Annotated in this window: 44 protein-coding genes; 26 read left to right on the forward strand and 18 right to left on the reverse strand. The window is 31.2% G+C overall.

Annotation, left to right across the window (positions count from 1 at the left end; genetic code table 11):
• Positions 1-227, reverse strand: a 227-nt coding sequence (locus ACTTAT_RS02130; RefSeq protein ID WP_440679419.1) for a CoA transferase, incomplete at its 3' end; no start/stop codon positions are given.
• Positions 228-290: 63 nt separating this feature from the next.
• Between ACTTAT_RS02130 and dctP the strand changes: the two genes are divergently transcribed.
• From dctP to ACTTAT_RS02160, 6 genes are read left to right on the forward strand one after another with little or no spacing between them, the layout of a single operon-like run.
• Positions 291-1,304, forward strand: coding sequence for a TRAP transporter substrate-binding protein DctP (gene dctP, locus ACTTAT_RS02135; RefSeq protein WP_440679420.1), 1,014 nt, complete (start codon positions 291-293; stop codon positions 1,302-1,304).
• 44 nt (positions 1,305-1,348) lie between these two features.
• The gene (locus tag ACTTAT_RS02140; RefSeq protein ID WP_440679421.1) at positions 1,349-1,843 is read left to right on the forward strand and encodes a TRAP transporter small permease subunit; all 495 of its coding nucleotides are present in this window, start codon (positions 1,349-1,351) and stop codon (positions 1,841-1,843) included.
• Between the two features lie 17 nt (positions 1,844-1,860).
• Positions 1,861-3,192, forward strand: coding sequence for a TRAP transporter large permease (locus ACTTAT_RS02145; protein WP_440679461.1), 1,332 nt, complete (start codon positions 1,861-1,863; stop codon positions 3,190-3,192).
• Complete coding sequence (locus ACTTAT_RS02150; protein ID WP_440679422.1) at positions 3,179-4,480, forward strand: malonyl-CoA decarboxylase domain-containing protein; 1,302 nt, start codon at positions 3,179-3,181, stop codon at positions 4,478-4,480. Before ACTTAT_RS02145 ends, ACTTAT_RS02150 begins: the two co-directional genes overlap by 14 nt.
• Positions 4,473-5,465, forward strand: coding sequence for a tRNA dihydrouridine(20/20a) synthase DusA (dusA, locus tag ACTTAT_RS02155; protein WP_440679423.1), 993 nt, complete (start codon positions 4,473-4,475; stop codon positions 5,463-5,465). Before ACTTAT_RS02150 ends, dusA begins: the two co-directional genes overlap by 8 nt.
• A complete protein-coding gene (locus tag ACTTAT_RS02160; protein ID WP_440679424.1) occupies positions 5,466-6,305 on the forward strand; it encodes a sulfite exporter TauE/SafE family protein in 840 nt (279 codons plus the stop codon).
• Between the two features lie 3 nt (positions 6,306-6,308).
• Here the strand turns inward: ACTTAT_RS02160 and ACTTAT_RS02165 are convergent, their stop codons facing one another.
• The 3 genes from ACTTAT_RS02165 to ACTTAT_RS02175 are packed head-to-tail and all read right to left on the reverse strand — an operon-like array spanning position 6,309 to position 11,157.
• Positions 6,309-7,283 carry a quinone oxidoreductase family protein gene (locus ACTTAT_RS02165; RefSeq protein WP_440679425.1) on the reverse strand — a complete coding sequence of 325 codons (975 nt, stop codon included), beginning with the start codon at positions 7,281-7,283 and terminating at the stop codon, positions 6,309-6,311.
• A gap of 6 nt (positions 7,284-7,289) precedes the next feature.
• Positions 7,290-8,213: a nucleoside recognition domain-containing protein gene (locus ACTTAT_RS02170; protein ID WP_440679426.1), complete on the reverse strand. Its 924-nt coding sequence runs from the start codon at positions 8,211-8,213 to the stop codon at positions 7,290-7,292.
• Positions 8,214-8,217: 4 nt separating this feature from the next.
• Positions 8,218-11,157, reverse strand: a complete 2,940-nt coding sequence (locus ACTTAT_RS02175) for an FAD-binding and (Fe-S)-binding domain-containing protein (RefSeq protein WP_440679427.1) — start codon at positions 11,155-11,157, stop codon at positions 8,218-8,220.
• Between ACTTAT_RS02175 and ACTTAT_RS02180 the strand changes: the two genes are divergently transcribed.
• The 7 genes from ACTTAT_RS02180 (at position 11,158) to ACTTAT_RS02210 (ending at position 17,615) form a co-directional block, all read left to right on the forward strand.
• Entirely contained in the window at positions 11,158-12,333 is a 1,176-nt protein-coding gene (locus ACTTAT_RS02180; protein ID WP_440679428.1) for a pyridoxal-phosphate-dependent aminotransferase family protein, read from the forward strand. It begins immediately after the preceding gene.
• 70 nt (positions 12,334-12,403) lie between these two features.
• Positions 12,404-13,393 carry a TRAP transporter substrate-binding protein gene (locus ACTTAT_RS02185; RefSeq protein ID WP_440679429.1) on the forward strand — a complete coding sequence of 330 codons (990 nt, stop codon included), beginning with the start codon at positions 12,404-12,406 and terminating at the stop codon, positions 13,391-13,393.
• Between the two features lie 46 nt (positions 13,394-13,439).
• On the forward strand, positions 13,440-13,940 hold the full coding sequence (locus ACTTAT_RS02190; protein ID WP_440679430.1) for a TRAP transporter small permease: 501 nt from the start codon (positions 13,440-13,442) through the stop codon (positions 13,938-13,940).
• A 21-nt stretch (positions 13,941-13,961) separates the two neighbouring features.
• Positions 13,962-15,245 (forward strand): TRAP transporter large permease, encoded by a 1,284-nt coding sequence (locus tag ACTTAT_RS02195; protein WP_440679431.1) that lies wholly within the window; start codon positions 13,962-13,964, stop codon positions 15,243-15,245.
• Positions 15,246-16,025: an enoyl-CoA hydratase/isomerase family protein gene (locus tag ACTTAT_RS02200; protein WP_440679432.1), complete on the forward strand. Its 780-nt coding sequence runs from the start codon at positions 15,246-15,248 to the stop codon at positions 16,023-16,025. It begins immediately after the preceding gene.
• A 1-nt stretch (position 16,026) separates the two neighbouring features.
• Positions 16,027-17,220: a CaiB/BaiF CoA transferase family protein gene (locus tag ACTTAT_RS02205; RefSeq protein ID WP_440679433.1), complete on the forward strand. Its 1,194-nt coding sequence runs from the start codon at positions 16,027-16,029 to the stop codon at positions 17,218-17,220.
• The gene (locus tag ACTTAT_RS02210) at positions 17,220-17,615 is read left to right on the forward strand and encodes an HIT family protein (protein WP_440679434.1); all 396 of its coding nucleotides are present in this window, start codon (positions 17,220-17,222) and stop codon (positions 17,613-17,615) included. Before ACTTAT_RS02205 ends, ACTTAT_RS02210 begins: the two co-directional genes overlap by 1 nt.
• Here the strand turns inward: ACTTAT_RS02210 and ACTTAT_RS02215 are convergent, their stop codons facing one another.
• Entirely contained in the window at positions 17,616-19,073 is a 1,458-nt protein-coding gene (locus tag ACTTAT_RS02215; RefSeq protein WP_440679435.1) for a phosphomannomutase/phosphoglucomutase, read from the reverse strand.
• Between the two features lie 186 nt (positions 19,074-19,259).
• Here ACTTAT_RS02215 and ACTTAT_RS02220 point away from each other — a divergent pair, with 186 nt between their 5' ends.
• Genes ACTTAT_RS02220 through ACTTAT_RS02235 form a run of 4 tightly spaced genes read left to right on the forward strand, consistent with a single transcriptional unit; the run spans position 19,260 to position 23,779 of the window.
• On the forward strand, positions 19,260-21,200 hold the full coding sequence (locus tag ACTTAT_RS02220; protein ID WP_440679436.1) for a ribonucleoside-diphosphate reductase subunit alpha: 1,941 nt from the start codon (positions 19,260-19,262) through the stop codon (positions 21,198-21,200).
• Positions 21,191-22,219, forward strand: coding sequence for a ribonucleotide-diphosphate reductase subunit beta (locus ACTTAT_RS02225; protein WP_009360059.1), 1,029 nt, complete (start codon positions 21,191-21,193; stop codon positions 22,217-22,219). The genes ACTTAT_RS02220 and ACTTAT_RS02225 overlap by 10 nt, the downstream gene beginning before the upstream one ends.
• Positions 22,194-22,865, forward strand: a complete 672-nt coding sequence (locus tag ACTTAT_RS02230; RefSeq protein ID WP_440679437.1) for a class I SAM-dependent methyltransferase — start codon at positions 22,194-22,196, stop codon at positions 22,863-22,865. The genes ACTTAT_RS02225 and ACTTAT_RS02230 overlap by 26 nt, the downstream gene beginning before the upstream one ends.
• A 14-nt stretch (positions 22,866-22,879) precedes the next feature.
• Positions 22,880-23,779, forward strand: coding sequence for a DMT family transporter (locus ACTTAT_RS02235; RefSeq protein WP_440679438.1), 900 nt, complete (start codon positions 22,880-22,882; stop codon positions 23,777-23,779).
• Here ACTTAT_RS02235 and ACTTAT_RS02240 read toward each other — a convergent pair.
• The 4 genes from ACTTAT_RS02240 to ACTTAT_RS02255 are packed head-to-tail and all read right to left on the reverse strand — an operon-like array spanning position 23,769 to position 26,774.
• Positions 23,769-24,047: a hypothetical protein gene (locus tag ACTTAT_RS02240; protein WP_440679439.1), complete on the reverse strand. Its 279-nt coding sequence runs from the start codon at positions 24,045-24,047 to the stop codon at positions 23,769-23,771. The two genes, ACTTAT_RS02235 and ACTTAT_RS02240, sit on opposite strands and share 11 nt — an antisense overlap.
• Positions 24,037-25,149, reverse strand: coding sequence for a bifunctional 2-methylcitrate synthase/citrate synthase (locus ACTTAT_RS02245; protein ID WP_440679440.1), 1,113 nt, complete (start codon positions 25,147-25,149; stop codon positions 24,037-24,039). Before ACTTAT_RS02245 ends, ACTTAT_RS02240 begins: the two co-directional genes overlap by 11 nt.
• A complete protein-coding gene (gene prpB / locus ACTTAT_RS02250; protein WP_440679441.1) occupies positions 25,149-26,054 on the reverse strand; it encodes a methylisocitrate lyase in 906 nt (301 codons plus the stop codon). Before prpB ends, ACTTAT_RS02245 begins: the two co-directional genes overlap by 1 nt.
• Positions 26,055-26,087: 33 nt before the next feature.
• A complete protein-coding gene (locus ACTTAT_RS02255) occupies positions 26,088-26,774 on the reverse strand; it encodes an HAD-IA family hydrolase (RefSeq protein ID WP_440679442.1) in 687 nt (228 codons plus the stop codon).
• A gap of 64 nt (positions 26,775-26,838) precedes the next feature.
• Here ACTTAT_RS02255 and glmU point away from each other — a divergent pair, with 64 nt between their 5' ends.
• Genes glmU through rpsD form a run of 7 tightly spaced genes read left to right on the forward strand, consistent with a single transcriptional unit; the run spans position 26,839 to position 35,785 of the window.
• Entirely contained in the window at positions 26,839-28,134 is a 1,296-nt protein-coding gene (glmU, locus tag ACTTAT_RS02260; RefSeq protein ID WP_440679443.1) for a bifunctional UDP-N-acetylglucosamine diphosphorylase/glucosamine-1-phosphate N-acetyltransferase GlmU, read from the forward strand.
• A 9-nt stretch (positions 28,135-28,143) separates the two neighbouring features.
• Positions 28,144-29,964: a glutamine--fructose-6-phosphate transaminase (isomerizing) gene (gene glmS, locus ACTTAT_RS02265; protein ID WP_440679444.1), complete on the forward strand. Its 1,821-nt coding sequence runs from the start codon at positions 28,144-28,146 to the stop codon at positions 29,962-29,964.
• Positions 29,965-30,009: 45 nt separating this feature from the next.
• Positions 30,010-31,386: a class II 3-deoxy-7-phosphoheptulonate synthase gene (locus ACTTAT_RS02270; protein ID WP_440679445.1), complete on the forward strand. Its 1,377-nt coding sequence runs from the start codon at positions 30,010-30,012 to the stop codon at positions 31,384-31,386.
• 40 nt (positions 31,387-31,426) lie between these two features.
• Complete coding sequence (gene nadE, locus ACTTAT_RS02275; protein WP_440679446.1) at positions 31,427-32,161, forward strand: NAD(+) synthase; 735 nt, start codon at positions 31,427-31,429, stop codon at positions 32,159-32,161.
• 20 nt (positions 32,162-32,181) lie between these two features.
• The gene (gene cysS / locus ACTTAT_RS02280) at positions 32,182-33,528 is read left to right on the forward strand and encodes a cysteine--tRNA ligase (RefSeq protein ID WP_440679447.1); all 1,347 of its coding nucleotides are present in this window, start codon (positions 32,182-32,184) and stop codon (positions 33,526-33,528) included.
• The gene (cimA, locus tag ACTTAT_RS02285) at positions 33,525-35,129 is read left to right on the forward strand and encodes a citramalate synthase (protein ID WP_440679448.1); all 1,605 of its coding nucleotides are present in this window, start codon (positions 33,525-33,527) and stop codon (positions 35,127-35,129) included. The genes cysS and cimA overlap by 4 nt, the downstream gene beginning before the upstream one ends.
• Before the next feature lie 38 nt (positions 35,130-35,167).
• Positions 35,168-35,785, forward strand: coding sequence for a 30S ribosomal protein S4 (rpsD, locus tag ACTTAT_RS02290; RefSeq protein WP_440679449.1), 618 nt, complete (start codon positions 35,168-35,170; stop codon positions 35,783-35,785).
• Here rpsD and grxD read toward each other — a convergent pair whose 3' ends face one another.
• The 9 genes from grxD to sfsA are packed head-to-tail and all read right to left on the reverse strand — an operon-like array spanning position 35,786 to position 42,991.
• A complete protein-coding gene (gene grxD, locus ACTTAT_RS02295) occupies positions 35,786-36,115 on the reverse strand; it encodes a Grx4 family monothiol glutaredoxin (protein WP_009360073.1) in 330 nt (109 codons plus the stop codon).
• Positions 36,115-36,345: a BolA/IbaG family iron-sulfur metabolism protein gene (locus tag ACTTAT_RS02300; protein ID WP_440679450.1), complete on the reverse strand. Its 231-nt coding sequence runs from the start codon at positions 36,343-36,345 to the stop codon at positions 36,115-36,117. Before ACTTAT_RS02300 ends, grxD begins: the two co-directional genes overlap by 1 nt.
• Before the next feature lie 4 nt (positions 36,346-36,349).
• Positions 36,350-38,539 (reverse strand): phosphoribosylformylglycinamidine synthase subunit PurL, encoded by a 2,190-nt coding sequence (purL, locus tag ACTTAT_RS02305; RefSeq protein ID WP_440679451.1) that lies wholly within the window; start codon positions 38,537-38,539, stop codon positions 36,350-36,352.
• Entirely contained in the window at positions 38,539-39,216 is a 678-nt protein-coding gene (gene purQ, locus ACTTAT_RS02310; protein WP_440679452.1) for a phosphoribosylformylglycinamidine synthase subunit PurQ, read from the reverse strand. Before purQ ends, purL begins: the two co-directional genes overlap by 1 nt.
• Positions 39,216-39,455, reverse strand: a complete 240-nt coding sequence (purS, locus tag ACTTAT_RS02315; protein WP_440679453.1) for a phosphoribosylformylglycinamidine synthase subunit PurS — start codon at positions 39,453-39,455, stop codon at positions 39,216-39,218. Before purS ends, purQ begins: the two co-directional genes overlap by 1 nt.
• 1 nt (position 39,456) lies before the next feature.
• Positions 39,457-40,239, reverse strand: coding sequence for a phosphoribosylaminoimidazolesuccinocarboxamide synthase (purC, locus tag ACTTAT_RS02320; protein ID WP_440679454.1), 783 nt, complete (start codon positions 40,237-40,239; stop codon positions 39,457-39,459).
• A complete protein-coding gene (gene purB, locus ACTTAT_RS02325; protein ID WP_440679455.1) occupies positions 40,239-41,531 on the reverse strand; it encodes an adenylosuccinate lyase in 1,293 nt (430 codons plus the stop codon). The genes purC and purB overlap by 1 nt, the downstream gene beginning before the upstream one ends.
• A gap of 12 nt (positions 41,532-41,543) precedes the next feature.
• The gene (gene map / locus ACTTAT_RS02330; protein WP_440679456.1) at positions 41,544-42,296 is read right to left on the reverse strand and encodes a type I methionyl aminopeptidase; all 753 of its coding nucleotides are present in this window, start codon (positions 42,294-42,296) and stop codon (positions 41,544-41,546) included.
• Positions 42,296-42,991 (reverse strand): DNA/RNA nuclease SfsA, encoded by a 696-nt coding sequence (gene sfsA, locus ACTTAT_RS02335; protein WP_440679457.1) that lies wholly within the window; start codon positions 42,989-42,991, stop codon positions 42,296-42,298. Before sfsA ends, map begins: the two co-directional genes overlap by 1 nt.
• Between sfsA and ACTTAT_RS02340 the strand changes: the two genes are divergently transcribed.
• Together ACTTAT_RS02340 and ACTTAT_RS02345 are read left to right on the forward strand one after the other, a co-directional pair.
• The gene (locus tag ACTTAT_RS02340; protein WP_440679458.1) at positions 42,992-43,729 is read left to right on the forward strand and encodes a competence/damage-inducible protein A; all 738 of its coding nucleotides are present in this window, start codon (positions 42,992-42,994) and stop codon (positions 43,727-43,729) included.
• A complete protein-coding gene (locus ACTTAT_RS02345) occupies positions 43,729-44,151 on the forward strand; it encodes a tetratricopeptide repeat protein (RefSeq protein WP_440679460.1) in 423 nt (140 codons plus the stop codon). Before ACTTAT_RS02340 ends, ACTTAT_RS02345 begins: the two co-directional genes overlap by 1 nt.
• The last annotated feature ends 2 nt before the right edge of the window (positions 44,152-44,153 follow it).

The raw sequence follows: 44,153 nt of genomic DNA on the forward strand, positions 1-44,153 counted from the left end.
ACTTTTAAATTGAGAGCAATACTTTCCTTATTACGATTGAGAGACATAAAGTATGCTGATTGATCTTCAATAAAAGGTCCAAAGCCTCTAGAGTCATCTCCTACACCTGGAGCTTCAACTTTGATCACTCTAGCTCCAAGATCTGAAAGTATCATGGTACAATAGGGTCCAACCAAGACTCTTGTTAAATCTAGTACTAATAACCCTGATAACGGCCCTTTATTCATTGTTGATCTTGATATCAAAATATAGTTCAATAGCCAATAATTTAACAAACAGGGGAGACATAAATGAAATTTAAAAAATCATTTATCTATTTATTTGCTGCTGTTTTCTTATTTGCTGGAGTAGGTGAGTCTTTTGCTAAAACATTAAAAGCAAGTCACCAATGGCCAGGTACAAAAAGAAAAGACGGTAAATTTGATGTTCGTCACGAAATGGTTCAAATCATTGCTGATGAAATGAAAAAAGCAAACGTTGGAGTAGATATTAGAATTTACCCAGCTAAATCACTTTATAAACCAAAAGAGCAATGGAAGCCAATGACAACTGGTCAGTTGGATATTTCAGCATTCCCATTAGCTTATGCAGCAAAATTCCATCCAGAGTTTGATATTACATTAATGCCTGGAATGGTTAAAAACCATAAGCATGCATTAAGAGTAAACAACTCACCAATGATGAAAACAATTAAAAAAATCATCAATGATGCAGGTGTTGTAGTATTATCTGATGCTTGGTTAGCAGGTGGTTTTGTATCAAAGAAAAATTGTATTACGAATCCAGAGTCAGTTAAAGGTCAGGTTTTCAGAGCTGCAGGAAAGGCATTTAACCAAATGCTTGAAGGTGCAGGCGCTGGTATTCAAGGAATGCCATCTTCTGAGATCTATAATGGTCTTCAAACTGGAGTACTTGATGGTGCAAATACAAGTTCAGGAAGTTTTGTATCTTACAGAATTTACGAACAAGTTAAGTGTGCGACACCTCCAGGTAAATATGGTCTATGGTTTATGTATGAGCCAATTCTTATGTCAAAAAAGTCTTTTGACTCTTTAACTTCTAAACAACAAAAAGCTTTAATGAAAGCTGGAAAAGTTGCGGAGAAGTATATGACTAAAGAAGCTGCTGGTTTAGACACTACTATGGAAAAGGCTTATAAAAAAGCTGGTGTTAAACTTTCTTACATGACTAAAGCTGATTTTGATGCTTGGTTAGCTATCGCTAAAAAAACATCATACAAGAACTTTGCAGATAAAGTTCCAGGTGGTCAAAAATTAATTGACCAAGCTTTAGCAGTAAAATAAAAGCTTAAAATTAATACCCCTGCTCATTGCAGGGGTATTTTTTTATGACAGATAAATTTATAAAATTTACGGAGCAAGTTGCAAAAATCTGTGGGATATTTGCTGCAGGTTGTTTGTTATTGTCTATAGTTTTAATTACAGAATTAGTTTTTGAGCGTTATCTTTTTAGAAACGCAATCACATGGCAAACCGAATTAGTCACGATGTTGCTTGTTGCATCTACTTTTATTGGAAGCGCATGGGTTTTAAGTGAAAAAGGGCATGTTAATATGGAATACTTATATACATTCATGTCAGAAAAAAATGTAACAAGATTAAAAATTTTCACAGATAGTTTGTGTTTAATTTTTTTCTTAATTTTATTTTATGTCAGTTTTGAAATCACTGCAGATGCATTTATAAATAATCATAACACAGGTACAATTTGGAGCCCTCCACTATGGATACCATATTCATCTATGTTAATTGGAGCAATCTTAATGACAATGTCTTACATTGCTGAACTGATAAAACTTTTTAGAAAGTTAAAGGAATTTTAATGGAATTTATTACAAACATGGATCCGCTTTTACTTGGTCTGATCGTGGGCCTTTTTACGGTTGCCATGTTGTTTTCAGGAATACCTATTGCATTTGGTCTATGTTTTACATCTTTAGTCTTTTTATTTTTAGCAGAAGGTTTTCAAATTCTTAATGTATATGCAGAAACCTTTTATGCAGGCTTAAATTCTTTTGTTTTACTGTCTATTCCAATGTTTATCTTGATGGGAATGGCTGTAGCAAATTCACCTGCAGGTAAAGATTTATATACTGGTTTAGATAGATGGCTTTGGAGACTACCTGGTGGTTTAGTGGTTTCTAATATTGGAGCTTGTTCAATATTTGCAGCTCTTAGCGGATCAAGCCCAGCAACATGTGCTGCGATTGGAACTATGGGAATTCCTGAGATGAGAAAAAGAGGATACTCGGCAGAACTTGCAACTGGATGTATTGCTGCTGGTGGAACTCTTGGTGTTTTAATCCCACCTAGTATCGTTCTTATTGTTTATGGTTTAGCAACAGGAACATCTATAGGAAGATTGTTTTTATGTGGTGTGATCCCAGGTTTATTGCTTGCGGGATTATTTATGCTTTGGGCTTATATTTACTCATACTTTATTGATAAATCTTATGCTGAAAGAGCAAGAAATAGAGTTCCTCCAACATTAAAAGAAAAAATTGAAGTTCTTCCAAGAGTACTACCTTTTTTAGCAATTGTTGCAGGTGTCCTTTACGTTCTTTATGGGGGTATTGCTACTCCGTCAGAGGCATCGGGCGTTGGAGCATTTCTTGTTTTTGTGATGATTGCTGTAGTTTATAAAATTTATCAGCCTAAAAAAATATGGGATATTGTAAAAGTTTCAATGAAAGAGAGCGTAATGATAATGTTCATTATTGCTGGCTCATATATATTTGCATTTAGTTTATCGTCTCTATACGTAACACAATCTATTGCTCAAACTATTGTTGAGATGGGTTTAAACAAATGGTTATTGTTTTTTTATATTAATATCTTTTTATTAATCGCAGGTTTCTTTTTACCGCCAGTTGCAGTTATTGTTATGACGTCTGCAATCTTACTTCCAATTATTACTGAATTTGGTTTTGATCCTTATTGGTTTGCGATTGTATTTACAATTAACATGGAGATTGGCTTAATAACACCACCCGTAGGTCTTAATTTGTATATCATCAAAGGTATAACTCCTGATGTTAGCTTAAACCAAATTTTAAGAGGATCAATTCCTTTCATGGTAATGATGATGATTTGCATAGTGATTTTATGTATTTTCCCTGAGCTTGTTACATGGTTACCAGACAAGTTAATGGGTAAAGATGCTGGATTTTAAGAAACTTTTTTCTTCAATAGCAGATGCAGGTCAGAATTTAATAGGAAAAAAAACTGTTAAAAAAGATTTACCAACTGCACTTCAATTATGTGATGATTTAACATCTTTTAAAGGAATTGCCTCAGGTATTGCAATTGCTAGAGAGATCACTGAGATTTATAGTGTTTTTAACACAGATCAAAAATTAAATTTTTTTAAAGAATTAAATAAAAAATTCTCACCAAATAAAGAAAAAGTTGAAATTAAAATTGCAGAATATCTTAAAGAAAAAAATGAAAAGTCATTAAATGAATTAGGAACTGCTGTTGAAGGAAATAGACAAGAGCTCATTCGAAGATTAAATATGGCTCCAAATGGAACTCCCTTCCTCGTTTCAATGAGAGAAGATTTGATAAAATTTTTACCTATTAATCCTGAGCTTAAAACTTTAGATGAAGATATAAGGCACTTATTTAAATCCTGGTTTAATCCTGGTTTTCTAAGGCTAGAAAAAATAACCTGGGAGTCAAAAGCAGCAATATTAGAAAAAATAATAAAGTATGAAAAAGTTCATCAAATTAAAGACATGAATGATTTAAAACGTAGATTGCAGCAAGAAGATAGAAGATTTTTTGCATACTTTCATCCAGTTTTAAAAGATGAACCTTTAATATTTGTTGAGGTTGCTTTTACAAAAGGCATTGGCAATTCTATACAAGAAATTGTTAAACCAAAAACAGATAATAATTCAAATTATGATACTGCCACTTTTTATTCAATCAGCAATTGCCAAGAAGGTTTAATGAGAGTGACATTAGGAAATTTTTTAATAAAAAGAGTTGTTTTTGAAATTCAGGAGGAAAACCCTAAAATAAAAAATTTTGGAACTCTCTCTCCTTTACCTGGTTTTTGTGATTGGTTTTTATCGTTAAACGATGAAAAATTAAAAGATATATTAAAAGATTATGACATCACAAAATTAAATTTTTTAAGATCATCTGATTTAAAAATAGGAGAGCCTAAAATTATAGAAGAGAAAACAGCTATTAAAAAATTAGTAGCTCATTATTTAATTAATGAAAAAATTAATAACAAACCTCTAAATCCAGTATCAAGATTTCACCTTGGAAATGGCGCTAGTATTTATAACATTATAATTAATGGAAATATTAGCGACTATGGATACAAAGAGTCTTTTGGCATTATGGTAAACTATGGATATCAGTTAGAAAAGTTAGAGAAAATTCATGAGGATTTTATTACCAAAGGTATTATTTCATATTCTGATAAAATAAAAAAATATGTCTAAATTAAATCGTAAAATTTCCATGGCTCCAATGATGGATTGTACAGATCGTCATGATCGATATTTCTTAAGGTTAATTAGTAAAAACATTTTTTTATATTCAGAAATGATTGCAACCGGAGCAATTCTCAATGGAGATAAAAAAAAAATATTAGAATTTAGCGAATTTGAAAAGCCAGTAGCATTACAACTTGGTGGAAGTAATAAAAAAGAATTAGTGGAGTGTTGCAAAATTGTTGAAGATTTTGGGTATGACGAGATCAATTTGAATCTGGGTTGCCCAAGTAAAAAGGTTCAAAAAAATAAATTTGGTGCATGTTTAATTAAGGAACCAGATCTAGTTGCTGATTGCCTTTCCGCAATGGTTCAATCTACGAAACTACCAGTTACAGCAAAGACAAGAATTGGTTATGACGATGTTGAAGATTTCGATTATTTAAATTCATTTGTAGAAAAAATTAAAAATACAGGAGTAAAAACAATTATTCTTCATGCAAGAAAAGCAATTTTAAAAGGTTTAAGTCCAAAGGAGAATTTAAGAATACCAAAACTAAATTATAAAATGGTATATGAAATAAAAAAATCAAACCCAGAAATTGAAATCATTATCAATGGGGCAGTTACAGATACTGATCAAATTAAATCTCATTTAAAATTGGTAGATGGGGTTATGATTGGGAGAGCTATTTATCAATCACCTTACTTTTTAGCTGATATTGAAAAAGATGTTTTTAAAAATGATGACATTCTAACAAGAGAACAAATCGTAGAAAAATTAGTCGAATATGTAGATACAGAAGTTAATAAAGGAACAAGAGTTAATCAAATTATGAGACATACGGTTGGCTTGTATCATGGACAAAGAGGTGCAGGTAAATGGAAGAGGTATCTATCAGATAATATGATGGCAAGAGACTCTGATTTTCAAAAAGTGAAACATATTTTAGAAGTAGTTCAAAATAATGAGAAAGTTGAAATAGCTATTTAAATGTTTGATGGTATTTCTTTAAATGAATTAATTACTTTAGTCACTGTTTTAGCTATTGCTGCAACTATTTCTGGTTTTATGGCAGGATTGCTAGGTGTTGGCGGAGGTATAATTATGGTTCCAGCGTTATACTATGCATTTGAAACCCTCCATTTTGATCCTTTAACAATTATGCACTTGTCACTTGGAACCTCATTGGCAATTATTATTCCTACTTCAATCATGTCAACCAAAACACACATGAAGTTTGATGCGGTTGATTTTAAATTAATTAAATCATTTGGATTATTTGTGGCAGGCGGCGTTATACTGGGAACGGTATTTGCTTCAAATTTAGAAACACCAAGATTAGTTTTAATATTTTCAATTTTTGCTTTTTGCGTGGGTTTATTTTTTATATTTTTTAGAGAAAAATTAGGCGAAACCCCAAGAGATATTCCTTTTAAAATTAAAAGCTTTATTGGAACATGCATAGGGTTTATTTCTGTTCCTCTTGGAATTGGCGGAGGATCAATTTCTGTCCCATTTATGAGATTATTTGGCTATTCCATTAGAAATGCCATTGGTACGTCAGCTGCGATTGGATTTATAATTTCAGTTGTTGGTGCTTTCAGTATGTCATTTAGCGGAAGTATCTTTGATGAAGTAAAATCACCGCTAAGTATTGGTTATGTGAATATTCCAGGGTTTTTAGTTTTTGTACCAGTCACAATGTTAATGGCACCAGTTGGCGCAAGGTTAGTACATAGAATTGAAAAAAAGTTATTAAGCCGAATATTTGGTTGTTTTTTACTTATAATAGCAATTAGATCATTTATTGAGTACTTAGACCTAAACTAAGTTTTAAGGTATTAGCACAGCGGGCCCTAGAAGTTTTCTAGATTCCAAATCTTCATGTGATTTTCTAGCTTCGTCCAAAGAATATTTTTTAAATATATCGATTTTAATTTTTTTACTTTCCATTGCTTCAAAAACTCTTCCTGCAGACAATTCTAATTCTTCTCTAGTAGCTGTGTATGGCATTACTGAAGGTCTTGTAAAAAATATTGCTTTAGGTGCTAAATGCTTTTTTAAATCTATTGTTTTAACGGGACCAGAGGCATTTCCAAATGATATAAACATGCCTCTTAATTTTATTGCTTCAAGGGATTTCTCAAAGGTTTTTTCCCCAACTCCATCATAAATTACATCGGCACCCTTACCATTCGTAATTTTAAGGACTTCGGCAGCAAAATCTTGAGCAGAATAATTAATTACATGATCGCAGCCATTTTTTTTTGCTATTTGAATTTTTTCATCTGATCCAACTGTACCTATCACTGTACATCCCAAGGCTTTTGCCCACTGACAAAAAAGTTGTCCCACACCACCTGCGGCGGCGTGAAAAAGAAGTACCTCTCCTTTTTTTGCTTTATAAGCTCTATGCAATAAATATTCACAAGTCATACCTTTTAAAGTAATAGCGCTTGCTTCTTCAAAGTTAATTGACTTTGGGACTTTAACTAATTTTGCTTCTGGCATAATTTGCAATTCTGAGTAAGCCCCTATAGGCATAGATGCATGTGAGACATGATCACCAGCTTTAAATAATTTTACATCAGGCCCCACTTCTTTAACAACCCCAGCAGCTTCAAGGCCTATACCAGATGGAAGAGGAATCGGGTAAAGGCCAGTCCTATGATAAGTGTCAATAAAGTTTAAGCCAATAGACTTATTTTCTACCAAAACTTCATTTGGTTGTAATTTTTGTAAATCTTTTTGATTAATTTTTAAAACTGAAGGGTCACCAAATTCTGTAATTTCTACAACTTTAACCATAACAGCTTATACCGCTTTAAAGTATCTTTTGTAAATCATAAATATGAAATAACTTAAGACTAAACTAAAAATTACTCTAGCAATTAATATTCCTGAGATATGACCACCAATAAGCGCCATCAAGATAGTATCTTCAATAATAGCATGAAGAAGATTTAGTAGCGATACTGCTAGAAAAACACTTTGCTTATCTATTTTCCCGGACTTAACATCTTTAATTAAAATACCGCCTCCATATTGAATTCCGATAGTCATACCAACTATAATAATATTCATTGCTTCCTTTTGTATGCCGAATAATTTTAAAGGAGGTACAAAAATAATTTCAAATAGTCTCTCAATACCGATTTTTTTTAGGATTTCTAAAATAATTACCATGATGCAAACAATGAAAAAAACATAAACAAGGTTTATAAACTGATAGTATAACCAGGGCCAAAATTCTGTTGGTAATGGATCCAATTTTACGAGTGTATCAAAAGGCTCCATCAATAACTCAAAATTAAAATAAATTAATTTTAGGATAAAACCCAATAAAAAAGCTGAAAAAAACCTAAGTAATGCTGTGTAAGTAAAGCTTATTCCTGCAGCCTTACAAACCGCACTTTCTATTGGAATATTATGACATACTAATATCATTGTCGTTAATATTGTTACTTGCGCAACATTTACATCTAAGATTGGTATAAGATTTATAAATAACACAATTGCAGCATACATATTTACTAAAATGGCAGTTACCAAAACCAAACCAAGTTCTGGAGTCAAACCAACCAAAGACATTAATGGTTGAATTAATTTTGCTAAAAACTCTATGACTCCCGAAATTTCTAAAACTTTAATAATAAAAACAAATGGAATTAAAATTTTATATAAAGGAATACAGATTTCTTTTACGTCATTCGCTATTTTGAAAACAGTTTTTTTCATGATTTTAATTTATTGTTTCAAATAAATTAAATAATAGTTCAGAAATATGTTTTGGTTTTTTATTAGAAAAATCTGATATTTGATGTCTACAACTTGTGCCATTAGCAACAACATAATCATCTTCTGTTGAATTATTAATTGCAGGTATCAAAGTGAGATGCGCCATCTTTTTTGAAACATCATAATGCTTTGAGCTATATCCAAAGGATCCAGCCATTCCACAACAACTGCTATCAATCATTGAGTTTTTAATGTTTAATTCATTAAGCAAACCGGTAAGACCTTTGGTTCTATTTTGTGATTTTTGATGACAATGTCCGTGGATGAGGACTTTTTTATCAAAATCTTTGGGTTTGATTTGATTACCATTATTCATTTCATTTAAAACAAATTCTTCTAACAATAAAAAACTATTTTTGATTTTATCTCGACCATTTAATTTTGAAAAAGATTTAAACTCATCATTAAATGTTAATAAACACGACGGCTCAATACCAATGACTGGAAGCTCATTATATCCATTTTCATTTATATAACTCGTAAACCTTTCTAATTCATTTCTAGCTTTATCTAGTTGACCCATAGAAATATATGTTCTTCCGCAACAAAGAGGTCTATTCAAATTATCATTTTGAAAACTCGGTATGATAGCTTGATAACCAAATTTATTTATAACTCGAATTGCATACATTAGATTTTTTATTTCAAAATTAATATTAAAAGTATCAGCAAACAAAATTACTTTTTTCTCTAAATTTGGCTGAGAATTATAAATTTCTCTAAGAGGGCTTTGATTTTCAACAATCGGTAGAGATCTTTTTGATGAAAAGCCAAACCATTCAATGATGTTATTGATAACAGGAACTTTGTTTAAAAAATTAACAATTGGATTTGAAATTTTTAATAACCAAATTAGTTTTGGCATATTTGAAATTACTTTATCTTTAATACTCATTGAAAATTTTTTGTAATAGTGTGATAAAAATTCACTCTTCATTTTAGCCATATCTACAGACATCGGGCACTCTCTCTGACAAGCTTTACAACTTACACATAGTTCCATTGTTTCATACATTCCTTTTGAAACAAATGATCCCTCTGGTAATTGATTAGATAATGCTAACCTTAATGTATTCGCTCTTCCTCTCACTAAATCTTTTTCTTCTTTGGTGACTCTGTAAGAAGGGCACATTACTCCTGAGTCTAATTTTCTACACGCCCCGTTATTGTTACACATTTCTACCGCATCAGAAAATTGACCCCAATCAGACCAATCATAATGAGTTGAAATATTTTCTGCTTTGTAATCAGATTTATATCTCATCAAAGATCTATCATCTGATTTATATGCTCTTACAATTTTGTGAGGATTTAATAAGTTTTTTTTATCAAAGGTATCTTTGATTTCTTCAAAAGCATTTAATATTTTTTTACCAAACATTTTTTCATGAAACTCAGACCTAACAATTCCATCACCATGCTCTCCAGAGTGTGATCCTCTGTATTCTTTAACCATATCAAATGCTTCATCAGCAATTGCTTTCATATTTTTAATATCTTGATCTGATTTCATGTTAAGTACAGGCCTTACATGCAAAGTGCCAACTGAAGCATGAGCATAAAACATTCCGCTCGTGTTATATTTTGCAAAAACATCTTTTAATCTTGATGTGTAATCAGCTAAATGATCTAAAGTTACTGCACAGTCTTCAATGAAAGCGACTGGCTTTTTGTCTCCTTTTAAAGACATTAAAATATTTAAGCCTGCTTTTCTAATTTCAAAAATTTCTTTTTGGTCTGATAAATCTTCATAACTTTTGTAATTGTTATTTGAATTTTGCGCTCTGACTAAACTTTCTAAATCTTTTAATTTAGACCTTGCAAGATCTAAATCATCATCAATGAATTCTACCATAAGAACTGCTTCTGGATTACCTAAAATATATTTTTTTATACTTTCTGCATAAATTGGAATTTGTTTCGCAAGATCAATTAAATTATGATCCAAAAGTTCTACAGTGGTAGGTTTTAATGTTACCATTTCTTTTGTTAATTCCATAGCTTGTGCAAAACTTTCAAAATAGCAAACACCTAAAACTTTTTGTTTTGGAATTGGTGAAAGTTTAAGTTTAATTTTATTAAATAATGATAATGTTCCCTCTGAACCGACTAAGATATTAGAAGTATTAAAGCCATCCGGATTGATTAAATCTATATTATATCCGCCAACTCTTCGTTGTGTTTGGGGCCAAAATTGAGAAATATCATCTTTAACATTTTCTCTAAGATCTAAAAATTTTTTAATAATTTCATATTGTCTATTTTGATCATTTTTTGCTTCAAGGTAGTTTTTATTAATGTCCTCAAAAGTATGAATAGTTCCATCATCTAATATGGCTTCAACAGCAAGAACATTATTAACCATATTCCCATAATATAAAGATCTTGAGCCACAGCTGTTGTTGCCCGTCATTCCTCCAATAGTTGCTCTACTGCTTGTAGATACATCTACTGGAAACCAAAGACCAAATTGTTTTAAATAAGAATTTAAAGTATCGAGAACAATTCCAGGCTGAACCCAAACATATTTTTCTTCTACGTTAAGTTCTAAAACTTGGTTTTGATGTTTTGAGTAGTCTAATACAATAGCTTCACTTACAGTTTGCCCGCATTGTGAGCTTCCACCTCCTCTTGCTAGTAAAGGAATTGAATTTTTCTGAGAATATTCCATTAGCCTTAAAACATCATTATGATCTTTAGCTAAAACTGCACCGATAGGTTTAATCTGATATAAAGAAGAGTCAGTGCTGTATCGACCTCTTGAAAACGGATCAAAGAGTACTTTGCCTTTAACAAGTCCTTGGACTTCTTTTCCTATTTTTTCTGCTTGTTGATCATTAAATTTCATAATTGCTAAATAAGTTCCCTTAACATATAAGGCCATATGCCTAAATCAAATTCTTTTCAACCGGGTAAACATTTTTTACAGATTCCAGGACCAACGAATGTACCTGATAGAGTTTTAAGGGCTATGGATTACCCAACAATTGATCATAGAGGACCTGAATTTGCTGAAATTGCCAAAAGAGTTTTAGATAAAATTAAATTAATTTTCAAAACATCTGAACCAGTAATTATTTATCCAGGGTCAGGAACAGGAGCTTGGGAGGCTGCGATTGTTAATACTTTAAATGAAGGTGATAAAGTATTGATGTTTGAGACTGGAGAGTTTTCAACCAAGTGGTGGGATATTGCTGAGAAATTAAAAATAAAAGGTGATTTTGTTGAAGGTGATTGGAGAACTGGAGCCGACCCAGAGATCGTTGAAAAAAAATTAAAAGAAGACACCAATAAAGAAATTAAAGCTGTTTTTGTAGTTCACAATGAAACTTCAACTGGTGTTGCAAGTAGAATTGGCGAAATTAGAAAAGCAATGGATAATGCAAATCATCCTGCATTACTTATGGTTGATACTATTTCTTCTCTCGCTTCTATTGATTATAAACATGAAGAATGGAAAGTAGATGTTACTGTTGGAGGATCACAAAAAGGTTTATTGTTACCACCTGGTTTATCTTTTAATGCAATAAGTTCAAAAGCATTGGAAGCTTATAAGAATTCTAAATTACCAAAATCTTACTGGGACTGGAAACCAATGTTGGATAATAATAAAAATGGTTTTTTTCCTTACACTCCTGTAACAAATATGTTTTACGGATTAGATGAAGCAATCAACATGCTTCTTGAAGAAGGTTTAGAAAATGTTTTTGCAAGACACAAAAGACATGCAGAAGCAACAAGGCTTGCAGTAAAAGCTTGGGGATTAGAAATTCTTTGTAAAAATCCCGAAGAGTATTCAAATTCTTTAACAGCAGTTATGATGCCAGAAGGTCATGATGCTGACGCACTGCGAAAAGTTATTTTAGATAATTACAACATGTCTCTTGGTATGGGATTAAATAAAATCAAAGGTAAAGTATTTAGAATAGGTCATTTAGGTGACTTTAATGACTTGATGTTGTCAGGAACTTTAGCAGGAGTTGAGATGGGTTTAGCAAAAGCAGGAGTCCCATTCAAAAAGGGTGGAATATTAGCTGCTCTGGATTATTTATCCAAATAATCAAAATATATCACTAGTAATCCCCTATAATATTTACTAAAATTAAGAAAATAATTTAATAGGGGGAATAATGAAAAACATTAAAACATTGTTCGCGACAATTGTTTCAGTTCTTTTTTTATCTTCAGTGGTACACGCAGGTGGACACGGTGGTGTCGAGCTAAAGTTTGGTCACGTTGGTAAACCAGGATCTTTGTTTCATGAGTCAGCTGAACATTTTAAAAATCTTGCAAATAAAAGATTAGGAAAAAAGGGTAAAGTAGTAACTTTTGGATCTTCTCAATTAGGAAAAGATAAACAGTTACTTCAAAAAGTTAAAGCAGGTACTGTTAACTTCTCATTACCTTCATCAGTTATGTCATCTGTACATGATGAGTTTGGTGTATTTGATATGCCTTACATGATCAAAGACAGAAACCATATGGCTAAAGTTGAAAAACAAGTGTTACCAGGGATCTTCAAAAATTTAGAAGCAAAAACTGGATACAAAGTTTTAGCTGTATGGGAAAACGGTTTTAGACATATCACTAATAACAAAAGACCAATAAATACTCCATCAGACTTAAATGGTATTAAATTAAGAACACCTAAGTCTAAATGGAGAGTGAAAATGTTTAAAACTTACGGTGCAAACCCAACTCCAATGGCTTTTTCTGAAGTATTTACTGCATTAAAAACTGGAACTATGGACGGTCAAGAAAATCCATATGCGCAGATTGCTAGTGCGAAATTCCAAGAAGTGCAAAAATACTTATCTATTACAGGCCACGTTTATACGCCTGCTTATGTTGTGGTTCACAAAGATCAGTGGAACAAAGTTCCAGCTGATGTGAGAAAAATTGTTGAACAAGCAGCTCAAGACACTCAAAAGTTTGTATATAAAAGAGCAGCGGAACTTGAAGTTTCTTTATTAAAAGTAATTAAAGATGCTGGTGTTAAGGTTAACACTGCAAATAGAGATGCTTTTGTAAAAGGAAGTGCTGCTGTTTACAAACAGTTTGGTGACGAAGTTGGAACAGGAAACGCGTTAATTAAAAAAGTTTCTGGTCTAGCTAAATAAGTAATTTTAAAGGAGCCGGCCCTTTTCTTAGGGCCGGTTTTTTTTAATGAACATTCAAGAATTTAAAAAAAAATACGATAAAGCTCTAGAATTTGTTTTATTTGTAATGATGGTTGCCATGGCTGCTGTTGTTATTTTGGGTGTTAGTTTTAGATGGGCAGGTCACGCTTTGACTTGGTATGACGAAGTAGCATCTATGCAATTAGCATGGTTAACTTATTATGGCTCTGCTTATGCGGCATTAAAAGGTGGCCACATTAGCGTACCAAGTATTTTAAAATCTTTCCCATTACACATTAGAAAACCTTTATTCTTTTTATCAAAATTATTCGTTTACAGTTTTTTTGTTTTATTAACCTATTATGGTTTTAAAGTGATGTTCATCGTACAAGGTGAAACATTAACAACACTAGATTGGTTTCCGCAACCACTAGCTCAATCGGTTATTCCAGTCGCATCAATATTATTTATTTTATCTGAGACATTAAATTTTAAAGATAGCTATCAACAAATGATGGAAGGTAAAATCGTAGGAGGAGAAGAGTAATGGAGGCAAAGAAATAAAATTATGATGTTGCTTATTATGTTCTCCATACTGTTATTTTTATTAAGTATTAATGTGCCAATTGCTGTTGGTATTGCAATTACAACAGTTATTGCAATGGTAGTTAACCAAGGTCCATCATTTTTAATAGATACCGCAATTGTTCTTTATGACGGAACGATGAAATTTCCTTTAATTGCAATTCCTTTATTTATTTTAGCGGGATCAATTATGAATACCGCAGGTATATCAAGAAGATTAATTGCATTCGCATCTGCCTTAGTTGGTTTTATCAAAGGTGGATTAAGTATGATTAATATAGCTGTTTCAATGTTTTTTGCTGAAATTTCAGGTTCGGCTGTGGCAGATGTTGCGGCTCTTGGTTCTATTTTAATTCCTGCAATGAAAAAGAAAGGTTACCCTGGTGCTTTTTCTGCAGCGGTGACATCATCTTCAGCTTCACTTGCAATAATTATTCCCCCATCAATTCCAATGATTTTATATGCGGTAATGGCTCAAAGTTCTGTTGTTCAGTTATTTGTTGCTGGAATTATTCCAGGAATTTTAGGTGGATTTTTAATGATGCTAGCAGCATATATCTATGCTCGTAAAAAAGATTTACCCGTAGAAGAGGCTTTCGATATTCAAAATCTTAAAAAAACCGCAAAAGAAGCTGGATTAGCATTTACATTGCCATTAATAATTTTAGGTGGAATTTTTGGCGGTGTAGTTACCGCAACAGAAGGTGCTGGGTTAGCAGTTTTGGCGGCTTTAGTTATAGGTTTTATTCATAGAGAATTAAACTGGAAAAGTTTTTATAAAGCTGCATCAGAAGGAGCAACTCAAACGGCAATAGTAATGTTATTAGTTGGAGCATCTGTTCTTCTTGGTGAATTTTTAACGATTGAGCAGATTCCACAAAAAGTTGCAGAATCTATTATTGGAATAACAAATAATAAATATTTTGTTTTAATGATATTAAACGTATTTTTATTAGTAATTGGATTATTTTTACACTCTGCTGCTGCAATTATTTTAACTGTCCCAATAGTGATGCCACTAGTAAATGCTGTTGGAATTGATCCAGTACACTTTGGAATTATCGTAACTTTAAACTTAGCTATCGGTCAACAAACCCCACCAGTAGCCAGCGTATTAGTTACAGCATGTTCAGTTGCAAAAGCTGATATTTGGGAGGTGACAAGAGCAAACATCATGTTCATAGGTGTTTTATTATTTTTGTTAATGGTTGTTACTTATATCCCAGCAGTACCAATGACTTTAGTTGAGTATTTTTACAGATCATAAATGACTTTAATTAAGAAAAAAAAGATAAATAAACATATTTTAGAAGTATCTCTAAACCGTCCTGAAAAATTAAATGCATTAACCAAACCCATGTGGAAAGAGCTGGGAAAAGTCTTTAAAAAATTAAGTAAGATTAAAGATTTAAGATGTATTGTGATTAGAGGAGAAGGTGGAAAATCCTTTTCACCTGGAAATGATATTGGAGAGTTTGAAAAAGAAAGATCTAACAGTAAATTAGCTAAAGCATATGGAGTTTTTTTACACGGCACTTTAAGAGCTATTCAGGATTGTCCTATACCAACTGTTGCTTTAATCGAGGGTATTTGTGTTGGTGGTGGCATGGAAATTGCAGCATGTTGTGATCTGAGAGTTTGTGGAACATCTTCAAGGTTTGGAGTTCCAATTAAAAGACTAGGCTTAACTATGGCAGCAAAAGAATTGCAAGCTTTACTTGGTATAACTAATTATTCAACAGCTATGGAAATTTTACTTGAAGGAAGGATATTGAGCGCCAAAGAAGCTTATGAAAAAAATTTAGTAAATAAAGTTGTTCCAGATGAAGATGTTGAAAAAGAAGCGTATAAAACCGCTGAACTAATTTGTGAGGGTGCACCAAAAGTAGCAAGGTGGCACAAACAATTTGCAAAAGAGATTCTAAAAACTGGAAAAGTCACGAGTAAGTTAAATAATCTTGGTTACAAATGCTATGATACAAAAGATTTTCAAATAGGTTACAAATCTTTTTTAACAAAAACAAAACCAAAATTTAAAAATAAATAAAATGCCCGGTCCAATTCAAGGAGTAAAAGTTTTAGAACTTGCTCAAATCATGGCTGGACCAACATGCGGATTAATGCTTGCAGATCTTGGAGCAGAAGTAATTAAAATAGAAAAAATACCAGGTGGAGATGATACGAGAAGGTTTTTGCCACCTGATATTAACGGTGAAGCATCTGCATATATGATGATGAATAGAAATAAAAAAGGGATTGCAATAAACTTAAAAGAAAAAGATGGAATTAATATTTTAAAAAAAATGATCAAAGAATCTGATGTTGTTATAGAAAATTTTAGAAAAGGAACGATGGAAAAGCTTGGTATTGGTTATGATGAGTTAAAAAAAATCAACCCAAAAATAGTTTATTGTGAAATATCAGGTTACGGAAGAACAGGTCCATACTCTGACAAAGGTGGATTTGATTTAGTTGCTCAAGGCATGAGTGGTTTGATGAGTATTACTGGTGAAAGTAAAGACAAACCTCCAATGAAGGTTGGAGCTCCACTTACAGATATCACCGCTGGTATTCTTGGAGCAACGGGTGTTTTGGCTGCGTTGATTAATCGTGAAAAAACTGGAGAAGGTCAAAGGGTAGATACATCTTTATTTGAAGCGGGTATTGTTCATACATATTGGCAATCTGCGATTGCGGTTGCAACAGGTAAATCACCAGGCCCATTAGGTTCGGCACATCCTCTTACAGCACCTTATCAAGCTTTTAAAACTAAAGATAATTGGATTACAGTTGGAGCATCTAATCAAAAAACTTGGTTAAGGTTAATCAAAGCTTTAAATAAAGAAGAGTTACAAGAAGACGAAAGATTTAACAGTAACGATAATAGAATGAGCAATCTAACTTCTTTAGTTGAAGTTCTTCAAAAAGAAATTTTAAAAAAAACTTCTAAAGAATGGATAGATATTTTTGACAAAGAAGGTTTGCCATGCGGCCCAATTAATTCAATAACTGAAATGCATAATGATCCTCACACAATAGATAGAAAGATGATTATAGAAGTAGAAAATAAAAAAGCTGGAAAATCTAAAGCTATTGGTATGCCAATTAAATTTTCAAAAACAAAAATTGAAAATAGTACAGGAGCCCCTGTTTTTGGAGAACACACAGACGAGGTTTTGCTGAATTTTGGTTATTCAGACACAGAAATTAAAGATTACAAAACACGAGGAATTGTAGCTTAGTGTTTAAGCTTAATAATAAATTTAATAAAACCAGCTATTTTATTAAGGAATTAAAGCTTTGCCATGTAAGGCTTCACGATAATTCTAAATTTCCATGGATAATGTTAATTCCTAAAAGAGCAAGTGTATCTCAGTTTCTAGATTTAAATAAAAAAGATCAAATCCAACTTTTAAATGAAATCCAACATTGTAGTAAAAAAATGAAACAACATTTTAAATGCAATAATTTAAACGTAGAAAAAGTTGGAAATATCATACCTCAATTACATATTCATATAATTCCACGGCATAAAAAAGATCCAACGTGGCCATTACCAGTTTGGGTTACCAAACCAAAGCCGTATCCAAAAAAAGAATTAGAAAAAATATTATCTAAATTAAAAAAAATTATTTAATTAAATTTTTTGATCGTATTCACCAATCTTCCCAGTTTCTTGCAAATATTTATCAATAAAATTAAAGATTGCTTTTTTTCTTTTATCTGAGGTTGGACTTTCAGTAACTACAACTAAAGAAGGTTTGTTTGATGAAGCTCTTATCAAACCCCAGGATCCATCGCTTAAAGAAAATCTTACGCCATTTACTGTTAATACATCTTTTATCTCTTCACCATCGACTAATACTTTGTCATTTTTAAATTTTATAAATTTTTTAACTAGCTCATCAACAACTTGGTATTTTTCTTCATCTTTGCAAAAAGGAGCCATTGTTGGTGTTTGAAAGGTTTTTGGAAGTTCATTAATAATTTCATTCATTTTTTTGTTTTGATTATTTAATAAGTGGCAAACTTGTATTGCAGAATTAATTCCATCATCGTAACCTAGACCTAATGGTTGATTAAAGAAAAAGTGACCACTTTTTTCAAAACCTGCGAGTGCTTTTTCTTTGTTAACTTTTCTTTTTATGTGCGAATGACCAGTTTTCCATAAAATAGTTTCACAATTATTTTTTTTCAAAATTTTATCGTGAGAGAACAGACCAGTTGATTTAACATCTATTACAAATTTTGAATTAGGATATTGAGGAGCTAAGTTCCTTGCGATTAATAATCCAATTTTATCAGAAAATATCTCTTCACCATTATTATCAATGACTCCAACACGATCTCCATCGCCATCAAAACCAAATCCAACATCAGCATTATTCTCCTTTACTGTTTTTGAAATAGCATGAAGCATTTCAAGGTCTTCTGGATTAGGGTTATATTTTGGAAATGTAAAATCCAGGTTACAGTCCATCTCAATCACATCACATCCAATACCTCTTAAGATATCTGGAGCAAATATTCCGGCAGTTCCATTACCACATGCAACAACTGCTTTGATTTTTTTTTGTATTTTGTTTTTTGAAATTAAATTTTTTTTATAAACATCAATAAAATTTTCTATTTTTTTAATACTTCCTTTACCTGATATAAATTTTTTATTTAATACAATTTCTTTTAGATCTTGCATTTCTTCAGGAGCATGGGTTAAGCCTTTTGCAATACCCATTTTAACTCCTGTCCATCCATTTTCATTATGACTTGCTGTAACCATTGCTACACCGTCAGCTTCTAATTCAAATTGCGCAAAGTACGCCATTGGAGATAAAGACAGTCCTAAATCTTCAACATGACATCCAGTTGAGATTAAACCTTCAGTTAAGGAATCTTTAATTTCTTCACTGTAAGACCTGTAATCATATCCAACCACAACTCTTGGGTTTTGTTTTTTTGTTTCTGAAATAATTTGTGAACCCAATCCGCAGCCTAAATTTTTAATTCCAGCTAGATTGATGTCGTCAGGATAAAGCCATCTAGCATCGTATTCTCTGAACCCATTGTGATTAATGTGGATAGTAGAATCAGACATAAGAAACCATTAATGAATTAGCAGTTATTTTGAAAGCCAATAATTAACAGGCCTTAATTTTCTTATTGATTTATTTATAAGTTCATATTATGTTCTCTTGCTTGGAACATACAATTAGTATACTCAAGCTTTATAGACACAACATATAGTTGTTTTTACATAAAAACGTAACAAAAAGGCTAAAAAATGCAAGATAACATCGCTCTGGCTATCAAGAATGCTTTGGAAGAAAACAAGGACAAAATTGTAGAAGAATCTAGCAAAATCAACGCTGATTTGAAGAGGCCAGACCTATTTAGCCTTTCAAACGACACTGAATTATTTCAAAACGAAGAAGGAATCACTATCAAGATCGATAGATCACGTGACGCTAATCTAACTGATTTTGGTATGGCAACTCTAACAGATAGATATTTAAGTGAAAACGAGTCTTATCAAGATTTATTTGCAAGGGTAGCCGCAACTTATGCTGATGATAATCTTCATGCACAAAGACTTTATAATTATATTTCTAAATTATGGTTCATGCCAGCAACACCTGTACTTTCAAACGCAGGCACATCAAGAGGTTTGCCTATTTCGTGTTTTTTAAATGAAGCTGCAGATTCATTAGATGGGATTGTAAATCTGTGGAGCGAGAATGTTTGGCTTGCTGCAAAAGGTGGTGGAATTGGAAGCTACTGGGGTAACCTTAGAGCTATTGGAGAAAAAGTTGGAAGAGTGGGAAAAACTTCGGGAATTATTCCGTTTATCAAAGTAATGGACTCTTTAACACTTGCAATTAGTCAGGGTTCTTTAAGAAGAGGTTCAGCAGCATGCTATCTTCCGATTGATCATCCTGAGATAGAAGAGTTTATTGAAATGAGAAGACCAACTGGTGGAGATCCGAATAGAAGAGCTTTAAATTTGCATCACGGTGTACTCGTGACAGATGCGTTTATGAGAGCTGTTGAGACTGATGCTGACTGGCCTTTAAAGAGTCCATATGACGGTACAGTTCAATCAACAATTAAAGCAAGAAATTTATGGATTAGATTATTAACTGCAAGAGTTGAGACAGGTGAGCCATACATTGTTTATATTGACACTGTTAATAGAATGATACCTCAGCATCATAAACTTGCTGGTCTTACTGTTAAGACATCAAATTTATGCAGCGAGATAACTCTACCAACTGGAATTGATAAGTACGGAAAAGATAGAACAGCGGTATGTTGTTTGTCGTCTTTAAATTTGGAAAATTATGACGAATGGAAAGATGAACCTGGATTTATTGAAGATATAATGAGAATGTTAGATAACGTTTTATCTGATTTCATTAATCGTGCACCTGAATCATTCAAAGACGCAAAATATTCTGCAATGAGAGAAAGAAGTGTTGGACTTGGAGTTATGGGATTTCATTCTTACATGCAAAGACACATGATACCACTCGAGTCTGTTATGGCTAAAGTTTGGAATAAAAAAATGTTTCAGTTCATCGACAAAGAAGTTAACGCTGCTTCAAAAAAATTAGCTGAAGAAAGAGGACCTTGTCCTGATGCAGCTGAGTATGGAATTAATGAAAGATTTTCTAATAAAACTGCAATTGCACCAACAGCATCTATTTCAATTATTTGCGGAGGAGCATCGCCAGGAATTGAGCCAGTAGCAGCAAACAGTTATACGCACAAAACTTTATCTGGTTCTTTTAATGTTAGAAACAAATACTTGAAAAAAATCTTACAAAAGTACAATCAAGATACAAATGAAGTTTGGTCTTCAATTACAACAAACCAAGGTTCAGTTGAACATCTAGATTTTTTATCTCAAGATGAAAAAGATGTATTTAAAACTGCTTTTGAAATTGACCAAAGATGGTTAATTGATCATTCAGCAGATAGAACACCTTATATATCTCAGGCTCAATCACTTAATGTGTTTATACCTGCTGATATTCATAAAAAGGACCTTCACCAGATTCATTATCAAGCTTGGAAAAAAGGATTAAAAAGCCTTTATTATTGCAGATCTAAATCAATCCAAAGAGCTGAAGTTGTGAATACAAGTTTTGCAAAAACTAAAAAGCAAAAAAATCAAGAAAACCAACAAACAAATGATTACGAGGAGTGTTTATCATGTCAGTAGCACCTAAATTAGAAGAAAAATCAGGTTATTACGATGGGTATTGTGATAACGAAGGATTATTAAAAGAAAAAGCAGTTTATAAACCATTTAGATATCCATGGTGTTATGACGCTTGGTTAACCCAACAAAGAATACACTGGTTACCGGAAGAAATTCCATTAGCTGAGGATGTTAGAGATTGGCAAAAGAATCTAACAGCTCATGAAAAAAATCTTTTAACTCAAATATTCAGATTTTTTACTCAAGCTGATGTTGAGGTAAATAACTGTTACCTAAGACATTACACAACGGTATTTAAGCCTACAGAAGTTTTAATGATGATGACTGCATTTGCTTCAATGGAAACAATTCATGTTGCAGCTTACTCTCATTTACTTGATACAATTGGAATGCCAGAGTCTGAGTACTCAGCTTTCTTAAAGTATAAAGAAATGAAAGATAAGTATGATTACATGCAGAACTTTAATGTAAATAATAAAAGAGAGATTGCAAAAACAGTTGCAGTATTCTCAGCTTTCACTGAAGGTCTTCAGTTGTTTGCAAGTTTTGCAATTTTATTAAATTTCCCAAGATTTAATAAAATGAAAGGAATGGGGCAGGTAGTAACTTGGTCAGTAAGAGATGAGACTTTGCATTGTAATTCAATGATCAAAATCTTTAATACTTTCTGCGCTGAGAACCCGGGTCTTTTAGATGAGTCTTTGAAAAAAGAAATCACAGACGCTTGTAGAACAATTGTTGAGCATGAAGATGCTTTTATTGATCTTGCATTTGAAATGGGTCCAATTGAAGGATTAACAGCTCAACAAATTAAAGATTACATCCGTTGGATTGCAAACAGAAGATTAGTTCAGTTAAAGCTGGATGAAATTTATGATGTTAAAGAAAATCCACTAGAATGGATTGATACCATGTTGAATGGTGTTGAGCACATGAACTTCTTTGAAGGTAGAGCAACAGAATATTCAAAAGCTTCTACAAAAGGTTCGTGGGTTGAAGCATTCGATTTCACAAGGTAAGTTGAAATATAAAAATTATTGGAGAAAAACTGGTCTCAAAAAACCTTTCGGAGACCAGTTTTTGTCTTTCTTAAATTCTATTAACCCAAAAAATGTTCTAGAAGTTGGTGTATTTTGTGGAGTAACAGCAAGGAATATTTGCGAACTTTTAAATAAAAATCATAAAAATAACTTTTCTTATTTCGGATTAGATCTTTTTGGTTCAGAAAAACAAAATAATATTGATGAAATTGAACCTAAATTTTTAAAAAATCAAAATTTTTCAAACCCATTAAAAAAAATCTACTATAACTATATTCTTAAAGAAAATTTAAATTCTTTGGAAAGTGTTTCAAAATTCCTAAAAAAATTTTCAAACAATATTCAGTTAGTAAAAGGTGATACAAAAGAGACTTTAAATACAATTCCTTTGGAAAAAATTAATTTTGTTTTTTTGGATGGTGGTCACAGCTATGAAACAGTAAATAGTGACTTGAATATACTTATGCAAAAATTACCAAAAAATTCTCATATTTTATGTGACGATTACTGCGAAAACTTTGAAATAAAAGAGGTTAGTTCTGCAATTAATGATTTTTGTAAGAAAAACACTCTAAAAGTTGAAAAAAAATTTTATCGCTTTGCTTACATTTTTAAAGATCGGTAAGTTTTTTTAGCGAAATGAATAAAAAATTATTTTCTTTATTATGTGCTTTAATAACATCATTTATTTGGGGTACAGCATTTGTTGCACAAGATATGGGCATGGATCATATTGGTCCACTTACGTTTACTTCAGCTAGATTATTTTTAGGTTTTTTAACTTTATTACCATTTTTAATAATAATTGATTTTAAAAAAATAAAACAAGACAAGCATGATTTTAAAAAGGTTTTTATTTATCTTTTGTTTATCGGTTTTTTAATTGCTTATGGCAATGCTCTTCAACAATATGCTTTGCTTTATACTGATGTAGCAAATACTGCTGTATTTACTGTATTGTATGTCGTTTTTGTTCCATTTGTTTCTTATTTTTTTTTCTCAAAGAATATTCATTGGTCCGTGTGGCCTTCAATTTTTACATGTTTATTAGGAGGTCTATTCTTAACTGAGCTTGATAATGTTGTGGTAAGATTAGGAGATAGTATTGCATTATTTAATGCTCTTTTTTGGTCTTTTCACATAGTTTTTATTTCAAAACTTCTAAGAATTTTTAATTATCCAATTACAATTGCGGCTCTACAATGCCTAATTGGTTCAATTTTTACTTTTTTACCCGCACTCATTTTTGAAGAGGTAATTTTTGCAAATATTTTATTAGAATATAAAGAAATCTTATACGTTGGTATTTTATCTAGCGGCTTTGCTTTTATGCTTCAAATATTTAGTCAGCAAAATTTAGGCCCAGCACCAGTTGCTATTATTTTTTCTTTGGAAGGCGCTATAGCAGCATTAGCAGGCTGGATTATTTTAGATCAATTTCTAAATGAGATTAAAATCTTTGGAATATTCCTTATTATTTTTGCAGTAATATTTTCTCAAGTCGCTCCAATATATAAAAAGAATAACATCAAAAATTAGCCATTGGCATTGATGATATGAGTTTAAATATTTTATTTAAGTTTAGATCTTCTTCTTCAAGTTTTATTAAGCCATCTAATCCTATTAATGTAATCGGTGATTTAAACTCATTTTGAATGAAAATGCTTTCAATTTTATATGAAGAAAGTTTAACTTTATTATTTTTGATTTCATCTTTTATTTCTTTAATTTTAGAGTGATTTTTGTTTATGAGTATTAACCTTTTTTTCCAAAGGTATTTTTCTAAATCTAAAGTGTTATTTTTCAATTTTTCTGTGTGGTGCGCCAGTATATTTTGAAAGAGGTCTGATTAATTTGTTATTTTCAAATTGCTCCATAATATGTGCTGACCAACCTGTAATTCTTGAAACAATAAAAATTGGTGTAAAGAAATCAATATCAAAACCCATTAAATAATAAGTTGGACCTGCTGGAAAATCTAAATTTGGCTTAATATTTTTTTCTCTAAGCATCGTCTCCTCAAGTATCCTTGAAATCTCAGGCAATTCTTTGTTTTGATAATACTCCGCAGTTTTATGATAATATTCAGTCATAGTTGGGACTCTAGAATCTCCGTTTCTGTAAACTCTATGACCAAATCCCATAATTAATTCTTTATTCTTAATTCTGTTTAATATGAATTCTTCAGCTTTATCAGGAGATCCAACCTCATTTAACATGTGTGCAACAGCTTCATTTGCCCCCCCATGTAATGGTCCTTTTAAACTTGCTATTCCACCAACCACTGCACCGTGAAGGTCAGATAAGCTACTTGTGATTACTCTTGATGTAAAAGTTGAGGCATTAAAACTATGCTCTGCGTATAAAGTCATTGAAACATCAAACGCCTTCACAACTTCTGGACTTGGCACTTTACCAAAACACATATTAAAAAAATTTTCACAAAATCCTAATTTTGGATCAGGATCAATGATATCTTGTCCTTTTCTAACTCTGAAGTTTGCTGCGACAGCTGTAGATATTTTAGCCAAAAGTCTCATTGATTTTCTCATGTTTGCTTCTTTAGAGTTGTCAGCAGCATCAGGATCCTCTAACCCCATATGACTAACTGATGTTCTTGTCGTATCCATTGGATGAGCATTTTTTGGATAGTTTTTGATAATAGATTTTAAATTTTCAGATATAGGTCGATTTGCTCTTTCTTCTTTTTCAAAATCTTCTAGTTGTTTTGAATTCGGAAGATCATCATGAAGTAATAAGTAAGCTACTTCTTCAAATTTACATTTTGCACATAGGTCTTGAACTGTATAACCTCTGTAAGTTAATGAATTAATTTCAGGCATTACTTCAGAAACTTTTGTTTCATCAGATATAACACCAATTAAGCCTTTTTTAATTTCATCGCTCATTATTCATGTCCTTTTTGTGAAAAATTAAATACTGATTGATCAAATTCTCCATATTTTTCATAATCAACTACTTCATAAAGTCTTTTTCTAGTTTGCATTTTATCAATAACATTATTTTGATGTCCTTCTTCAAAAATTTGTCTAAGTCCATCTTCTACGTTTTTCATTGCTAATCTTTGTGTAGTTACTGGGTATATAACTAAATTATAACCAAGGTTTTCTAGTTCTTCTTTTGTTAAAAGTTTAGATTTTCCAAACTCTGTCATGTTAGCTAAAAGATAACATTTTAACTCTTTTCTCATTTTTGCAAATTCACTCTCATCTTTCATGGCTTCTGGAAAAATCATATCAGCACCAGCATCAACATAAGCTTTGCAACGATCTATTGTTTTATCTAAGCCTTCAACTGCATTTGCATCAGTTCTAGCAATAATTAAAAAATTTTTATCAACTCTAGCATCAACTGCTGCTTTTATTTTTTTAACCATATCTTCGGTTGAAACGAGTTCTTTATTATCTAAATGACCACATCTTTTAGGGTTAGTTTGATCTTCAAGATGACATCCAGAAACACCTAAAGTTTCAATAGTTTGAATAGTTCTTGAGACATTCATTGCTTCACCAAATCCCGTATCAATATCAATAATCGTCGGAAGGTTTGTTACTCTTGCTATTTGATGTGAGCGATTTGCTACATCATTTAATGTTGTAAGTCCGATATCTGGAAAACCCAAATCATTAGCCATAACGCCACCAGATACATAAACTCCATCATATCCGATTTGTTCAATTAATTTTGCGACTAAAGGATTATAAGCACCAGGAAAACGTAAAAGTTTTCCGCTTTTTAATTTGTTTGCAAATTCAGCTTTTTTTTCAGTAGGATTTTTTTCTACAAAATGCATGTGCGGTTTATACTACAATAATTTTAATAATAATTATTTAATAGTAAGGTAATTTGACGCTATCTGCTTAACTACCTCAAAATCTTCAATTAAATGATCATGATGAATATCTTCTAGTTTTTGTTCAGTATACCCATCGTTAATTAGAATAAAATGCACCCTTGCTGCTTTAGCGGTATTTGCATCTGTTTCAGAGTCTCCTAGCATAATAGAATTTTTTTTATCAATATCCAAAATATCTAAAATATCAGTAAGGTGTCTTGGATCTGGTTTTCTATAATCAAATGTATCTGCACCTGCAACATAGTCAAAATATTTATAAAGATTAATTTCTTTTAAAAGTTTAATTGCAAGATCTTCTCTTTTATTTGTGCAGACTGCACAAATAATATCTTTTTCTTTACACCAATCTAATAGAGAGATTACATTTTTTCTAATTGTAGAATGCCCGGAAATATTTTTTCTATAAAAAGATATAAAATCATCGGTCATTTGCTTGTGAGTTTGAGGATCAATTGGATTTTTTTTAATCAAGTTTCCTTGAGCATCGATTGATCTAATTAACATTGCTGCAGCTCCACGACCTGCCAAATGCCTAATACTTTCTAGTGGTTTTTCTTCATAACCATATTTTTTCATGACATAATTATGAGCCGTCATAAGATCTGGAGCGGTGTCTACTAAAGTACCATCAAGGTCAAAAACTAAACAATTTTTCATCAATTAATTAAGTAACAATTTGTGAATTAATACTGACTCATATTAGTATATTACACAATCACTTATGGCAAATAACCTAAATATCCTTATTCTTGCTGCAGGCAAGGGAACTAGAATGAATTCTAAATTGCCAAAAGTTCTTCACAAGCTCAATGAAAAAACAATGTTAGAGCATGTTTTGGACCAGTCTAAATTATTAAAGCCAAAAAAAGTTTTTATTTTAATAAATAAACAAATGACATTTGTTAAAAAATTATTTCCAAAAGAAAATTTTTTAATTCAAAATCCTCAGTTAGGTACTGGCCACGCAGTTCAAGTTTTTTTAAACAAGGTTAAAATTAAAAAAAGTGAAAAATTGTTAGTTTTGTATGGTGATAACCCACTCGTTGAAAGCAAAGACATTCAACTAATGTATGACAAGATTAAAAAAAGTAATTTAGTTTTATTGGGTTTTGAAAAAAAAAATAACAAGTCATATGGAATTATTATTCATAATAAGAATGGAGTTAGTGAGATTATTGAATTTAAAGAAGCCAATTCAAGGCAAAAGAAATTAACAACATGCAATTCTGGAATAATAGCTTTTGATAACCAATCATTAAATCTTGTAAAAAAAATAGATAATAAAAACAGGAAAAAAGAATACTATTTAACTGATATAGTTAAGCTTTCGAGGCAATATCGCCTTAAAATTAACTTAGTTTTAGCCCAGAACGAGAAAAATGCTGTTGGCGTAAATGACCAAATCGAATTACTAGAAGCAGAAAAAATTATGCAAGATAGATTGAGAAAAAAATTTATTAAACAAGGTGTTAAGTTTGTTGATCCTAGTACTGTTTATTTGTCATCAGATACTAAAATTGGAAAGAATGTAAAAATAGAGCCATTTGTAGTGATAGGAAAAAAAGTAACCATAGGCAACAATGTAATTATAAAATCTTTTAGTCATTTGGAAGACGCAAAGATTAAAAATAAAGTTGAGGTTGGTCCTTACGCTAGATTAAGACCTGGTTCAATTTTAGAGGATAATTCAAAAGTTGGAAATTTTGTTGAAATAAAAAAATCTAAAATAGGCAATGGATCAAAAGTAAATCATCTTTCATATATCGGAGATGCTTCGGTTGGAAAGCAAGTTAATATTGGAGCAGGAACAATTACTTGTAATTATGATGGTAAAAATAAGTTTAAAACGACTATTAAGGACTCAGCATTTATCGGCTCAAATACGTCATTAATTGCCCCAGTTACAATTGGTAAAAATTCTTTAGTTGGCGCAGGCTCTTCAATTAGTAAAAGTGTAAAAGATAATAGTTTGGCATTAACAAGAGCTGAGCAAAGAAATTTAAGAAAAAAGAAATAAAAAAATAAAATGTGTGGAATTGTAGGAATAAATAGCAGCAAGCCTGTAACTGGAGTTATATTAAATTCTCTAAAAAAATTAGAGTATAGAGGATATGATTCAGCTGGAGTGGCAACGCTTAAAGATGGCTTCATTAACGAAACAAAATGCGAAGGTAGAGTAGAGAGCTTAGAAAATATAATTTTAAAGAATAAAAATGACGGACCTATTGGTATTGGTCATGTTAGATGGGCAACCCACGGACAGCCAAGCCAAATTAATGCCCATCCTCATTCATCAGAAAAAGTATCTGTAGTTCATAATGGTATTATTGAAAATTCAACTTTATTAAAAAAACATTTAATTAGGGCTGGTCATGAATTTAAATCCCAAACAGATACTGAGGTTATTACTCACTTAATTACAGAATATTTAAAAAAAAATGATTTAAAAACTTCAATATTAAAAATGCTAAAGAGATTACATGGAAGTTTTGCTCTTGGAATTATATTCAAAGATTTTCCAGATATTATTGTTGGAGCGAGAAGAGGTTCTCCATTAGCTGTTGGCTATGGACCAAATGAAAATTATTTAGGTTCAGATTCTTACGCTTTAAAAACAATGACGAATAAAGTCAGTTATCTTAATGATGGTGAGTTTTGTTTTATACATAAAAATCAAGTTGAGTTTTTTAATTCTGAAGGTGAAAAAGTTAATAAAGAGGTATTAGAGGTTTCAACTGATGATCAAGGTTATGACAAAGGTAATTTTAAACATTTTATGGCAAAAGAAATTCATGAACAGCCAGATACAATTAAATCTTGTTTAAAAGAGTATATCGATAAAATTAACAAGGAAATCAATATCATTAATTTCCCGTGGGATAGTAAAAAAATAGAGAGTATTAAGTTAATCGGATGTGGAACCGCTTATCATTCTTGTTTAATGGCTAAATATTGGATTGAACAATTAACTGATATTGAAGTTGAAACTGATATTGCCTCTGAGTTTAGATATAGAAAAAATAAATTTAAGAACTCACAATTATACATTTTTGTATCTCAGTCAGGTGAAACCGCAGATACTTATGCAGCTTTAGATTTATGTGTAAAAAATAAAATGAAAACTTGCTCTGTTGTAAATGTTGTTGAAAGTTCGATTGCAAGAGACTCAGACTATGTTTTGCCAATTCATTGTGGACCAGAAGTTGGTGTCGCGTCTACAAAGGCATTTCTAGGCCAATTACTAGTATTATATTTATTAACATTAAAACTGTCTATTTTGAGAAATGAAATTTCTAAAAACGATTATAGTAAAAAAATTGATAATCTTTTAGAGCTTCCGAAATTAATTGAAGGCACTTTAAAATGCGAGAGTGAAATTCAAGAAGCTTCTAAAGATTTTTCTAAAGCAAAAGGTTCAATGTTTTTAGGACGAGGATATTCTTTCCCAATAGCACTGGAAGGTGCATTAAAGCTTAAAGAACTTGCTTATGTTCATGCCGAAGGTTATCCAGCCGGAGAAATGAAACATGGTCCTTTAGCTTTAATTGAAAATGGGATGCCTGTTGTTGTGATTGCCCCACGTGATGAGTTCTATAAAAAAACCGTATCTAATATGCAGGAAGTAATATCTAGAGGTGGTAAAGTTTTATTAATATCGAACAAAAGTACAGATGAAATAAGTTCTGAAAATTTATGGAAAAAAATTCAAGTTGAAACAATTTCAGAAGATCTTTTCCCTTTTCTTGTAACGATCCCATTGCAATTACTTGCTTACTACGCTGCAAATTCTTTAGGTTACGATATTGATAAACCTAGAAATTTAGCAAAGTCAGTTACCGTAGAATAATTTATCTTGTTAATTACATCTTAGAGTTTATATACTCATGGTTGTATGACTAATTGGAAATTAAATAGCTGGAGATCTAAACCGATCAAGCATCAACCTGTTTATGCTGATCAGGGAAAGATAGATAATGTTTTAAAAGAGTTATCTACTTTTCCTCCATTAGTTTTTGCTGGAGAGTCTAGATCCCTAAAGAAAAAACTTGGCGAAGTTTCTCAAGGAAAGGCATTTTTGCTTCAAGGTGGAGATTGCGCAGAGAGTTTTTTAGAATTTCATCCAAATAACATCAGGGATTTTTTTAAAGTGGTATTACAAATGTCACTTATATTAACAGTATCTTCAAAACTACCTGTTATCAAAGTTGGTAGAGTAGCTGGACAATTTTCAAAACCCAGAAGTTCACCAGTTGAAGTTAAAGATGGAAAGGAATTACCTAGTTACTTAGGTGATAACATAAATTCAATGGAATTTACCAAAGAAGGTAGAGACCCGCAGCCAGAAAGATTGCTAAAGGCTTATTCTCAATCAGCTGCAACATTAAATTTACTACGTGCTTTTTCTCAAGGAGGTTTTGCTGATCTGAATAAGGTACATTTATGGAATATGTCATTTGTTAATGAGACAGCACAGAAGAAATATAAAGAAATTGCTGAAAAAGTTAGTGATGCACTTGCTTTCATGGAAGCTTGCGGAATAAATTCAGAGAACAATAGAAGATTAAGGACTGTTAATTTTTATACAAGTCACGAGGCATTATTGCTACCTGTAGAAGAAGCAATGACAAGAATAGATTCTACAACTGGTGAATATCACAATACTTCTGCACACTTTCTGTGGATTGGAGATAGAACTAGACAATTAGATGGTGCACATGTTGAATACTGCAAAGGTATAAAAAATCCTTTAGGTATAAAATGTGGACCTACATCTGATCCAAAAGAAATTGTAAAATTAACTGAGGTTTTGAATCCTGATAATGAACCGGGTAGAATAACTTTGATTGCAAGATTTGGTCACGATCAAGTTACAAAATTTTTACCAAATTTAATCAAAGAAGTTAAAAAAGCTGGACGAAATGTAATTTGGTCCTGTGATCCTATGCACGGAAATACAATCAAATCTTCTACAGGTTTTAAAACTAGACCTTTTGATAATGTGTTAAGTGAAGTAAAGAATTTCTTCAAAGTACACCAAGATCAAGGTACTTTTGCAGGAGGTTTGCATATTGAGATGACAGGTCAAGATGTAACTGAGTGTACAGGTGGCGCTCAAAATATTACTGATAAGGATTTATCGAATAGATACCATACTCATTGCGACCCTAGATTGAATGCTAATCAAGCATTAGAACTTGCTTTTTTAATTTCAGAAGAAATTAAGAAAAATGCTAATTTTTCTAAAAATGGCATACAAGAAGCGTCATAACTGCAATTGTAGTTTTTTATATCCTTGATAACCTGAAATTATGGACGTTGAAAAAAGAGTAAGCATAATTAAAGATTGGATTGTTGACTATGTTAACAGCATGCCAAAAAAAGCGTCAACTTTAGTTGTTGGTGTGTCTGGTGGAATAGACTCTGCAGTAGTAAGCACCATTTCTTCAATGACTGGCATTAAAACAATTGTTTTGTCTATGCCAATTAGACAAATCAAATCACAAGATGATTTAAGTAAATTACATTGTAACTGGTTAGAAAATAAATTTAAAAACACAAGTTATCTAAATATTAATCTTGATGATGTTTTTACAAATTTTCAAAATGCTCTTGGACCAAATGATAACGAACATGCTTTTGCAAATTCTAGGGCAAGACTAAGAATGACAACCTTGTATCAAGTTGCAGGCTCAAATAATGGAATTGTAGTTGGAACAGGTAATAAAGTAGAGGATTTTGGCGTAGGTTTTTACACGAAATATGGAGATGGAGGGGTTGATATTTCTCCAATAGCTGATTGCACTAAAACACAAGTTTGGGATATGGGAAAATTCTTAAAAATTGACCAAAAAATTATTGACGCTCCTCCTACAGATGGCTTGTGGACTGATGGAAGAAATGATGAGGATCAATTAGGCATGTCTTATCAAGATTTAGAAGAAGCCATGATTAATCCAGATTCAAAAAATTTTGAAAAATATAAAAAAATTAGAGAAAATAACCTTCATAAAATGAAGGAAATACCTGTTTGTAAATTTAATTAAGGTGTTTATTAATTATTTTAATGGCACTTAAAATTTCAAATACTTTAACTCGATCTAAAGAAAAATTTATACCAATAGATGAAAAAAATATTAGAATGTATGTTTGCGGCCCAACCGTATATGATTATCCTCATGTTGGAAATGCAAGACCATTAATTGTTTTTGATTTATTATTTAGATTATTATCTAAAATTTATCCAACTTCTAAAGTTACATATGTAAGAAATATAACAGACATTGATGATAAAATTATTGAAGCATCAAATAAATCTAAAATTTCAATTCAAGATCTTACAAGTAAAGTAACAAAAGATTTTCATGATGATTGTAATTACCTAGGATGCCTCAATCCAACAATAGAACCTAAAGCTACAGAGCATTTAAATGAAATGATTAATTTAATTAAAAAATTAATTCAAAATGATTTTGCCTATGAGTCTAATGGACATATATATTTTCAAGTTACAAAATTTAAAAAATATGGAAATTTATCCAATAAAAAAATTGAAGAATTAATTTCTGGTTCTAGAGTTGAGGTTTCTGATAACAAAAAAGAACCAGGAGACTTTGTTCTTTGGAAACCTAGCAAAGAAAATGAACCTAGTTGGGACTCTCCATTTGGAAAAGGGCGCCCAGGTTGGCATCTAGAATGTTCCGCAATGTCTGAAAAATATCTTGGTAATCATTTTGATATTCATGGCGGAGGTTTAGATTTAATTTTTCCCCATCATGAAAATGAAATTGCCCAATCTGTTTGTGCTAACAAAAATGAAAAATTTTCTAATTACTGGTTACACAATGGTTACGTTACTGTTGAAAAACAAAAAATGTCAAAATCACTTGGTAATTTCATTACCATTAATGAATTAAAAAAAAATTATAATGGACAGGTTGTAAGACTCGCTATGCTAAGCACACATTATACTCAACCATTTGATTGGAATGAAAATATTTTAGATGTATCTCAAAAAAGCTTAGATAAATGGTATGAATTTTATTCTGATGAAAAAGAAGAAATAAGCGAAGAAAATTTAAAATTTTTATTAGATGATTTAAACACACCTTTAATGATTTCAAATATCCATGAGTTATATAAAAAAGCAAAAACTGGAGACAGTTTGTCGGCTAAACAGTTATCATCTTCATGCAAAATTTTAGGTTTATTTAATCAAACCTACGATGAATGGAAAAACTTTAAAAAAATAGGAAAAATTACTGCAGAGGAAATAGAAAAATTAATATCAGAGAGAAATAAAGCTAGATCTAAAAAAGATTTTAAAACATCAGATGAAATTAGAGATTTGTTAGTAAGCAAAGGTGTTCTAATTAAAGATAAAGATGGTATTACGACCTGGGAATATAAATGAGTAAAGAAAAAATTTATTTATTTGATACTACTTTGAGAGATGGTGCTCAAACTGAAGGTGTTGATTTTAGCATGGATGACAAAGTTAAAATTGCTAATGGATTGTCTGAAGTTGGCATAGATTATGTTGAAGGTGGTTGGCCTGGTGCAAATCCTACAGATACAAGTTTTTTTAACGAACCACCAAAATTAAAAAGTAACCTAGTTGCTTTTGGAATGACGAAAAGGTCTGGCAGAAGTTGCGAAAACGATCCTGGTATATCGTCAATTGTAAACGCAAATGTTAATCATGTATGTATTGTTGGAAAGAGTTGGGATTATCATGTTGATGTTGCTCTTGGTATCTCTAAAGAAGAAAATTTAGAAAATATTAAAGATACAACTAAATATTTTATTAAAAATAATAAAGAGTTTATGTTTGATGCTGAACATTTTTTTGATGGTTATAAAAATAATAAAGATTATGCTCTATCTTGTTTAAAAGCTGCTTATGATAATGGAGCTAGATGGATTGTTCTTTGTGATACAAATGGCGGAACACTACCTAATGAAGTCGCCGAAATTGTATCCGATGTATCAAAAATAATTCCAAATGATCATATAGGTATACATGCCCACAATGATACTGGTAATGCAGTTGCAAATTCATTATCTGCAGTATTAGCGGGAGCAAGACAAATACAAGGAACATTAAATGGATTAGGTGAGAGATGTGGTAATGCTAATTTAGTTTCAATAATACCTACATTAATTTTAAAAAATTCTTTTAATAAGAATTTTGAAACAAACATTGATACTAAAAAACTAAAAAAACTTACAAATTGCTCTAGGTTATTGGATGAAGTTTTAAACAAAACTTCAAATAAACATGCTCCATATGTTGGCGCATCAGCTTTTGCACATAAAGGAGGATTGCATGTTTCTGCTGTTCAGAAAGATCCTAAAACATATGAGCATATTGAGCCAGAGCAAGTTGGTAACGAAAGATCAATTGTAATTTCTGATCAAGCAGGTAGATCAAATATTTTATCAAGATTAGAAAAGCTTGATATTCAAATAAATAAAGACGATCCTAAAATACAAACTATTTTAGATGAAGTTAAAGATAGAGAGTTTACAGGCTATTCTTATGATGGAGCAGATGCTTCTTTTGAACTTTTAACAAGAAGGTTGTTAGGAGAGGTTCCAAATTATGTACAAATTAAAAATTATGAAGTTAAAATTGCAAAAGATACCGATAAAAAAAATATTAACTCTGTTGCCAAAGCTTATTTAATTGTTGATGGAAAAGAAATTCTTTGTGAAGGTGAAGGTAACGGTCCTGTAAATGCATTAGATCAAGCAATAAGATCTAATCTTGATAAAATTGGAAAGTATTCAGATTATTTAAAAGATTTAAGATTGATTGATTATAAAGTTAGAATCTTAAACACAGGCACAAATGCAACAACTCGAGTATCAATTGAAAGCTCTGATGACAAAGGCAAAAGTTGGTTTACCATCGGTGTATCACCAAACATAATAGAGGCTTCATTCAAGGCTCTGTTAGATAGTATAGATTACAAGCTTTTTAAGGAAAATGCTCCCTCAAGTAGCAATTGACAATAGGTTTTTGATATCTATAACTCCAGTTTTTATAAATGACAAAAAGAATAAAATCTAAGCATAAAGTTGATAGAAGGTTAGGGGCTAACATTTGGGGCAGACCAAAAAGTCCATTTAATTCTAGAGCTTATGGCCCGGGTCAACATGGACAAAGATCTTCAGCAAAACCGTCAGATTACAAAGTTCAGTTACAAGCAAAACAAAAATTAAAAAATTATTATGGAAATTTAAATGAAAGACAGTTTAGAAATTTATATAGAGAAGCAGATCGTAGAAGAGGAAATACTGGAGAGAATTTAGTAGGTCTTTTAGAAAGTAGATTGGATGCAGTGATTTATAGAGCAAAATTTGCAACAACTGTTTTTCAAGCTAGACAGCTAATTAATCACGGACACGTAAAAGTTAACGGTAAAAGAGTAAATATTTCAAGTTTCAAGTTAAACGACAAAGATGAAGTAGAGATTAAAGAATCTTCTAAACAACTTGCTTATGTATTAGCATCAACGCAATTAAAGGAGCGCGATGTTCCTGAATATATTGTTGCTGATCATAAAAAAATGACAGCTAAATTAGCAAGAGTTCCAAAGTTTGATGAAATTCCATACCCAGCGATAATGGAACCAAATTTGGTAGTTGAATATTATTCTAGATAATTACTTTTTAAAATTAATGCCTTTGTCTTCAAAAAGTTTTTGAAGTTCTTTTTTTTCAAACATTTCTCTTACAATATCGCAACCTCCAACAAATTCTTCATTAACATAAAGTTGAGGAATTGTAGGCCAATTACTATATTCTTTAATTCCATTTCTAATTTCTTCGTCATCCAAAACATTAATACCGGTAAATTGTACTTCTAAATGTTTTAAAACATTTGCAACAGCCATTGAAAAACCACACTGAGGCATATCGGGGGTGCCTTTCATGAATAATACGACTTTATTATTTTTAATTATTTCATCTAATTGTTTATTAATTTCTGACATTATTTTTCCTCTGTTGTTAAGGCTAGCGCATGAAGCTCAGCACCCATTTTACCTTTTAAAGCTTTATAAACCATCTGATGCTGTTGTACACGGTTTTTACCTTTAAATTGCGATGATTTAATTTTTGCAGAGAAATGATTATCATCACCTGCGAGATCTTGAATTTCAATGTCTGCATCAGGAAAACCTTCTTTTAACAATTTTTCAATTTCTTCTTGTTTTATTGCCATGAGATTAATTGTTATATTTATAAAACCAATCTTTATTTAGTTTAGATAATTCTTGTAAATCAAATTTCAAGTCATCATCTATGTTAATTTTTTCTGATGTTTTGCCAATATTTTCAAAGTAAACATTTAAATCTACAAGTTTTTTTTCAAAGCTATTTTTTTTTTGATCATCAACCTCAACAATATATCTAGACTGATCCTCACCAAATAAAAATTTAACTCTATCCAATGATTTTTTATTCGTATTTAATTTAAAACCAATTTGAGAAGCTATACTCATTTCTAATAAACATAAAATTAGACCACCTGATGATATGTCATGACATGACTCAATTGAATTTTCATTTATTAGTGATCTGATTGCTTCACCATTTTTTAATTCATCACTTAAATCAATAGATGGCGGAGGACCTTTTTTTAAATGTAAAAGGTCATAACAGAGTATACTTTGTTCTAGGTGACCAATTGTTTCACCAATAATATAAATATTATTATTTTTATTTTTAAATCTTGAACTTTTTACTTTTGAAATATCTTTAATTAAACCTACACCACCAATTGTTGGAGTTGGATTAATGCCAACACCATTAGTTTCATTATAAAGAGAAACATTTCCAGATATCACTGGATAGTTTAATTTCTTACAAGCTTCCGTCATACCTTTGATGACACCAACAAATTGACCCATGATTTCTGGTTTTTCAGGATTACCGAAATTTAAGCAGTTGGTAATCGCAATAGGTTCAGCACCTACAGCACATAAATTTCTATACGTTTCACATACTGCTTGCATTCCTCCAGTATAAGGATGGGAATTGCAATATCTTGGCGTGCAATCGACAGAGGCTGCAATTGCCTTTTTATTATTGCCATGAACCCTAATAACCGCAGCATCACCACCTGGAAATTGAGCGGTATCGCACATAACCATATGATCATATTGTTCCCACACCCATGATTTATCGGCTTGGTTTGGATGGGATAATAAATTTTTAATTGTTTGTTCCAAATTGATATTATCTAGTTTTTTTTCAAGATCGCTATGTTCTGGTTTTTTAATTTCAATCCATTCTCTTTCATATTTTGGAGCTTCATCTGCTAATGCAGAAATTGGAATGTCGCAAACAGTTTTATTGTCATATTTTAAAGTGAGGTTTTTTGAGTCAGTCAAAATTCCGATTACAGAAAAATCTAAGTCCCATTTTTTAAAAATCTTTTCAGCTTCTTTTTCTTTTCCAGTTTTAAGAACGATAAGCATTCTTTCTTGGCTTTCAGATAGCATCATCTCATAAGGAGTCATACCTGTTTCGCGGCATGGAACTTTGTTAAGATCTAATTCAATTCCAATATTTCCTTTTGAAGCCATTTCTACCGAAGAAGAAGTTAAACCTGCAGCCCCCATATCTTGAATAGACACAATCGTATCTGTTTGCATTAATTCAAGACATGCCTCTAACAATAATTTTTCAGCAAAAGGATCCCCAACCTGAACTGTAGGTTTTTTTGACTCTGAGTCCGAGTCAAATTCCTGAGATGCCATAGATGCACCATGAATTCCATCTCTTCCAGTTTTTGAGCCTACATAAATTACCGGATTACCAACTCCACTTGCAATCGAATAAAAAACCTTATCTTTTTTTGCTAAACCAATATTCATTGCATTAACCAAGATATTTCCATCGTAACAGCTATCAAATTCTACTTCTCCACCAACAGTTGGAACTCCGATACAATTTCCATATCCTGCAATTCCTGCAACCACACCATTTAAAAGATGTTTAGTTTTTGGGTGATCAGGTGAGCCAAAACGAATTGCATTTAAATTAGCAATTGGTCTTGCACCCATAGTAAAGACATCTCTCAAAATTCCACCAACACCAGTAGCCGCACCTTGATAAGGTTCAATAAATGATGGATGGTTGTGACTTTCAATTTTAAATATAGCAACATCACCATCATCAATATCAATTACACCTGCATTCTCACCTGGTCCTTGAATTACCCTGTTATTTTTGGTTGGCAAGGTACCTAACCACACCTTTGAAGATTTATAAGAACAGTGCTCATTCCACATTGCTGAAAAAATTCCAAGTTCAGTAAAGTTTGGATTTCTTCCTATTAAAACTTTTATTTTTTCATATTCTTCCGGTGTTAAACCATGCTGAACAGCTAAATCTAAATTTACTTCTGTCATTAATTTAATAATGATTGAAAAATACCTGAACCATTTGTTCCACCTAAAATATTTTCAACACATCGTTCAGGGTGGGGCATCATTCCAATTACATTTTTATTTTTATTAATAATTCCGGCTATGTTTAAACAAGAACCATTTGGATTGCTTTCATCGTTAATATTTAAATTTTCATCACAATATTTAAGTACAATTTGCTCATTATTTTGTAATTCATTTAATGTTTTTTCATCAGCAAAATAGTTTCCTTCATTATGAGCAATTGGAATTTTTATTTTTTCATTTTTTTTATATTTTGACGTGAATGGTGTTGAGTTATTTTCAATTAAAAGATTTACATATTTGCAGATAAATTTTAGCTTTTTATTTCTTAACAAAGCTCCAGGTAACAAACCAGTTTCTGTTAAAATTTGAAAACCATTGCAAATTCCAATTAAATAACCACCTTTATCCGCATGCTTAATAACTTCGTTCATTATGTTTGATTTAGAAGCCATACTTCCGCACCTCAAATAATCTCCATATGAAAAACCGCCAGGCAAAACAACTAAATCGGATTTTGGCATTTCATTTTCCTGATGCCAAACCATTGTAGTTTGTATTCGAAATTTTTCTAATGCAACTTTTACATCTCTGTCACAGTTTGATCCTGGAAAAACTATGACATTAGCCTTCATTAAATCTTATTAAATTTAAAGTTTTCTATAGTTTGATTTGCAAGTAATTTTTCACATGAAGACTTAACTAAGTCTGATGCTTTATTTTCATCAGTTTCACTCACTTCTAGTGTAAAATATTTTCCTTGGCGAATATTTTTGACAGCACTGAGCCCAATATCACCAAGTGCGTTTTCAACCGCTTTACCTTGAGGATCTAATACTTCTTTTTTAAGTGTTACGAATACTTCGAACTTCAATTTATTTTTTTTTAAGTTTAATAGTTTTAGATATTCCTGATTTTATTTCCATAATATTGCTGCCTTCTGGCATGATTCCTAACCTTTTTGCAACTTCAGTGTAGGCTTCAACTAAGCCGCCAAGACCTTTTCTAAAACGATCTTTATCTAATTTTTTTTCATCTTTTGTATCCCACAATCTGCAAGTGTCAGGACTTATTTCATCAGCAAGAATAACTCGACTTTCATCAGTATTCCAAACTCGTCCAAACTCAAGTTTAAAATCAACCAGTTTGATACCTACGCCTCTAAATAAACCGATCAAAAAATCATTAATTCTAAATGCGGTCTCTGAAGCTTGAGCTATTTCTAAAGTAGATGCCCATCCATTTACTTCAATATGTTCTTCAGTAACAAGCGGGTCATCTAAGTCATCATTTTTATAATAATATTCTATAATCGGTCTTTTAAGCATTGTTCCTTCAGCTATTCCCAATCTCGTAGATAAAGATCCAGCTGCAATATTTCTTACAACAAACTCAATTGGTAGAATTTCACAATTTTTAATTAATTGTTCTCTCATATTTAATCTTTTGATTAAATGTGTTTCAATACCAATATCGTTTAACTGACTTAATAAAAATTCAGAAATTCTGTTATTAAGAACTCCTTTTCCTTCTATAACCGCTTTTTTTTTATTATTAAACGCTGTAGCATCGTCTTTAAAATACTGAACTAGAGTATTTCTTTCAGGACCTTCGTATAAAATTTTTGCTTTACCTTCGTATATTTTTTTTCTTCTCATTATTTTAAAACTCTTCCTAGTATATGATTAATATACCTTTTATGGTAATTAACATCAAATAACCGTTTGAGTTCTTTTGCGGTTAAGTTTTTTTGAATTAGTTTATCTTTTTTCAAATTATTATAAAAATCTTCATTTTTATCCCAAGTTTTCATTGCATTTTTTTGAACAACTTTATAGGCATCCTCACGCTTAACTCCTTTTTGAGTTAGTTTTAACATAACTCCTTGAGAAAAAATTAAACCTTTAAATTTGTTTAAATTGCTTTCCATTGTTTTTGGATGAACAACTAAATTTGCAACTACATTATTTAATCTAATGAGTAAAAAATCTAGAGTAACAGTGGCATCAGGTCCAATATTCCTTTCAACGCTCGAGTGAGAAATATCTCTTTCATGCCACAAAACTATATTTTCCATTCCAGGAATTGAATAACTCCTTACCAATCTTGCTAAACCAGTAATATTTTCAGACAATACTGGATTTCTTTTATGTGGCATAGCAGATGAACCTTTTTGTCCTGATGAAAAATACTCCTCAGCTTCCAAGACCTCAGTCTTTTGTAAATGCCTAACCTCAGTCGCTAATCTTTCTGCTGAACTAGCAATTAATGCAAGAGTATTAAAAAAGTGAGCGTGCCTATCTCTTGGAATTATTTGTGTGGAGATTGGCTCTGGTTTTAAGCCAAGTTTTTTTGCAACAAACTTTTCAATATTAGGCCCTATGTGAGCAAATGTTCCAACAGCTCCAGAGATTGCACATGTTGAAATTTCCTCAATTGCTTGCTCTAATCTCTTTTTATTTCTTTTGAATTCTGCGTAATAAGTAGCAAGCTTTAAGCCAAATGTTACCGGCTCTGCATGAATTCCATGACTTCTGCCAATAGTAATAGTATTTTTGTATTTTATTGATTTTGTTTTTAAAGTTTTTAAAAGTTTATCAATATCTTGATTAAGTATTTTTCCAGCTTGCTTTAGTTGCAAATTAAAACAAGTATCTAAAACGTCAGATGATGTCATTCCTTGATGGAGGTATTTTGCTTCTGGACCAACTTTTTCTGCAATAGATGTTAAAAAAGCAATAACATCGTGTTTTGTTTTCTTTTCAATATCATCAATTCTTTTAATATTAATTTTTGATTTCTTTCTTACTTTTGCCGCTACCCCTTTCGGTATAATTTTATATTTTTCCATTGCTTGAGCAGCAAATATTTCAATATCTAACCAAATTTTAAATTTATTCATCGGCTCCCAAATTTGAGCCACTTCTTTTCTTGAATATCGTGGAATCATTAAGCTATTGTATTATGAAAGGGTAAAAATTTCATACCCATTATTTGTTATACCCACAGTGTGTTCGAATTGTGCTGATAGAGACTTATCTTTTGTTACTGCGGTCCACCCATCATTTAAGAGTTTAGTTTCATATTTTCCAGCATTTATCATTGGTTCAATTGTAAAAACCATTCCCTCTTCTAATTTTGGACCTGTCCCCCTTTTTCCGTAATGAAGAATGTTTGGCTCTTCATGAAAATTCCTGCCAACTCCATGGCCACAAAAATCTCTAACAATAGAATAACCTTTTTTCTCAACAAAATTTTGAATTTCATAACCAATATCGCCTAAATGAACTCCAGGCTTAAGAACTTTAATAGATTCGTCCAAAGCTTTTTTTGTAGTTTCAACTAAGTTCTTTGCTTTAACCGATACTTTTCCAACACAAAATGTTCTTGATGTATCGCCATGAAAACCATCAACAAAAGAAGTAACATCAACATTAATTATATCGCCTTCTTTTAAAATTTTTTCAGAAGGTATTCCGTGACAAACAACATGGTTAACAGATGTACAAATAGATTTAGGAAAACCTCTGTAAAAAAGAGGTGCTGATACAGCATTATATTTTTTTAAAAAATTAACACACCAATCATCGATCTCTTGAGTTTTAATACCTGGTTTAATTTTGTCTGAAACAAAATCTAAACATTGAGAGGAAATTCTCCCAGCGTTTCTAAGTTTCTTAAATTCATCTGGATAGTATTTATTAAATTTAGACATTAAATTACGACCTTTATCTTTTTGTTGACTGATATTTCTTTCTCATTTACATTGCAAGAGTAGGCAATAATTTTTACACCATTTTTTTTTGCTTTTTTAATTTCGTTAAAATAACCGGGGTCGATATCCTCTGCAATTTTCATAAGTTTTATATCTTCTCTTTGTATTAAAAAAAGTAAATAACTTTCATAACCTTTTTTGATTGCCTCTTGAAGATGAACGAGATGTTTTTTTCCTCTAGCTGTAACAGAATCTGGAAATTCAGAGATATTTTTTTTCCTACTTAAAGTAACATTTTTTACCTCTAGAAATAGTTTTTTATTTTTATTATTTAATAAAAAATCAAACCTTGTTTCTTTTGTAAACTTTGCCTCTCTTTTTAAAAGGTTGTAGTTTTTAATTTCTTTAATTTTTTTATTAATCAAAGACTCTTCTACAATACGGTTTGCCCTGTGAGTGTTAACACCTACATTGCTTTTTTTGTCATTAATAATTTCTAATGTAAATTTTAATTTTCTATTTTTGTTATCACTTTTCGAAATCCATACATTATTACCGCTATCTAACAAACCTAGCATTGAACCAGAATTTGGGCAATGAGCTGTTATTTTTTTTTTATTAAAATTAATATCAACAAAAAATCTTTTATATCTTTTTATAAATTTACCATGTAGAAGTTTAGGACTTATTTTCATATGAATTTACAAAAAGAGTTTACAGCAGCAATTGTTATTATTGGCAATGAAATCTTATCTGGAAGGACTGTTGACAAAAATACATCTTTTTTATCCTCATGGTTAAATGATAAGGGGATTAGCGTTGAAGAAGTAAGGATAATACCCGATAAAGAAAAGGTAATAATTGACACTGTTGATCATTTAAGAAGAACATTTGGATATGTTTTTACCACTGGTGGAATTGGCCCTACCCATGATGATATTACCTCTGAATCTATATCAAAAATGTTTTCTCAAAAATATCAATACCATCAAGAAGCTTATAAAATCTTAGAAAAATATTATGAAAATCAAGATTTTAATGAAGGTAGAAAAAAAATGGCAAAGATGCCAGAAAAAGCCAAGTTAATTCAAAATCCAAAAACATTTGCTGCAGGTTTTTATGTTGAAAATGTTTTTGTATTACCTGGTGTACCATCAATTTTACAGGCTATGGTAGTAAATTTAGATAAATTAATCTTATCTGGCAGTAAAATTTTATCTGCATCAATAGATACTTCTTTACGTGAAAGTTCCATAGCTCAAGAATTGGAAGAAATTCAAAAAAAATATAAAGATGTAGATGTTGGGAGTTACCCTTATTTTAAAGAAAAACCAGGAACAGTGTTGGTTATGAGATCAACAAATAAAGAAAGCATAGATTTGTGCGAAAAAGAAATTAGATTGCTGGTTAAAGAAAATATTATAAATTCTTGATGTTGGAAGAACTAAAGCAAGCATTAAAACTTCATAAAGAACAAAATTTTACTCAAGCTGAAAAAGTATACCTAGGTATTTTGCAAAAAGACCAGCAAAATTTTGAAACCTTACAACTTCTTGGCACCTTGTATCTTCAAACTGGTAAATTTGATGATTCTGAGGTTTTTTTAACAAAAGCTTTAAAAATTAATTCAAACAATCCAAATGTATTAAACAACCTGGGAATTTTATTTAAAAATAAAAAAGATTTTAAAAAATCAGAAATTTTTTTTAAAAAAAATATTAAAATTAATAATTTTTTAGATAGCAAAATTAATTTGGGAAATGTTTATATTCTATCTGAAAAGTTTGAAAATGCGTTAAATCTATTTTTGGTTTTGAGGCTTGTACATTACCATGTAAAATTTCTAATGATTTAGGT

It is taken from the genome of Candidatus Pelagibacter sp. HIMB1517, from assembly GCF_052047895.1.
Classification (GTDB): domain Bacteria; phylum Pseudomonadota; class Alphaproteobacteria; order Pelagibacterales; family Pelagibacteraceae; genus HIMB114.

Excerpts from the sequence above, each read along its gene's own strand:
- dctP (WP_440679420.1), top strand. The coding sequence starts at position 291 with ATGAAATTTAAAAAATCATTTATCTATTTATTTGCTGCTGTTTTCTTA.
- ACTTAT_RS02140 (WP_440679421.1), top strand. The coding sequence starts at position 1,349 with ATGACAGATAAATTTATAAAATTTACGGAGCAAGTTGCAAAAATCTGT.
- ACTTAT_RS02145 (WP_440679461.1), top strand. The coding sequence starts at position 1,861 with ATGGATCCGCTTTTACTTGGTCTGATCGTGGGCCTTTTTACGGTTGCC.
- ACTTAT_RS02150 (WP_440679422.1), top strand. The coding sequence starts at position 3,179 with ATGCTGGATTTTAAGAAACTTTTTTCTTCAATAGCAGATGCAGGTCAG.
- dusA (WP_440679423.1), top strand. The coding sequence starts at position 4,473 with ATGTCTAAATTAAATCGTAAAATTTCCATGGCTCCAATGATGGATTGT.
- ACTTAT_RS02160 (WP_440679424.1), top strand. The coding sequence starts at position 5,466 with ATGTTTGATGGTATTTCTTTAAATGAATTAATTACTTTAGTCACTGTT.
- ACTTAT_RS02165 (WP_440679425.1), bottom strand. The coding sequence starts at position 7,283 with ATGGTTAAAGTTGTAGAAATTACAGAATTTGGTGACCCTTCAGTTTTA.
- ACTTAT_RS02170 (WP_440679426.1), bottom strand. The coding sequence starts at position 8,213 with ATGAAAAAAACTGTTTTCAAAATAGCGAATGACGTAAAAGAAATCTGT.
- ACTTAT_RS02175 (WP_440679427.1), bottom strand. The coding sequence starts at position 11,157 with ATGGCCTTATATGTTAAGGGAACTTATTTAGCAATTATGAAATTTAAT.
- ACTTAT_RS02180 (WP_440679428.1), top strand. The coding sequence starts at position 11,158 with ATGCCTAAATCAAATTCTTTTCAACCGGGTAAACATTTTTTACAGATT.
- ACTTAT_RS02185 (WP_440679429.1), top strand. The coding sequence starts at position 12,404 with ATGAAAAACATTAAAACATTGTTCGCGACAATTGTTTCAGTTCTTTTT.
- ACTTAT_RS02190 (WP_440679430.1), top strand. The coding sequence starts at position 13,440 with ATGAACATTCAAGAATTTAAAAAAAAATACGATAAAGCTCTAGAATTT.
- ACTTAT_RS02195 (WP_440679431.1), top strand. The coding sequence starts at position 13,962 with ATGATGTTGCTTATTATGTTCTCCATACTGTTATTTTTATTAAGTATT.
- ACTTAT_RS02200 (WP_440679432.1), top strand. The coding sequence starts at position 15,246 with ATGACTTTAATTAAGAAAAAAAAGATAAATAAACATATTTTAGAAGTA.
- ACTTAT_RS02205 (WP_440679433.1), top strand. The coding sequence starts at position 16,027 with ATGCCCGGTCCAATTCAAGGAGTAAAAGTTTTAGAACTTGCTCAAATC.
- ACTTAT_RS02215 (WP_440679435.1), bottom strand. The coding sequence starts at position 19,073 with ATGTCTGATTCTACTATCCACATTAATCACAATGGGTTCAGAGAATAC.
- ACTTAT_RS02220 (WP_440679436.1), top strand. The coding sequence starts at position 19,260 with ATGCAAGATAACATCGCTCTGGCTATCAAGAATGCTTTGGAAGAAAAC.
- ACTTAT_RS02225 (WP_009360059.1), top strand. The coding sequence starts at position 21,191 with ATGTCAGTAGCACCTAAATTAGAAGAAAAATCAGGTTATTACGATGGG.
- ACTTAT_RS02235 (WP_440679438.1), top strand. The coding sequence starts at position 22,880 with ATGAATAAAAAATTATTTTCTTTATTATGTGCTTTAATAACATCATTT.
- ACTTAT_RS02245 (WP_440679440.1), bottom strand. The coding sequence starts at position 25,149 with ATGAGCGATGAAATTAAAAAAGGCTTAATTGGTGTTATATCTGATGAA.
- prpB (WP_440679441.1), bottom strand. The coding sequence starts at position 26,054 with ATGCATTTTGTAGAAAAAAATCCTACTGAAAAAAAAGCTGAATTTGCA.
- ACTTAT_RS02255 (WP_440679442.1), bottom strand. The coding sequence starts at position 26,774 with ATGAAAAATTGTTTAGTTTTTGACCTTGATGGTACTTTAGTAGACACC.
- glmU (WP_440679443.1), top strand. The coding sequence starts at position 26,839 with ATGGCAAATAACCTAAATATCCTTATTCTTGCTGCAGGCAAGGGAACT.
- glmS (WP_440679444.1), top strand. The coding sequence starts at position 28,144 with ATGTGTGGAATTGTAGGAATAAATAGCAGCAAGCCTGTAACTGGAGTT.
- ACTTAT_RS02270 (WP_440679445.1), top strand. The coding sequence starts at position 30,010 with ATGACTAATTGGAAATTAAATAGCTGGAGATCTAAACCGATCAAGCAT.
- nadE (WP_440679446.1), top strand. The coding sequence starts at position 31,427 with ATGGACGTTGAAAAAAGAGTAAGCATAATTAAAGATTGGATTGTTGAC.
- cysS (WP_440679447.1), top strand. The coding sequence starts at position 32,182 with ATGGCACTTAAAATTTCAAATACTTTAACTCGATCTAAAGAAAAATTT.
- cimA (WP_440679448.1), top strand. The coding sequence starts at position 33,525 with ATGAGTAAAGAAAAAATTTATTTATTTGATACTACTTTGAGAGATGGT.
- rpsD (WP_440679449.1), top strand. The coding sequence starts at position 35,168 with ATGACAAAAAGAATAAAATCTAAGCATAAAGTTGATAGAAGGTTAGGG.
- grxD (WP_009360073.1), bottom strand. The coding sequence starts at position 36,115 with ATGTCAGAAATTAATAAACAATTAGATGAAATAATTAAAAATAATAAA.
- ACTTAT_RS02300 (WP_440679450.1), bottom strand. The coding sequence starts at position 36,345 with ATGGCAATAAAACAAGAAGAAATTGAAAAATTGTTAAAAGAAGGTTTT.
- purL (WP_440679451.1), bottom strand. The coding sequence starts at position 38,539 with ATGACAGAAGTAAATTTAGATTTAGCTGTTCAGCATGGTTTAACACCG.
- purQ (WP_440679452.1), bottom strand. The coding sequence starts at position 39,216 with ATGAAGGCTAATGTCATAGTTTTTCCAGGATCAAACTGTGACAGAGAT.
- purC (WP_440679454.1), bottom strand. The coding sequence starts at position 40,239 with ATGAGAAGAAAAAAAATATACGAAGGTAAAGCAAAAATTTTATACGAA.
- purB (WP_440679455.1), bottom strand. The coding sequence starts at position 41,531 with ATGATTCCACGATATTCAAGAAAAGAAGTGGCTCAAATTTGGGAGCCG.
- map (WP_440679456.1), bottom strand. The coding sequence starts at position 42,296 with ATGTCTAAATTTAATAAATACTATCCAGATGAATTTAAGAAACTTAGA.
- sfsA (WP_440679457.1), bottom strand. The coding sequence starts at position 42,991 with ATGAAAATAAGTCCTAAACTTCTACATGGTAAATTTATAAAAAGATAT.
- ACTTAT_RS02340 (WP_440679458.1), top strand. The coding sequence starts at position 42,992 with ATGAATTTACAAAAAGAGTTTACAGCAGCAATTGTTATTATTGGCAAT.
- ACTTAT_RS02345 (WP_440679460.1), top strand. The coding sequence starts at position 43,729 with ATGTTGGAAGAACTAAAGCAAGCATTAAAACTTCATAAAGAACAAAAT.